The sequence below is a fragment of the Streptomyces sp. NPDC043685 genome (genome assembly GCF_056436585.1).
In genome coordinates this window covers 225461-283131 of the sequence record NZ_JBWKCH010000002.1, presented here as the reverse complement: position 1 = coordinate 283131, position 57671 = coordinate 225461, and the positions used below count along the sequence as shown (strand labels likewise).

Genomic DNA, 57671 nt, shown 5'->3' with positions numbered 1-57671 from the left:
GACCCGCTGGGCCCGCTGGCGGCGCAGGCGGTCCGGGTCCTGGACACCGGCGACGTGCAGGGCTTCCGCGCCCTGCTGGACCCCACCGTCGGGCTGTCGCGCCACCTGTTCCAGACGCCGACCCGCTTCTACAAGACGGGCGTGGTCTTCCTGGCCTGGCTGGCGGGCCACCAGGCGCACTTCACGATGGTCGGCGGCCTGCAGTCGGCCCGCTCGCTGCCGCACTTCGCGACGGCGTACGAACTGGCCGACGGGCTGGGGCTGTTCCCGGACCCGAAGCTGGCCGAGGAACGGATGAAGACGCTGCTGAGCGTGTACGGGGTGAACCAGTGAGCGGCGCGCCGGAACGCTTCTCCATCAACCAGATGACGGTGAAGCAGCTGTCCCTGCCGGAACTGGTGGACGGCTGCGCCCGGTTGGGCATCCGAGGCGTCGGGCTCTGGCGCGAGCCGGTGCGGGCGCACGGCCTGGAGGCCACGGCCAAGCTGGTCCGGGAGGCGGGCCTCACGGTGACGACGCTGTGCCGGGGCGGCTTCTTCACCGCGATCGACCCGCGGGAGCGGGCGGAGGCCCTGGCCGACAACCGCCGCGCGATCGACGAGGCCGCGACCCTGGGCACGGACACCCTGGTCCTGGTCTCGGGCGGGCTCCCGGCCGGCTCCAAGGACCTGCACGGCGCCCGGGAACGCATCGCGGACGCCCTGTCGGAACTGGGCCCCTACGCGGAGCGGCACGGCGTGCGTCTGGCCATCGAGCCGCTGCACCCCATGTACGCCTCGGACCGCTGCGTGGTGTCGACCCTGGCCCAGGCCCTGGACCTCGCCGAGCGCTTCCCGGCGCACCAGGTCGGCGTCACGGTCGACACGTACCACATCTGGTGGGACGACACCGCCCCCGCGCAGATCACCCGGGCGGGCGCGGGCGGCCGCATCCACACCTTCCAGCTCGCCGACTGGACGACGCCCCTCCCCCAGGGCGTCCTCACCGGCCGCGGTCAGATCGGCGACGGGTCGATCGACATGCGGGAGTGGCAGGGGTACGTCGAGGCGGCCGGTTACACCGGCGCCATCGAGGTGGAGCTGTTCAACGACGGTCTGTGGGCCCGGGACGGCCTGGAGGTCCTGGCCGAGACGGCTGCGAGGTTCGCCGAACACACCCGCTGAGCCGTCCTCGCACCACGCACCGGGCCGCTGCCCCGCCCCGCCTGCCAGGTGGAGCGGGGCAGCGGCATGTTTCGGCCCGACAGCGATCCACGTCAGCCCGCCCGGGATGCCGGTCGAGGCGTCGCAGCAGTGGCCGTCGGACCGGTGGCCACCGGCGGGGCGGACGCCACCGTCGGAACGGCGGCCACCGGCGGGGCGGTGCGGCGCCGGGTCAGGGACGTCAGCGCCACCCCGCCCACCAGCAGCGCCGCCGCGCACCACCGCAGCGGGCTCACCGGTTCGTCCAGGAACAGGAACGCCGAGGAGATGCCGAAGACCGGGACGAGGAGCGAGAAGGGCGCCACCGTGGAGGCGGGGTGGTGACGCAGGAGGAAACCCCACGCGCCGAAGCCGAAGACCGTGGTGATCCAGGCGACGTAGACGACCGTGCCCGCGCCCTGCCAGTCCAGGGCGCGCAGGGCGGCCAGATCGCGTGCGGGGCCCTCGGTGAGGAGGGAGAGGGCCAGCAGCGGGAGCACCGGGACCGTGCTGACCCAGACCATGAAGTTCAGCGCGTCGGGCGGGGCCGCCTTGCGGGTGAGGACGTTCGACGCGCCCCAGCAGGCCGCCGCCCCGATCACCAGGGCGAACGCGCCGAGCGGGCCCGAGGCGCCCTCGTCCACGGCCGCCACGGTGATGCCGGACAGGGCGATCAGCATGCCCAGCAGACGGACGCGGGAGGGCCGTTCCCCCAGGGTCAGGGCGGCGATCGCCGCGGTGAACACCGCCTGGATCTGCAGCACCAGGGAGGACAGGCCCGCCGGCATGCCCGCGTCCATGCCGACGAAGAGCAGGCCGAACTTGGCCACGCCGAGGACCAGGCCGACCGCCACGACCCACTTCCACGCCACCTTCGGACGGCCCACGAGGAACACCGCCGGGAGCGCGGCCGCGAGGAAGCGCAGGGCGGAGAAGAGCAGGGGCGGGAAGTGGCCGAGGCCGATCTCGATGACCGTGAAGTTGACGCCCCAGACGGCGGCGACCAGGACGGCGAGAGCGAGGTGTGACGGGCGCATGCCGTGAGCATCGCGCCCCACGACCGTGAAGCACCAGCGATGATCGCTGCATGGTTGGATGAAGCATCGCTAAGCGAAAGCATCGCCGAGCACACCCCTGGGCGACCCGCTCGGCAGAAGGGAGCACCCCGTGCTCGACCTCCAGCGGCTCCGTGCCCTGCACGCCGTCTCCGTGCACGGCACCGTCGGCGCCGCGGCCCTCGCGCTCGGGTACACGCCCTCCGCGGTGTCCCAGCAGATCGCCAAGCTGGAGCGGGAGACCAGGACCGTGCTGCTGGAGCGGGAGGGGCGGGGCGTCCGGCTCACCGACGAGGCACTCCAACTGGTCGCTGCCGCACAGGAGTTGCTGGCCATCGTGGAGCGCGCGGAGACCGAGCTGGAGGAACGGCGGGGTCGGCCGGCCGGGCGGCTGACCATCGCCGCGTTCGCTTCGGCGGCGCGCGGGCTGATGCCGGGCGTGCTGGCCGAGCTGGGCCGCCGCCATCCCGCTCTGGACGCCCGGCTGCGCGAGGTCGACCCGCATCTGTCCGTCGACCTGGTGGCGAAGGGCGCCGTCGACCTCGCCGTCGCCCACGACTGGGACATCGCGCCGCTGCCCGCCCCGCCGGGTCTGGAGCAGGCGGTCATCGGCGACGACCTGTGCGACCTGCTCGTCCCCGACGGGCACCCCTTCGCCGGGCGGGCCGGCGTACGGCGGGAGGAGCTGGGCGGTGAACGGTGGATCTGCCAGCCCCCGGGGCGGGTCTGCCACGACTGGCTGCTGCGGACGCTGCGCGCGGCCGGGCACGAGCCGGACCTCGTCCACCAGGCCGACGAGAACCCCACCCTCGTCGCCCTGGTCGCGGCCGGGCTCGGCGTCGCGCTCATCCCGCGGCTGGGGCGCGGACCGCTGCCCGCCGGGGTGGTGGAGGTGCCGCTCGACCCGATGCCGGTGCGGCGGCTGTACGCGCTGTGGCGCACGGGGGCGGCCCGGCGTCCGGCCATCGCGGAGACCGTACGCGTGCTCGGTGAGCAGTGGCCCGGCGCGGCGGCTCATCCGCCCCGTTGAGCGTCCGGCGCACCACGCGCACCGAATTGCGGAAAACACGCGCCGAGCCGGGAACCCGAGGCGGACCGTCCCCGTCCAATCGCAGGCCGCCGGAGAGTCACCACGGTGCGGTGTCGGCCCTCGCCACTGGCTGCGATCGCTGACCACCCTCTCCGCCGTACCGCGGCCGGCGGCCCCGCCGCCATCGGCGCACCCCCCTCCTACGCGCCGATGGCGGCCCCCGGGCGGTCAGGGCCGCGCGCTCCCTTGACCGGCAGAAACTTCCCGGATATTGCTGACCTCCTGGAAGTTTCCTTCAGCGGATCCCAGCGGATCACCTCCGGAAGGAGCGCACGTGCACGACACCGGCACGGCAAGCACGGGAAACACCGCACAGCCCTCCAGACGCACCCTCCTCGCCGCCACCGCCGTCACCGCCGCTCTCGCGGCCGCCGGGCCCGCGCACGCCGCCCCGGACGACGGCCGGCTGCGGGCCCTCATCTCCCGCATGACGCTCGAGGAGAAGGTCGGCCAGCTCTTCGTGATGCGGGTCTACGGCCACTCCGCCACCGCCCCCGACCAGGCCGACATCGACGCCAACCTCAAGGAGATCGGGGTCCGCACGGCCGCCGAACTGCTGGCGAAGTACCGGGTCGGCGGCATCATCTACTTCGCCTGGGCCCACAACACCCGCGATCCGCACCAGATCGCCGAGCTGTCCGACGGCATCCAGAGGGCCTCCCTCGGGCTGCCGCGCGGACTGCCGGTGCTCATCTCCACCGACCAGGAGCACGGGATCGTCGCCCGGGTGGGCAGGCCGGCGACGCTGTTCCCGGGCGCCATGGCCGTCGGGGCGGGCGGGTCGCGGTCCGACGCCCGCACCCTCGGCCGGATCGCGGGCGCCGAGCTGCGGGCCATGGGGATCCGGCAGGACTACTCCCCCGTGGCCGACGTCAACGTCAACCCGGCCAACCCGGTCATCGGCGTACGGTCCTTCGGGGCCGACCCGCGGGCGGTGTCCGCGCTGGTGGCCGCCGAGGTGGCCGGGTACCAGGGGTCCGGGGTCGCCGCGACCGCCAAGCACTTCCCCGGGCACGGGGACACCAACGTCGACAGCCACACCGGCTTCCCCACCATCACGCACAGCCGGGAGCTGTGGGAGAGGCTGGACGCGCCGCCGTTCCGGGCCGCGATCGCCGCCGGCATCGACTCGATCATGACCGCGCACCTGATGGTCCCGGCCCTCGACGACTCCGGCGACCCGGCGACCCTCTCGCGCCCGATCCTCACCGGCATCCTGCGCGAACGCCTCGGCTACGACGGGGTCGTGGTCACCGACTCCCTCGGCATGGAGGGCGTGCGGACCAAGTACGGCGACGCCCGGGTGCCGGTGCTCGCGCTGAAGGCGGGCGTGGATCAGCTGCTCAACCCGCCCGACCTCGACCTGGCCTGGAACGCCGTACTGACCGCCGTGCGCGAGGGGGAGCTCACCGAGGCCCGGCTCGACGAATCGATCCTGCGGGTGCTGCGGCTGAAGTCCAGGCTGGGGCTGTTCCGTTCGCCGTACGTCGGGCAGGGCGGGGTCGACAGGACCGTGGGCACTCGGGCGCATCGGGCGGCGGCCGACCGGATCGCCGAGCGGACCACCACCCTGCTGGTCAACGAACGGCGCCTGCTGCCCCTGTCGCGGCGCCGGTACCCCAAGGTGCTGGTGGTCGGGGCGGATCCGGCCTCGCCGACCGGCACGACGGGCCCGCCCACGGGCGTGCTCGCCGGCGCGCTGACCGGCCTCGGCTTCACCGCCACCGCCCTGTCCACCGGCACCGCCCCCTCCGCGGCGACCATCGCCAAGGTCGTCGCGGCGGCGCGGGACGCGGACGCGGTGGTGGCCGCCACCTACAACGTCACGGCGAGCAGCAGCCAGAAGGCGCTGGTGGAACAGCTCGTGGCCACGGGGAGGCCGGTCGTGGCGGTGGCGATCCGCAACCCGTACGACGTGGCCCACCTGCCGTCCGTACCGGCCTGTCTGGCCGCCTACTCCTGGACCGACGTCGAACTGCGGGCCGCCGCACGGGTGATCGCCGGACGGGTGAAGCCACGCGGGAGGCTGCCGGTCGCGGTACAGCGGGCGGATGATCCGGAGCAGGTGCTGTACCCCATCGGCTACGGACTGTCGTACTAGACGTACGCCACGGACCGGGCGCACCACCCCCAAGGTGCGCAAACCCTCCCATGTGCCTGGCGTGCGCCCGCTACGGCGGGTCACGCTGGGCGGGCACACTCGGGGGGACGGCGATGCGTGAGAGAAGTGGTGCGGGGGTGGCCGGGGCGCTGTCGGTGCTGCTCTGCGCACTGCTGGCGGGATGCCAGAGCCCGTCGGGAGGCGTGGCCGAGGCCGGGACCGCCAGGACCGCCACGGTGTCGCCGGCACCGGCCCACCCGTCCGGGTACGGGGCGGTGTTCCTCGCGGTCGGCGAGTGCAGTTCCTTCGGGACGACGAGCTTCACCGAGGTGCCGTGCGCCGGTGAACGGGCGGCGGCCCGGGTCGTGGCACGGCACGACGGCACGGTGCGGGACGGGCCGCGCTGCCCGGCGACCACCGACTTCGTGCTCCACATCAGCGAGCAGCGGCCCGGCGCCGACGAGGACGGCGACGGGGCGGTGCCGCAGGGCTACGCGTGCATGCGCAACCTCCAGCCGCCGCACCCCGGCGACCCGGGCGGCGGGGGCGGCCCCCGCACGATCGTCGGCGACTGCGTCTACGGCTCCGGCGACGGGCAGGTCCGCGAGACCGCCTGCGACGGCGAGGGCGAGCACCGGCCCCAGTACAAGGTGACCCGGGCGGTCTCCCGCCGGTCCGACTGCCCGGCCCCGACGGCCCTGTACGTCCGGCTGGGCGGGGTTCGGCCCGTGGGGTGCGCCCGGCCGCTGTGAGACGGCCGGGCGCGACGGGCGACGTCCCTTACGGACGCAGCGTCATCTCGCGCTGGACGTCCCGCTTGTCGAGCTTCGCGTCGAACTTCGCCAGCGGCTTGGCCGCCTGCGGGTTCGCCTGCACCGAGCTGGTGGCGACACCGGCCCAGTCGAGGATGCGGGCGGTGGCCAGGGCCTTCTGCTCGGGCACGAGGCCCGCGACGTTGGCGCCGTGGTTCATGCCGGGGGCGGTCATGACGTAGGAGTCCTTCGCGCCCTTGCCGACGCGGAACGGCTCCGCGCCCCACGGGTCGTTCTGGCCGTAGACGAACAGCATGTGCCGGGCGTTGTGGCGGACCCAGGTGTCCACGTCCCGCATCGCCGACGGCTGGAACTTCATGGGGATGTCCCGGGGGACGAAGTTGCGCGGCGGCTGGTAGCCGTAGCGGATGTACTGCTTCTCGATGTGCGGGAAGCCGATGGTCGGCGCGCCGAGCTGGGTGCCGGCCTGGTAGTAGTACGGCGTGTAGGTGGACAGGCCCTGGTCGGCGTAGGCGGAGAAGCCGGAGATGGTGTCGACGGAGTCCCAGATCTCGTCGTCGGTGGCGTTCTTGGCGTCGGCCGGGATCTGGTCGCAGTCGGACAGCAGGCTGTACTGCCAGAAGCCCCACACGTAGTCGAGGACGGTCGCCTCGAAGGCCTTGTCCAGGCTGCCGATGGTCTCGAAGGTGAGGCCGTTGTCCTGCGCGTAGGCCGCGTACTTCTTCTCCAGCGGCTCGCGGCGCACCAGCGCCTCGCGCTGCACGCCGTTCAGCCGGGCGCGGCACTCCGGGGTGCCGACGCCCGCGAAGAAGCGGTCGTAGGCCGAGTCCTCCTTGTTCACCACGTCGTTGGGGGCGACGTAGGCGACGACACCGTCCATGTCACGCGGGTAGAAGCGCTCGTAGTAGGTGGCGGTCATGCCGCCCTTCGAACCGCCCGTGGAGAGCCACTTCTTGCCGTAGATGCCCTTCAGCGCCTTGAAGACGCGGTGCTGGTCGCTGGCGGCCTGCCAGATGTCCAGCTTGGACCAGTCGGCCGGGGCGGGCCGGGACGGGGTGAAGTAGCGGTACTCCAGGGAGACCTGGTTGCCGTCCACGATCTGGGTGGGCTCGCTGCGGCGGGGCGTCGTGGAGACGTTGTAGCCGCTGGTGAAAAACACCGTCGGGCGCGAGACGTCCTTGTGCAGCACGGTGATGCGCTGCTGGAACGTGCCCTTGGAGGGCTTGTGGTGGTCGATCGGCTGCGTGTAGTTCAGGACGAAGAAGCGGTAGCCGGTGTACGGCTTCTCCTCGACCAGGCTCATGCCCGGAATGGAGAGCAGCCTCTCCTTGATGTCGGTGGTGCCGGCGGCGTCGGCGGCGGTGGCCGCTCCCGCCGTGCCCAGTGTGCCTATGAGCACCGTGAGCGCCAGCAGCCATCTGAGCGCCTTGCGCATGCGCACTCCCCTGTGAGACAGATGTGCGCCGGAAGCTAGCCCACCAACTCCCCCGAGCACCAGGGGACATAGGGAAAACCCTGTGCGCGCGGGGCGCGTCGCCGGGTGCCGTGCGTCAGCACACGATCCAGCCCGATATGAGCTTCCCCCGGCCGACCTGCCCCTTGAGCCAGACGCAGCGGCGCCCGGCGTGCACGGTGACCGGGCCCGCGTGGCGGGCGTACTCGCCCGCGTCGACGACCGGCCGGTTGCCGCGCGCCTGCACGCTCACCGACATCGTGCGCTTGGCGCCGCGCCTCTTCGGGAGGGTCACGGCGCACACGTAGCCGCCGCGCTTGTAGACGAGCACCGTCCCGGTGGAGAAGGGCAGGGTGCGGACCTTGCGCCCCGGGCACAGCGCGGTGGTGGCGGCCTGCGCCTCACCCGGCACCGCGACGGCGAGCAGCCCGGAGGCGGTGAGCACGGTCAGCCCGAGCGCGAGCCGCCGGCGTATCGCTCCACTGTCCACTGGTCGTCCTCCCGTACCGCGTCGTCCGCGACCATCGTCGTACGCGAGTACGGACGCATGACGTATGTCGGACGGTTGCGCGGACGTCACGAAGACGCGGCACGGGGTGCGTCAGCGGGACGCGCCGACCGGCTCCTCCGGCTCGGCGGCGCCGACGAACGTCCGCCACAGCTCGGCGTACCGGCCGCCGCGGGCGAGCAGCTCCTCGTGCGTGCCGTCCTCGGCGACCCGGCCGTGGTCCATGACGACGACCCGGTCGGCGCGGGCGGCGGTGGTGAGGCGGTGGGCGACGACCAGGGTGGTGCGGCGGCCCGCGATGCGGTCGGTGGCCTGGTTGACCTGGGCCTCCGTGGCCAGGTCGAGGGCGGCCGTGGCCTCGTCGAGCAGCAGCACGTCCGGGTCGACCAGCTCGGCGCGGGCCAGCGCGATCAGCTGGCGCTGCCCGGCGGACAGGTTGCGGCCCCGCTCGGCGACCTCGTGGAGGTAGCCGCCCTCCAGGGTGGCGATCATGTCGTGGGCGCCGACCGCCCGGGCCGCCGCCTCGACCTCGGCGTCGGTGGCGTCGGGACGGCCGTAGGCGATGGCGTCACGGACCGTGCCCTGGAAGAGGTACGCCTCCTGCGGGACGACACCGAGACGGTGCCGGTACGAGGTGAGGTCCAGCTCCCGCAGGTCGGTCCCGTCGACGGTGACGCGACCCCCGGTCGGGTCGTAGAAGCGGGCGACGAGCTTGACGAGGGTGGACTTGCCGGCGCCGGTCTCGCCGACGAACGCGACGGTCTGCCCGGCGGGGATGCGCAGGTCGACCCCGCCCAAAGCTTCCTCGTCGTCGCCGTAGGCGAAGTGCACGTCCTCGAAGGCGATCTCACCGCGCAGGGACGTGACCTCGACCGGATCGGCGGCGGACTTGGTCGACGTCGGCTCCCGCAGCAGCTCCTGGATGCGGCCCAGCGAGACGGTCGCCTGCTGGTAGCCGTCGAAGACCTGGGAGAGCTGCTGCACGGGCGCGAAGAACAGGTCGATGTAGAGCAGGTAGGCCACCAGCGACCCGATCGCCAGCGTCCCGTCGTCGACCCGGGCCCCGCCCACGATCAGCACGGCCGCCGCGGCCACCGACGACAGGAACTGCACGAAGGGGAAGTACACGGAGATCAGCCACTGGCCCCGGATGCGCGCCTGGCGGTAGTCGGCACTGTGCTCGGCGAACCGCCGCCCGCCGTCCCGCTCGCGCCGGAAGGCCTGCACGATCCGCAGCCCGGACACCGACTCCTGGAGATCGGCGTTGACGACCGACACGCGCTCGCGGGCGAGCTCGTACGCCTTCACGCTCGCCCGGCGGAAGAAGTACGTGGCGATGATCAGCGGCGGCAGCGTCGCGAAGACGACCAGCGCCAGCTCCACGTCGATCACCAGCAGCGCGACCATGATGCCGAAGAAGGTGACGACCGAGACGAAGGCCGTGACCAGGCCCGTCTGGAGGAACGTAGACAGCGCGTCGACGTCGGTCGTCATCCGGGTCATGATCCGCCCGGTCAGCTCCCGCTCGTAGTAGTCGAGCCCGAGGCGCTGGAGCTGGGAGAAGATCTTGAGCCGGAGCGAGTACAGCACGCGCTCGCCGGTGCGGCCGGTCATCCGGGTCTCGCCGACCTGGGCCGCCCACTGCACCGCGACCGTCCCCAGCCCCAGCAGGGCCGCCGCCCACACCGCGCCGAGAGCGGCCTGGGTGACGCCGGAGTCGATGCCGTGCCGGATCAGCACGGGCAGCAACAGGCCCATGCCCGCGTCGGTGGCGACCAGGGCCAGGCTGACCAGCAGCGGGAGCCCGAAGCCGCCCAGCAGGCGGCGCAGACCGTAGGAGTCCTCCGGCCGGACCGCCCGCACCTCGTCGATGTCGGGGACGTCGGTGGCCGGGGGCAGCGCCTCGACCTGGGCGAGCAGCTCGGGGGAGGCGGGGCTCTCGGCGAGGGCGGTGTCCTTACGCTCGCGGTCACCGCTCCACAGCCGCGGGGTGACCCCGCGCTCGGCGTCGAACTCGGCGTCGAGCTCGTCGCGTACGGAGGTGTCCTCCTGGGGGGAAGCGGGCTGGACGTGCCCCGGGGAGACGGCGCCCAGCTCGTCCGGGTCGGTGAGCAGGCGCCGGTAGAGGGCCGAGCGCTGCTGGAGTTCCTCGTGGGTGCCGATGTCGGCGAGGCGGCCGCCGTCCAGGACGGCGATGCGGTCGGCGAGGTTCAGCGTGGAGCGGCGGTGGGCGATCAGCAGGGTCGTGCGGCCCCGCATGACGCCCTTCAGGGCCTCGTGGATCTCGTGCTCGACGCGGGCGTCCACGGCCGAGGTGGCGTCGTCCAGGACCAGCAGGCGCGGGTCGCTGAGGATGGCGCGGGCCAGGGCGACGCGCTGGCGCTGGCCGCCGGACAGAGTGAGGCCGTGCTCGCCGACGGTGGTGTCGTAGCCGTCGGGCAGGTCGGCGATGAACCGGTCCGCCTGGGCGGCCCGGGCCGCCTTCTCGATCTCCTCCTGCGTGGCGTCCGGGCGGCCGTACGCGATGTTGTCGCGGACGGTGTCGGAGAAGAGGAACGAGTCCTCCGGGACCAGGCCGATCGCCGCCCGCAGCGACCGCAGGCTCAGCTCGCGCACGTCGTGGCCGCCGACCAGCACGGCTCCGCGGGTGACGTCGTAGAAGCGCGGCAGCAGCAGGGACACCGTGGACTTGCCCGAGCCGGAGGAACCGACGACGGCGAGGGTCTCGCCGGGACGGATCTCGAAGGACAGTCCGTCGAGGACCGGGCGGTCGTCGTCGTAGCCGAAGGAGACGTCGTCGAACTCGACCGTCGCGGGGGCGTCGGCGGGCAGGTCCTTGCGGCCGTCCTCGATCGACGGCTCGGTGTCGATCAGCTCCAGCACGCGCTCGGTGCCGGCACGGGCCTGCTGGCCGACGGTGAGGACCACCGCGAGCATGCGGACCGGGCCGACCAGCTGGGCGAGGTAGGTGGAGAACGCGACGAACGTGCCGAGCGTGATGTGCCCGCGCACCGCCAGCCAGCCGCCGAGGGCCAGCATCGCGACCTGGCCGAGGGCGGGGACGGCCTGGAGGGCCGGGGTGTAGACCGAGTTCAGACGGATGGTGCGCAGCCGGCCCGCGAAAAGCCTGCGGCCGACCTCCCGGAGCTTGCCGGTCTCCTGCTCCTCCTGCCCGAAGCCCTTCACCACGCGTACGCCGCTGACGGCACCGTCGACCACGCCCGCCACGGCGGCGGCCTGGGCCTGGGCGTACCAGGTGGAGGGGTGCAGACGGGTGCGGCTGCGCTTGGCGATCCACCAGATGGCGGGCGCCACGGCCAGGGCGACCAGGGTCAGCGGCACGGACAGCCACGCCATGACGACCAGGGAGATCAGGAACAGCGCGAAGTTCCCGATGGTCATCGGGAGCATGAAGAGCAGGCCCTGGATCAGCTGGAGGTCGCTGGTGGCACGGCCGACGACCTGGCCGGTGGACAGCTCGTCCTGCCGCCGGCCGTCCAGCCGGGTGATCGTGTCGTACATCTCCGTCCGCAGGTCGTGCTGGACGTCGAGGGCGAGACGGCCGCCGTAGTAGCGGCGGACGTAGGTCAGCACGTAGACGATCAGCGCGGCGGCGATGAGCAGCCCGGCCCAGGTGGTCATGTCCCTGGTGTGTCCGCCGATGACGTCGTCGATGATCACCTTGGTGATCAGCGGGACCAGGGCCATCACGGCCATGCCGGCCAGCGACGAGCCGAGGGCCAGTACGACGTCCTTCGGGTGGCGCCACGCATAGGCCCACAGCCGCCGTGCCCATCCCCGTTGCGGTGTCACACCGGTGCCTTCCATCCGTCCTGAGCTGCCGGAAGGCACCAACGCGATAGGGGGCGGATTTCATCCCGCCGTAACAGTTGCCGCTGGTTTCACGGGTGGGACCGGGCGCTGACGGTGCGGAGGCCGGGCCTCGGGGCAGCCGGACGTGCGCTGGGCTGACCCGTCGACCACTCACCTCAGCTGCCCCCTGGAGAAGAAGTCGGTCCGGGGAGCCACTCGTGTGCAAGAGCGACCAGAGCGGCAACGTCGATCTTCGGCAGGGCGACCAGCGCCGTTGTCCAATGTGACGTCGCCAGGATCGGCGTGATCAGACTTCTCGCGGTGTCGGTGTCCGTCTCGGACGCGACGGTTGCCAGCCCGATCGCCTGCTGTAGCGGGTCGGATATTCCCTGCGCGATGGACACTGCCTCATCGAGCTTCCCCGCGCTTGCCGCTCCGCACGCCACCTGGATCATGGCCTGCCGGTGGAGCGCCGGGTGCGCAATCGTGTCGACGATCTTCAGGGCACGGCTTGTCCGTCCTGCCCTGGCCGCGGCTCGGGCGACCCATACCAACGCCTGCCACCGTTGTTTGAGGTTGGTGATGAGCCCGGCCACGGTCTCGGCACGATCGATGTCTCCGGTGGCGGAGGCAGCGCGTGCCGCTGCGATCAGCGCCGGGCTGCGACGGGCTCTGTCGTGGGTCGCACAGGCCAGATCGTCCAGTGTCGCGCTCAGAGAGCGAGCGTGGGCAAGGTCCACAGGGGCCAGTTCCTCCACCAGGACGGCCATCGCCTCGGCCTTGAGATCGGTGAAAGGCAGTTGATCGACCAGCCGCTGTGCCCGGGACGGGTCGTGGGGTGTCATTTTCCGGATCACTTCGATCAGAGCTTCATACCGGCGCCATGGCTCGCCGAGGGAGCGCACCAGTTCCAGTGAGCGCTCGGGTTCCTTGGCGGCTGCGGCCGCAGCCGCCGCAATGTGCGCCTCGCCCCGGTGATCCGCGTATGCGATGGAGTCGACGAGGACCATGGCGCGGTCGATCTCTCCCGCCGCTGCCCGTGCAGCTGCTACGGCGATCAGGGCTTCGCCGCGTTCCCGGGGCAGACCCATGGTGTTCGCCAGAGCTTCCGCCAGATCCATGTCTCCGGCGGCGGCCACTGCCCTGGTCATGGCCAACAGCGCGTGCGCTTGGGGAGGAGTGACCGTGCGCACGAGAGCTTCAACGTTGCGAGCCAGTCTCTCGGCCGTCTCGGTGTCGCCGGTTGTGGTCATCGCCGATGCCACGCCGATCAGAGCCTGGGCCTTGGCCTCTGTGTCCTCTATCGCTTCCGCGAGGGCGGTGGCCCGCTCGGGATCGCTTGAGGCAGCCACGGCTCCGGCGACCTCGGCCAGTGTCCTGGCCTGGAGCTGGGGTTCGGTGATGGCACGGGCGAAGGTCTCCGCCTGGTCGGGGTCTACGGCGGCCGTTGCGCGGGCCACTTCGGCATAGGCACGCCACTTCTCCTCGCTCGTCCGGAAGGTGTCGATGATCTCCTGAGCGAGATCGGGGTTTCCTTTGGCCGCCACCGCGGAGGCGACCGCAGTGTGAATGGTGCCCGCGAACGCAGACTTCGAGTTGGCTCTGGCGAAGCGCCGGGCTCGCTCCGGATCACCGGCTGCTGCCAGGGCTCCCGCCACCGCGCTGGCAGCGTGGCCGTAGGCCGTCTGGACCCGTGAGCGAACGACCGCATCGGTGATGCCGGCAATGTTCCTACGCGTTGCGTGGGCAAGCAGCTCGGCGTCCTGGACGTGTCCGGCAGCGGCCAGAGCCTGCACCACTTGACTGAAGGTTTGCAGCCGGAGGCCCTGGTCGAAGAGTTCTGCGGCCAAGCTTTCGGCTCGTTTGGGATCTGTGGCAGCCACTGCGCGCGCCAGTTCGGCCAGCGCTCTGTCACGGTAGTGCGGATGATCGATGGAGCGGGCCAGGTGCTCAGCACGGTCGAGATCACCGCCCCGCGCGACGGCGCGTGTCGTGGCCACTCCCGCCTCGCGTTCCAGTCGCGTACCGATCCTGCGCGCTATCTCCGCGGCGAGGGAGGGGTTGTGGGCGGCCACGGTGTGCACCACCGCGTTGAGGACGTTGCGACGCTGTACGGGGTCGTCGATGGAGGAGGCGAAGCTCTCCGCTTCACCCGGGTCTCCGACGGCGACCACCTGGGCGACGGCGACCAAGGCGTCTGTCTGCGCCCGAGGGTCGTTGATCGCGCGGGCGAGGGCCTCAGCGCGGGCGACGTACCCCAGCTTCGCCCACAGGGCGGGCAGATTCGTCGGAATGCGGTCGTTGCGGTGCTCCAGGCGGTCCAGACGGCCGGCGATCCGAGCCAGGGCCAAGACATGAGTGTCGGGACGCGAGCGGTCGAGGATCATGTCGCGGACGGTGGTGAGTTCGGCCAAGGCCGCCGCGTCGCTGCCGGTGAGGTCGAGCATGCGTTCGTGGCGTGCGGCGTCGCGCGTCAAGTCGATGAGCCGCTCCACGTCGTCGTGAGCGCGCAGCAGCCCGAAGTAGCCGCTGAAGAGGTATTCGGGTGTGTTTTGGGGCCACGAACGCAGACGGTAGCCGTCGGCCCAGGTGTGGAGCCGGTCGTGGTAGCGCCTCAGCGACGTGCCGAAGGCCTGCTCCGCAGTGACCTGGAGTTCTTCGTGGCCCAGGATGTAGACCTCGTGCCCATCATGCGGACGCCACCGGCTCTCGCGCGGCTCGAAGGTTCGTCCGGCCACCGTGTGCAGGTGGTTCCTCACCGTCCAGGCGCTCACGTCAACGAGTTCCGAGAGATCCGCTGCGCTCAGACCACCGCCCGCCGCCGTGATCAATCCCAGCAGATCCTGCTCCAACTGGCTGCCGTTCAGCAGGCGTTTCAGTTCCCGCTCGAGGTCGCCCTGGATGTCATGCGCGTGCCGTGAAGTGCCCAGGATGCGGATGATCGACGGGTCGTACAGCGGATGTCTTCTCGGCACATCGTCAGGGGGCGGGGGGTTGTTGCGGCTCGCGACCAGGATGCGGAGATTGGCCGGCACCGGGTCGGGCAGCAGGGCGGCGATGCTGTGCGCATCCGGCCTGCTGGTCACGCCTCGGTCCTCGTCGAGGCCGTCGACCAGCAGCACCAAGCGCGTTCCGGACTCACCGCACAGTGCGGCCGCACGGTCCAGCAGATCCAGGTAGTACGGCTCGCGGGCCGTGTCAGTCAGGTACTGGGAGACCAGGTCCTCCCCCAGCAAGCCAGCCAACTGGCCCATCACTATCTCGGTGAAGGCAGTGCGGTCGTTCTGGGCTGCATAACGTGCGGTCACGAAGAAGGGCACCACCTGGACATCAGGCGGCGGATGCAGCGCGAACCACGCCATCAACGCGGTCTTGCCGGACCACTTGGGCGCCCGCCACCAGCTGTAGGACGAAGAGTCCTCGGCAGTGCAGAAACGGGCTAGTTCGGCCAGCTCGTCTTCACGGTCCAGTAACTGCTTCGGGGCAATACGCCGAACCTGCCACCAATACATGGACTGCTCGGCCCGCACTTTCCAGGCCGGCCCGCCGGGGCGTTCACTCGCCTGTTCCCGCCGAGCCAGCTCCACCTGCCGGCGCCACCAACGCTCGTCCGGCGGCTCGCCCGCCCACCGCGACCACACGTGGATCAACGCGATGAGCGCGTCGTCGCTGTCGGACCCGGGCACCTTGAACCGTTCGACCTCTTCGGGCGCCCAGTCACTGGTCCGCTTCCCGTTGAAGTCTTGCGCTCCCGGCAGGCCGCTCGAACGCACCGTGCGCTGCAGAACTGCCTGACTGGCGGACTTGGCCGCGGCCTTGCGGGCAGTTTCGGCTCTCTCGCGCAGCCCGCGCAGCCGCGCGTGTAACTCCCGCTTCTGGGCTCCCACCCGGGCCGCCCCTTCCCTCGCCGCTCCAGCCCGCTCGTGCCCGCGGCGGGCGCGGCGTCCATCGGCCGGAGATGGGTCTGACCGGCAGCGTAGCCCGCGCTCCGCCCGCCGCACCCGCGATCGAGGACACCGTCCGCCGGCGGAGGCGAGAGTCGCAGCAACGCCGGGCCCGGCGGTCCGATCCGACTCCCACGGTGATCAGGAGACTGCTCCATGACCGACCACACCAACCGTGACACCGATGCCCCACGTGCCCGCCGGGTTCCACGAAGTCTGCTGTACCGGGCGGCGCTTCGCGTCGCCCTCAGTCTGGCCGGCTCGTCCGGTCCGATTGCGTACGCCCTGGTGCAGTGGTGGATCCGCACCCACTGAACGTCACCTCTGGGTGAAGCAGGCGTGGTACGTCCGCGCCCGGGCGGGTCCGACAGCGGTCAGGCACGTGACCGCCGCCGACCCGCCCTACGGAAGGCGGAGTGAGTAATCGCCGGTCCGGTGGGACCGGGCCGGCGGTCCCGCCCGTCAGCTGGCCGCCAGGTCCTTGTGGATGACCTTGGCCACGGCCTGGATGGTGGCGATGCCGTAGTTCATCGTGCTGTTGCCGTGGGTGAGCACCGTCATCACGTAGTCGTGGCCGCCGCCCTTGAACGCGCCGACGCTGTGCACCCGCCAGCCGTTGCTGGAACGTTGCAGCCAGCCGTTCTTGACGGCCACGGTGACGCCCGAGGGCACTCCGTACGGCGTGCCCCAGCGCTGGGAGGAGACGACCTGGCCCATCAGCTTGAGGATGTAGGTCCGGGAGTTGTCGCTCAGGACCGCGTTCTTGGCGGTGAGGAGCTTGAGCAGCTTCTGCTCGTCGTTGACGGTGATCTGGGTCAGGCCCCAGTAGCCGTTCGCTCCGGGCTTGGTCTGCGTCATGCCGGCGGCCGCGAGGAAGTTCTTGATCTTCGTCATGCCGAGCTGCTTCCACAGGGTGGAGGTCGCCGCGTTGTCCGACTTGGTGATCATCGCCTTGGCGAGGGTGTGCTCGCGGTCGGTGAGGTACCGGTTCGATTTCTTCGCGTCCCACAGCAGCGCGGCGAGGACGGTGACCTTGACGACGCTGGCCGAGTCGTAGGCGGAGCTCGCGCGCAGGGTGCAGGTGGTGTTGGTGCTGCGGTCGTGGAGGCCGACGGCGACCGTGCCCTTGCGGGTGGCGAGCGCGGCGGTGATGTCCTTCTTCAGCTTGGTGGCGAGCCCGGCGTCGGAGGACGTGCAGGTCACGGCCGGAGGGGCGGCGGCGGCAGGCGTGGCGGCAGCGACGAGCGGCACGAGGACGCCCGTACCCACGGCCACGGCGAGCACTCTCGCGCGGCGGGATATCCCAGAAGTCATGCATCACATGACTCCCGGGCACGGGCGAATGGTTGTAGGACAGGGGAAGGCTTGTACGAGTCGTTATCGGAGGCCGGCCGGCTTTCACAGGCGGCGGCAAGCTCCGGCACAGCGACCTCCCATCGAGGCTGCCCACCCTGCTCGCCTTCCGCTCCGGCGGCTCGACACGGCGGCTGCGGCTGCTGGCGGTGTCGGTGGCGGCCGCCGTGGTCGCGGCGGTGGCTGGTCCGGCCGCGTACGCCTGGTCGGTTCCGTCGTCCGGCGCGGGCGGCGGCATGGGCGGTACGAACCCGACATGTGGGGCTGGTCCGGCAGCGACAAGGCGATGACGTTCGCCAGGCTCAAGGAGCTGGTGAGGAAGGGCGAACTGCGAACTGCACTACATCCAGGTCGGCGGCGGCCCGGGCGGCGGCTCCGGCGTCAGTTCCGAGGTCACGGTGTGGGTACGCCAGCACGGCACGGTGGTGAAGGAGAGCGCCTAAGGCGGGACTTCCGGCTCGGGATCCTCGACGCGGTCGAGCCAATCAAGCCCGTCGAGCCAGTCCGGTCTGTCCGGTCAATCGGCGGTCTACCGTCTCGACCCGTCCGATGTCAGCTGATCCCCATAACCCCGCACGATCGAACGGCCCCCGACTTCCAGGTCCGGGGCCGTTCCCGCGTCCCGGATCATGTACACCGGTGTCGGGCGAACTGGTGAAGGGAAGCGGAACGGTGGGCTATTGCCTGGAGATGAGCACCGGCGACATGAGAAAGGTGGTGCGGCTGCTCACGGCGGTGGAGCGGACCGAACAGCAGGAGCGCACGCTGGCCCGGGTGCGCAGGGAGTGCGAGCGGACCGACGCCCGCTTCCGGGAACAGGGCATCGACCTCGACGTCTCCATCAGCCGAGCCCTGGACGAACTCATCGAGGGCACCCCGAGCGCCGACCGGTGCCCCGCCTACAGCTACGCCTTCTACCAGGCCGTCGCGGCGCACTTCTCCGACCCCACCGACCTCGGCGCCTGGCGCCGCCCGTCCTGGTTCCACGCCATGGACGACGAACTGGCCCGGTACGGTGTGCCGTCCGACCTGCTCCCCGGCACGTTCCTGTTCGGCGGCCCGCCGCTGCGACTGCCCCACCCCGGCGACGCGGTGCCCGCGATCGGCACGCTGCCGGCCCAGCGGGCCGCCGCCCTCGCCGACGCCTACACGCGCGTGCTCGACCGTCTCGACCCCGAATTCCGTGGCCCGGCACGCCGGTTCGCCGACGCCCTGCGGGTCGAGGCGGAGGAGTGGGAGAGCGCGCGGGCGCGGGGGACGAATCCTGACACGCTGCTCTTCTGGTTCCACTGACCTCGCGGGCTGACCTCGCGGGCTGACCTCGCAGACCCCTGCCGGACCTCTTGACGCCGACTTTCCCACCGGGATACTTGCGGTCGACAGCGCGCCAACTGCCGCGTCAGACAAGGACTTTGTGCGAACGGCAGGGCCGCATGTCCGAGATCCCGAACGCCGTGCGAAGTTTCGCAAGTTTCGTGACGGCCACCCCCCACAGGAGGATCCGCACATGAGTCCACGCAAGGCACTCGTAGCCGCCCTGACCGCCGCCCTGCTGGCCGGGCCCGGCATCGCGCAAGCCGCCGTCGCACAGGCCCCGCCCGCCCCGGCCCGGGAGCGCGCCGCGGCGGCCACCATCACCTGGTCCCTCGTCCGGGCCGCCAACCCCACGGCGGATCAGAGGTCGGCCTACGACCTCATCACCAAGGCGATGAACGCGGCGGTGGCCCGCTACAACAACCTCAGCGACCTGGGCAAGACCCTCACCGTCCGCTACGAGCCGGGCGTCCCCACCGCCGACGGCAACATCAACGGCACCATCCGCTTCGGCAGCAACCGCAGCTACATGAACGAGCGGACGGCCCTGCACGAGATCGCCCACACCATCGGCGTGGGGACCAGCGCGGGCTGGTCCCGGCTCGGCGGGGGCGGCACCTGGACCGGCGGCCAGGCCACCGCGCTCGTCAGGCAGTACGACGGCTCCGGCGCCAAGATCTCCACCGGCGGCGGCCACTTCTGGCCCTACGGCCTGAACTACGACAACGAGTGGTCGGGTACGGCGGCCGACCGTCACGTCCACATCGTCGCCGCGATGGTCCGCGACGGCCTCTAGCCGGTCCGGCCGGCGCTCACCCCAGGTGCGTCGGCGCGAACATCCGCAGCACGGCCGGGAGCAGGACCACCGAAGGCCCGGGCGCCGCAAGCGCCTTGGCGAGGTCCTGCTCCAGGGTCTCCGGGGTCGTCCGCACCCCGGGGACACCGAAGGACTCGGCGAGGGCCACGAAGTCGGGCCGGGTCAGTTCCGTCGCGGTCGCCTCGCCGAACGCGTCGTTCATGTACTCGCGCAGGATGCCGTAACCGCCGTCGTCGACGATCAGCCAGGTGACGTTCAGGCCGTACTGGCGGGCCGTCGCCAGCTCGGCGACGGAGTACAGGGCCCCGCCGTCGCCGGAGACGGCGAGGACCGGCCGGGTCGGGTCGGCCGCCGCCGCGCCCAGGGCCGCCGGGAAGGCGTAGCCGAGGCCGCCCGCGCCCTGGGCGGAGTGCATGTGGTTGGGGCCCTTGGCGTCGAACGCCGACCAGGCCCAGTAGGCGAGGATCGTCATGTCCCAGAAGGACGGGGAGTCGGCCGGGAGCGCCCTGCGGACGGCGGCCAGCACGTCCTGTTCGAGGGTGAGTTCCTGGGACGCGATGCGGTCGGCGACCTTCGCGAGCAGCTCCCGGACCCGGTCCGCCGCCGTCGCGTCCTCCCGAACCGACACCGTCTCCAGCAGGGCCTGCAACGCCGGCCGGGCGTCCGCGTGGATGCCCAGCGCCGGGTGGTTGGACTCCAGCTTGCCTAGGTCGGCCTCGATCTGCACGATCCGGCCGCGCGGCTTGAACGTGTGGTAGTTCGAGGAGAGTTCGCCGAGGCCCGAGCCGACGACCAGGAGCACGTCGGCGTCCTCGAGGAAGTCGGTGGTGTGCCGGTCCTCGATCCAGGACTGCAGGGAGAGCGGGTGGTTCCAGGGGAACGCGCCCTTGCCGCCGGGGGTGGTGACGACGGGCGCCTGAAGCCGCTCCGCCAGTTGCCTCAGTTTGCCGGAGGCGTCCGCCCGGACCACTCCGCCGCCCGCGATGATCGCCGGACGGGCAGCCTTGGACAGCAGGTCGGCGGCGACGGCGGTCAGTTCGGGGCGCGGCACCAGTTCCTCGGGGAAGGCGTCGCCGCCGGTGACGACGGGGATCGCCGTCCCGGCGAGCAGCACGTCCTGCGGGATCTCCACCCACACCGGGCCGTGCGGGGCGCTCAGCGCCGACTTCCAGGCCGCCTCGATCGCGGAGGGGATCTGCGACTGGCTGCGCACGGTGTGGACGGACTTGACCACGCCCCGGAACGAGGCGGCCTGGTCCGGGAGTTCGTGAAGATAGCCGTGCCGGCCGCCGCCGAGGCCCGCCACCGGGATCTGGCTGCTGATCGCCAGTACGGGCGCGGAGGCGGCCGCCGCCTCCTGGAGCGCGGGCAGCGAGGTCAGGGCGCCCGGCCCGGTCGACAGCAGCAGCGGCGCGGCCTCTCCGGTGATCCGGCCGTAGGCGTCCGCCGCGAACCCGGCGTTGTTCTCCACCCGCAGGCCGATGTACCTCAGGTCCGAGCGGCGCAGCGCGTCGAACAGGCCGAGGGCGTGCTGGCCGGGCAGGCCGAAGACGGTCGTCGCGCCGAGACCGGCCAGCGTCTCCACGACCAGGTCTCCGCCGGTGCGGCCGGGAGGAGGGTTCAGAGCGGCCTCCGTCTGGGCGGGCGTGGGGCGGAGCACCAGGTCGTGGTCGTGGGTCACTTGGCTTCCGAGTCCTTCCGGGCCACGGCGATCTGGCGCGACATGATCGTGGTCAGTTCGTAGGCGGTGTGGGAGGCCGCCACCGACGTGATCTCCGCGTGGTCGTACGCGGGGGCCACCTCGACGACGTCGGCCGACACCAGGTTGCAGGATGCCAGGCCGCGAAGGATCTCCAGCAGTTCGCGGGAGGTCATGCCGCCGGCCTCGGGGGTGCCGGTGCCCGGGGCGTGGGCCGGGTCGAGGCAGTCGATGTCGATGGAGATGTACAGCGGCCGGTCGCCGATGCGCTGGCGGAGCTGGTCGGCGACCTCGTCGGCGCCGCGCCGGTAGACGTCCGCCGAGGTGACGATGCCGAAGCCCATCTTCTCGTCGTCGGTGAGGTCCTGCTTGCCGTACAGCGGGCCGCGGGTGCCGACGTGGGACAGGGCGGAGGTGTCGAGGATGCCTTCCTCGACCGCGCGGCGGAACGGGGTGCCGTGCGTGTACTCGGCGCCGAAGTAGGTGTCCCAGGTGTCGAGGTGGGCGTCGAAGTGCAGCAGGGCGACGGGGCCGTGCTTCTTCGCGACCGAGCGCAGCAGGGGCAGCGCGATGGTGTGGTCGCCGCCGAGGGTCATCAGCCGGGCGCCGGTGCCGAGCAGGTCGTCCGCGGCGGCCTCGACGGTCTCCACGGCCTCGTTGATGTTGAACGGGTTCACGGCGATGTCGCCGCCGTCCGCGACCTGGGCGAGGGCGAAGGGGGAGGCGTCCTGCGCCGGGTTGTACGGGCGCAGCAGCCGGGACGCCTCGCGGATCGCGTTGCCGCCGAAGCGGGCGCCCGGCCGGTACGAGACACCGGAGTCGAACGGCACGCCGACCACGGCCACATCGGCCCGGCCGACCTCGTCCAGCCGGGGCAGCCGGGCGAAGGTCGCGGGACCGGCGTACCGCGGGACGCGGGAGGAGTCGACGGGCCCGCGCGGGGTCTCGTTGCTGCTCATGAGGTAATGCCTTCTTTCTTACGCTTCATCGCGTATGTACTGCTTGCCGTACGACTTTACTGGGGCGCCGGAACCGCTTCGGACGCGAGTTCGGGTGATCGCCCCGCCGAGGCGCTCGCGCCCGACCCTAGGTGGCCGGAGAGCGGCTGCGAAGTGTACGTTTCATCCATTCGAGCCGGTCCGGATGGAGGGAACGCACACCATGTCGGACCCGGCGGTGCCACCCACTCCCCCCGTCCCGCTGACCGCGCTGCTGGACCGGGAGGACCTGGGCCTGCGGCAGCTCGCGGGGCCGCCCGCCGAGGGTGTCGTCGTCCACTGGGTGCACACCTCGGAGATGGCGGACCCGTATCCGTATCTGCTGGGCGGGGAGCTGCTGCTCAGCGCCGGCGTGCACATCCCCGGGGCGGGCCCGGGGACGGTGGCGGGCCCGGGGACGGCTGGCCCGGGGACGGCTGGCCCGGGGACGGCTGGCCCGGGGACGGCTGGCCCGGGGACGGCTGGCCCGGGGACGGCGGGCTCGGGAGTGGCGGGACCGTTTGCGGCAAGCCCCGGGACGGCGGGCTCGGAAACGGGCCCAGGGAGGGCGGGAGCGGGCACGGCCCCAGGGACGGCGGGAACGGGCACTGCAGGGCCGGGGACAGCGGCAGGCCCTGAGACAGCGGCGGGACCGGAGACGGCAGGTCCGGAGACGGCAGGTCCGGGGGCCTCCTACTTCGACGACTACGTCTCCCGGATCGTGGCGGCGGGTGGCGCCGCCCTCGGCTTCGGGGTGGCCCCGGTGCACGACACCGTCCCGGAGGCACTGGTCGCGGCCTGCGAGACCCACGGCCTGCCGCTGCTGGAGGTACCGCCCCGGACCACCTTCTCGGGCGTCGCCCGCGCGGTCTGGCAGCTGATGGCCAGTGCCCGCCTGGCCGAACTCCGCCACGTCACCGAGGCGCAGCAGAGCCTCGCCGCCGCCGCGTCCCGACCCGACCCGGTCCCGTCGGTGCTCCGGCAGCTCGCGCAACGGCTGGGCGGCTGGGCGGTGCTGTACGGCCCGGAGGGCACGGAGATCGCGACAGCGGGCCGGATGCCCGGGGACGACGCCCGGGCGGCACTGACCCGGCTGACGGAGGTCGTACGACCTGCCCCGTCGACGCCGGCGCCCGGGGCGGCACCGCAGCCCGGGTCCAGCTCACCCGCGAGCGTGCCACGGCCGCCCGAGCCCGGCACCCCGGCCCGGCCCGAGCGTCCCACGGCGGCGGCACCCGGCGCTCCCGCCCGCCCGGCCCCCTCCCCCACCACCACCGAATCCGGCCGCCCGGCCCCCTCCTCGGCCACCGACTCCGTCGCCGGGCTGCACCTCGCCGCGTACAGCCTGGGCGCCGGGCACGACTTCGTGCTCGGGGTCGCCATCGCCCGGCGCGCGCCCGGCGACCACACCGTCGCCTCCGTCGCCTCCGTACTGCTGTCGCTGCTCACCGGGGAGCAGCAGAGCGGCACCGGGGCCGCCCGGTCCTCCGCGCTGGTGCGGATGCTGCTGGGCATGCCGCCCGAGGAGGTCGCGCCGCTGCTCGGCGACGGGCCGTGGGTCGTCGTCGCGGCCCGGCCGGAAGGGGGCGGCAGCCCCGACCCCGTCGCGGCCTCCGCGCTGGGCGCCGTGCTGGGGTCCGCCCTGGTCGACCCGGCGGGCGACGTCGTACGGGCCCTGGTCCCGGCCGACCGGGCACCGGCCGCCCCCCTGCCCGGCTGGACCCTGGGCGTCAGCGCGGCGGTGGAACCGCGTGACTGGCCCGCCGCCGACACCCAGGCCGCCCGCGCCCTGGCCCGGGCCCGCGCGACCCGCGTCCCGCTGCTCCGGCACAGCGCACGCCCCGCTCTGGCCGACCTGGTGCCGCCCGGCGAGGCGGCGGCCCACGCCCGCGCGCTCCTCGCCCCCGTCCTGGCCCACCCCACGCTCACCGAGACGCTGCGCACCTGGCTCTCCCTGCACGGCAGCTGGGACCGCACCGCCGTCGCCCTGTCCGTGCACCGCAACACCGTCCGCCAGCGTGTCGCCCGCTGCGCGGCCCTGCTGGAGACGGACCTGGACGACCCGGACGCACGGATGGAACTCTGGTTCGCGCTGCGCCGGATCTGAGCACGCGGGCCGGGTTCCGCCATGGACGCGGGCCGGTTCCGCCGTGTACGCGGGCCGGTTCCGCCGTGTACGCGGGCCGGTTCCGCTGAGTACGTGAGCGGGGCCCCGCTGAGTACGTGACGCACATCCCAGCGTGCGATACGCCAGGGACGCCCCCCGGCGGCTGCCTCACAATGGATGCCATGCCGATATCCGGGACACCCAGCCGCGCCGAACTCGTCGAACACCTCGTCAGGACGCGCATCGCGGGCGACGTCGCCACCCCCCGCGAGAACAACCTCTCCCACTACCGCAAGCTGGCGAACAGCGACCGCCACTACTGGTTCGGGCTGGAACTCGGCGACCGCTGGAACGATGAGCAGGACGTCCTCGCGGTGATGGCGGAGCGGGTCGGTGTGAACGACGACCCCGAGTACCGGTACGGCCAGGACACCATCGACCCGGAGCTGACCGTCGACGGTCTGGAGCGGATGGCCGGGCGGCTGCGCAAGGCGGCGGACGGGCAGCAGCGCGTCCTCTTTGCCACCGGCCACCCCGGCGGCCTCCTCGACGTCCACCGCGCCACCGCGTCCGCGCTGCGCGCCGCCGGCTGCGAGATCGTCGTCATCCCGGACGGGCTGACGACCGAAGAGGGTTACGTCATGCAGTTCGCGGACGTGGCCGTCCTGGAGCACGGCGCGACCCTGTGGCACACCCACTCGGGCGAACCGATGAAGGCGATCCTGAAGGGCCTGGAGCGCGAGGGCCGCCCGCTGCCCGACCTGGTCGTCGCCGACCACGGCTGGGCGGGCTACGCCGGCCAGCACGGCGTGGACTCCGTCGGCTACGCCGACTGCAACGACCCGGCCCTCTTCATCGCCGAGGCCGAGGGCACCGTGCAGGTGACGGTGCCTCTCGACGACCACGTGATCAGCCCCCGCCACTACGACCCGATGACGGCGTACCTGCTGGCGCAGGCGGGCCTCAGTTAGAACCCGGCTCGCGCGGGACGCGGACCACGCCCTCCTGGATCACGGTGATGGCCAGCCGCCCGTCCTGCGTGTAGATCCGCGCCTGCCCCAGTCCCCGGCCGCCGTACGCGGACGGGGACTCCTGGTCGTACAGCAGCCACTCGTCGGCGCGGAACGGCCGGTGGAACCACATCGCGTGGTCGAGCGAGGCCCCCACGACGTCCCCGACGGCCCAGCCGCCGCGCCCGTGCGCGAGCAGCACGGAGTCGAGCAGGGTCATGTCGGAGACGTAGGTGGCGAGGACGACGTGCAGCAGCGGGTCGTCCGCCAGTTTGCCGTTGGTGCGGAACCACACCTGGGAGTGCGGCTCGCGCGGCTCCCCGAAGCGGCCGAACGGCGGCTCGTCGACGTACCGCAGATCGACGGAGGCGCGGGCCTCGAGGAACTTCTCCACCACGACGGGGTCGAGGTGCCCGTACGCGCGCAGCCGCTCCTCGCCGGTCGGGAGGGTCTCGGGGTCGGGCGAGGCGGGCATCGGCTCCTGGTGGTCCAGCCCGTCCTCGTACGTCTGGAAGGACGCCGAGAGGTGGAAGATCGGCTTGCCGTGCTGGACGGCGACGACCCTGCGGGTGGTGAAGGAGCGGCCGTCGCGGATCCGGTCGACGGTGTAGACGATGGGCGCGCCGGGGTCTCCGGGACGCAGGAAGTACGCGTGCAGTGAGTGCGCGGGCCGGTCGGCGGGGACCGTCCGCCCGGCGGCGACGAGTGCCTGGGCCGCGACCTGTCCGCCGAAGACGCGGGGGACGACGGCGGACCGGGACCGGCCGCGGAAGATGTCCTCCTCGATCTGCTCCAGGTCGAGCAGATCGAGGAGGTCCTGAAGTGCCTGGCTCATGAGGTAGTTGTACCGGCCAGTGATCGCGTGCCGGTGTCGGGGGCCTTACAGGCCCATGTCCTTGGCGATGATCGACTTCATGATCTCGCTGGTGCCGCCGTAGATGCGGTTGACGCGGTTGTCCGCGTACAGGCGGGCGATCGGGTACTCGTTCATGTAGCCGTAGCCGCCGTGCAGCTGGAGGCAGCGGTCGATCACGCGGTGGGCGACCTCGGTGCAGAACAGCTTCGCGGAGGCAGCCTCGGCGGGGGTGAGCTCACCGGCGTCCAGGGCCTCGGTCGCGCGGTCGGCGACGGCCTCGGCGGCGTCCACCTCGGCCTGGCAGGCGGCCAGCTCGAACTTGGTGTTCTGGAAGTGCGCGACCGGCTTGCCGAAGACGGTGCGCTCCTGCACGTACTGCTTGGCGAACCGGACGGCGGCCTTGGCCTGGGCGTAGGCGCCGAAGGCGATGCCCCAGCGCTCGGAGGCCAGGTTGTGGCCGAGGTAGTAGAAGCCCTTGTTCTCCTCGCCGAGGAGGTCCTCGACGGGCACCTTGACGTCGACGAACGCCAGCTCGGCGGTGTCGGAGGTCTTCAGGCCGAGCTTGTCGAGCTTGCGGCCGACGGAGTAGCCCTCGGACTTGGTGTCCACGGCGAACAGGGAGATGCCGTGACGGCGGTCCTCGGCGGTCGGGGCCGAGGTGCGGGCGCAGACGATCACACGGTCGGCGTGCACGCCGCCGGTGATGAAGGTCTTGGCGCCGTTGAGGACGTAGTGCGTGCCGTCCTCGCTGAGCTTGGCGGTGGACTTCATGCCCGCGAGGTCGGAACCGGTGCCCGGCTCCGTCATCGCGATGGCCCACATCTCCTCGCCGGTGACGAACTTCGGCAGGTAGCGCTTCTTCTGCTCGTCCGTCGCCAGCATCTTGATGTAGGGCAGCGCGAGCAGCACGTGCACACCGGAGCCGCCGAACTGGACACCGGCGCGAGCGGTCTCCTCGTACAGCACGGCCTCGAACTTGTGGCTCTCCAGGCCCGCGCCGCCGAACTCCTCGGGCACGTTGATGCCGAAGATGCCCAGCTCACCGAGCTTGTAGTAGAAGTCGCGGGGCGCCTGGCCCGCCGCGAACCACTCGTCGTACACCGGTACGACTTCGGCCTCGATGAAGGCGCGAAGGGTCTCCCGGAACGCCTCGTGATCCTCGTTGAAAACCGTACGGCGCACGCCGCCACCTCCACGACCTCATGTCTAAGCGCTTGCTCAGCCAAAGATACCGGCGAGTATCGGGGCGGTCCAGGGTGGGGGTGGGGTAACGCTCGTCACGCTGGGGGTGGACCCCCTTGGATCCCCACCTCGCGCGCCCCGGTGCCACACGCCCCTCTGGTGCGGAGGGGGCGAAGCCACCACGGGGGCGCAGGGGGCGAAGCCACCACGGGGGTGCAGGGGGCGAAGCCCCCGCCGGGGCCCGGGGCGGAGCCCCGAAACGAGCCCGGCCCCCTGGCCAACAGATACGGGCGGGTGGGCGGGCAAACTCCGGGGGCGCAGGGGGCGAAGCCCCCGCCGGGGCCCGGGGCGGAGCCCCGAAACGAGCCCGGCCTCCTGGCCGACAGATACGGGCGGGTGGGTGGGCGAAACCCCTAATCCCCCGCCGCCGCAAACGCCCCCCGGGCCATCCGATGCAGCAACTCCGCCGTCGCCCCCCGCCCGGGCAACACCCCACCCCTCCCCAGATGCGGCGTCGAGTTCAGCAACCCGAACACCGAGTGCACGGCCGACCGAGCCGCAGGCTCACCCAGCCCCGGGTAGACCTCCCGTACGACCCCCACCCACAGCTCCACGTACTGCCGCTGCAACTGCCGCACCATCTTCCGGTCGCTGTCCCGGAGGCGATCCAGCTCCCGGTCGTGCAGGGTGATCAGAGGCCGGTCATCGAGCGCGAAGTCGATATGCCCCTCGATCAGCGAGTCGAGCACCTGCTCCGCCCCACCCCCGTCCGCCTCCGCCAGCCTCCGCTTCGCCCCGGTCAGCAACTGCCCGCTGATCCCCACCAGCAGCTCCGCGAGCATCGCGTCCTTGCCCGCGAAGTGCCGGTACAACCCGGGCCCGCTGATCCCGACCGCGGCACCTATCTCGTCGACTCCGACCCCGTGGAAGCCCCGCTCGGCGAACAGCCGCGCGGCCTCCTTGAGGATCTGCTCGCGGCGGGTGGGGGCGTCGGTTCTGGTGGCCATGGAATCAATTCTAGACAGCGAGGTTAGCGCTCGTTAACCTGAAGGAAATGCGTTAACGCTCATTAACAAGGTGAGGGGACCCGCAGGATGCACGAGGCACCGGAGCTCACGAGCGCGGCAGACCCCGCGTCGGAGGCCTTTCGGGCCAACGAGGAGGCGCACCGCACCCTCGTGGAGGAGCTGCGCACCAAGCTGGCCGCAGCCGCCCGGGGCGGCGGCGAGAAGGCCCGCGCCCGCCACACCGCACGCGGCAAGCTGCTCCCCCGCGACCGCGTCGACACCCTCCTCGACCCCGGCTCACCCTTCCTGGAGCTCGCCCCGCTCGCGGCCGACGGGCTGTACGAGGACCAGGCCCCGGCCGCCGGCGTCATCGCCGGCATCGGCCGGGTCAGCGGCCGCGAGACCGTGATCGTCGCCAACGACGCCACGGTCAAGGGCGGCACCTACTACCCGCTGACGGTCAAGAAGCACCTCCGCGCCCAGGAGGTCGCCCTCGACAACCGCCTGCCCTGTGTCTACCTGGTGGACTCCGGCGGCGCGTTCCTGCCCATGCAGGACGAGGTCTTCCCGGACCGCGACCACTTCGGCCGGATCTTCTACAACCAGGCCCGCCTGTCCGGCGCCGGCATCCCCCAGATCGCCGCCGTCCTCGGCTCGTGCACAGCCGGCGGGGCGTACGTCCCGGCGATGAGCGACGAGGCCGTGATCGTCCGCAACCAGGGCACGATCTTCCTGGGCGGCCCGCCCCTGGTGAAGGCGGCCACGGGCGAGGTCGTCACGGCGGAGGAGCTCGGCGGCGGCGAGGTCCACTCCCGCGTCTCGGGCGTCACCGACCACCTCGCGGAGAACGACGCGCACGCCCTGCGCATCGTCCGCACGATCGTCTCCACCCTCCCGGCCCGGGGCCCCCTCCCCTGGGAGGTCACCGACCCCGTCGAGCCCAAGGTTGACCCGCACGGCCTGTACGGCGCGGTCCCGGTCGACTCCCGCACCCCCTACGACGTGCGCGAGATCATCGCCCGGGTCGTCGACGGCTCCCGCTTCGCGGAGTTCAAGTCCGAGTTCGGCCAGACCCTGGTCACCGGCTTCGCCCGGATCCACGGCCACCCGGTGGGCATCGTCGCCAACAACGGCATCCTGTTCGCCGAGTCCGCCCAGAAGGGCGCCCACTTCATCGAGCTGTGCGACCAGCGCGGCATCCCGCTGGTGTTCCTTCAGAACATCTCGGGCTTCATGGTCGGCAAGGACTACGAGGCGGGCGGCATCGCCAAGCACGGCGCCAAGATGGTCACGGCCGTGGCCTGCACCCGCGTACCGAAGCTCACGGTCGTGGTCGGCGGCTCGTACGGCGCGGGCAACTACTCGATGTGCGGCCGGGCGTACTCGCCCCGCTTCCTGTGGATGTGGCCGAACGCCAAGATCTCGGTCATGGGCGGCGAGCAGGCCGCCTCGGTCCTCGCGACCGTCAAGCGGGACCAGCTGGAGGCCCGCGGCGAGTCCTGGCCGGCGGAGGACGAGGACGCCTTCAAGGCCCCGATCCGCGCCCAGTACGAGCGCCAGGGCAACGCCTACTACGCGACGGCCCGCCTCTGGGACGACGGTGTCATCGACCCGATGGACACCCGTCAGGTCCTGGGCCTGGCCCTGACCGCCTGCGCCAACGCGCCCCTGGGTGACCCCCAGTTCGGCGTCTTCCGGATGTGAGGGGACGGACGACGATGTTCGAGACAGTGCTGGTGGCCAACCGTGGCGAGATCGCCGTACGCGTCATCCGAACGCTGCGGTCGATGGGCGTGCGCTCGGTGGCCGTCTTCTCCGACGCGGACGCCGACGCCCGGCACGTCCGCGAGGCGGACACGGCGGTGCGGATCGGCCCGGCCCCCGCCTCCGAGAGCTACCTCTCGGTGGAGCGTCTGCTGGAGGCCGCGGCCCGCACGGGCGCCCAGGCCGTCCACCCCGGCTACGGCTTCCTCGCCGAGAACGCGGCCTTCGCGCGCGCCTGCGCCGACGCGGGCCTGGTCTTCATCGGGCCCCCGGCGGACGCGATCGCGCTGATGGGCGACAAGATCCGCGCCAAGGAGACGGTCCAGGAGGCCGGGGTGCCGGTGGTGCCCGGCGGCCGTGACCCGGAGCTGGCGGAGGCGGCCCGCACGCTGGGCGCGCCGGTGCTGCTGAAGCCCAGCGCGGGCGGCGGCGGCAAGGGCATGCGCCTGGTGCGGGACCTGACCCGCCTGGAGGACGAGATCGCCTCGGCCCGCCGCGAGGCCCGCGCCTCCTTCGGCGACGACACCCTCCTGGTGGAGCGCTGGATCGACCGCCCCCGCCACATCGAGATCCAGGTCCTCGCGGACGGCCACGGCCATGTGGTCCACCTGGGCGAACGCGAGTGCTCCCTCCAGCGCCGCCACCAGAAGGTCATCGAGGAGGCGCCGAGCGTCCTGCTCGACGAGGAGACGCGAGCCGCGATGGGCGAGGCGGCGGTCCAGGCGGCCCGCTCCTGCGGTTACCGGGGGGCGGGCACGGTGGAGTTCATCGTCCCCGGCACCGACCCGTCGTCGTACTACTTCATGGAGATGAACACCCGCCTCCAGGTGGAGCACCCGGTCACCGAGCTGATCACGGGCCTGGACCTGGTCGAGTGGCAGCTGCGGGTCGCGGCCGGGGAGCCCCTGGCCTTCACCCAGGAGGACGTACGCCTGACCGGGCACGCGGTGGAGGCCCGCATCTGCGCCGAGGACCCGGCCCGCGGCTTCCTGCCCTCGGGCGGCACGGTCCTCAGGCTCCGCGAACCGCAGGGCGACGGCGTGCGCACCGACTCGGGGCTCACCGAGGGCACGGAGGTCGGCAGCCTCTACGATCCGATGCTCTCCAAGGTCATCGCGTACGGCCCCGACCGGGCGACGGCCCTGCGCAAGCTGCGCGCGGCCCTGGCGGAGACGGTCACGCTCGGCGTGCAGACCAACGCCGGTTTCCTGCGCCGCCTGCTCGCCCACCCGGCGGTGGTCTCCGGCGACATGGACACCGGCCTGGTCGAGCGCGAGGTGGAGACCCTGGTCCCCACGGACGTGCCCGAGGAGGTCTACGAGGCGGCGGCGGCCGTCCGCCTGGAGGCCCTGAAGCCCGAACCGGGCGGCTGGACGGACCCCTTCTCGGTCCCGAGCGGCTGGCGGCTGGGCGGCGCGCGCAAGCCACCCGCCTTCCACCTGAAGGTGCAGGACCCGCTGGAGTACACCCCGCGCGGCACGGCGACGGTCACCGACGACCGGGTCGCGGTGACCCTGGACGGCGTCCGGCACACCTTCCACCGCGCCGCCGACTGGCTCGGCCGCGACGGCGACGCCTGGCATGTGCGCGACCACGACCCGGTCGCCGCGTCCCTGACCCGGTCGGCGCACGCGGGAGCCGACTCCCTCACCGCCCCCATGCCCGGCACGGTGACCGTCGTCAAGGTCGCCGTGGGCGACGAGGTGAGCGCCGGCCAGAGCCTGCTGGTGGTGGAGGCGATGAAGATGGAGCACGTCATCTCCGCCCCGCACGCCGGCACCGTCGCCGAACTGGACGTCTCGCCGGGCACCACGGTCGCCATGGACCAGGTCCTGGCGGTCATCGCACCGCACGAGGAGGCGGCGGAATGACAGCACCGGGACTCCCGATGACCGTCCCGAGCGGGGACCTGCCCACCCGGGTCCGTATCCACGAGGTCGGCGCACGCGACGGCCTGCAGAACGAGAAGGCCACGGTTCCCACGGAGGTCAAGGCGCAGTTCATCCGCCGCCTGGCCGGCGCGGGCCTGACCACGATCGAGGCGACGAGCTTCGTCCACCCCAAGTGGGTCCCCCAACTGGCGGACGCCGAGGCGCTGTTCCCGATGATCGACGATCTGCCGGTGGCGCTCCCGGTCCTGGTGCCGAACGAGCGCGGCCTGGACCGCGCCCTGGCACTGGGCGCCCGGCGGGTGGCGGTCTTCGCCAGCGCCACGGAGTCGTTCGCCAAGGCCAACCTCAACCGCACGGTGGACGAGGCCCTGGCGATGTTCGAGCCGGTGGTGGCCCGGGCGAAGGCCGATACGGTTCACGTCCGCGGCTACCTCTCCATGTGCTTCGGCGACCCGTGGGAGGGCGCGGTCCCGATTCCGCGGGTGGTGAAGGTCTGCCGCGCCCTGCTGGACATGGGCTGCGACGAACTGAGCCTGGGCGACACGATCGGAGTGGCGACCCCGGGCCACGTGGTCGCGCTCCTCGCGGCCCTGGACGAGGCGGGCGTCCCGCCCGCCGCCCTCGGCGTCCACTTCCACGACACCTACGGCCAGGCCCTGGCCAACACCCTCGCGGCGCTCCAGCAGGGCGTCACGACGATCGACGCCTCGGCGGGCGGTCTGGGCGGCTGCCCGTACGCGAAGTCGGCGACGGGCAACCTCGCCACCGAAGACCTCGTGTGGATGCTGCGGGGCCTCGGCATCGACACCGGAATCGACCTCGGCCGCCTCGTCGCCACGAGCACGTGGATGGCCGCCCATCTGGGCCGACCCAGCCCGTCCCGCACCGTCCGAGCCCTGTCCCACGAGGACACCGAGGAGCACTGATCACCATGGACTACCGTCTCTCCCCCGAGCTGGAGGAACTCCGGCGCACGGTCGAGGAGTTCGCCCACGAGGTGGTGGCGCCGAAGATCGGCGACTTCTACGAGCGGCACGAGTTCCCGTACGAGATCGTCCGGGAGATGGGCCGCATGGGCCTGTTCGGCCTGCCGTTCCCGGAGGAGTACGGCGGCATGGGCGGCGACTACCTGGCCCTCGGCGTGGCCCTGGAGGAGCTGGCCCGGGTCGACTCCTCGATCGCCATCACCCTGGAGGCCGGTGTCTCGCTCGGCGCGATGCCGATCCACCTGTACGGCACCGAGGCGCAGAAGCAGGAGTGGCTGCCCCGCCTGTGCTCGGGCGAGGTCCTGGGCGCGTTCGGCCTGACGGAGCCGGACGGCGGCAGCGACGCGGGCGCGACCCGCACGACGGCCCGCCTGGACGAGTCGACGAACGAATGGGTCATCAACGGCACCAAGTGCTTCATCACCAACTCGGGCACGGACATCACGGGCCTGGTGACGGTCACGGCGGTCACGGGCCGCAAGCCCGACGGCCGGCCGCGGATCTCCTCGATCATCGTCCCGTCGGGCACCCCCGGCTTCACGGTCGCGGCCCCGTACTCCAAGGTCGGCTGGAACGCCTCGGACACCCGCGAGCTGTCCTTCACGGACGTCCGCGTCCCGGCGGCGAACCTGCTGGGCGAGGAGGGCCGCGGCTACGCCCAGTTCCTGCGCATCCTCGACGAGGGCCGCATCGCCATCGCGGCCCTGGCGACGGGCCTGGCACAGGGCTGCGTGGACGAATCGGTGAAGTACGCCAAGGAACGCCACGCGTTCGGCAGGCCGATCGCGTCGAACCAGGCCATCCAGTTCAAGATCGCGGACATGGAGATGAAGGCCCACACGGCCCGCCTGGCCTGGCGCGACGCGGCGGCCCGCCTGGTCTCGGGCGCCCCCTTCAAAAAGGAAGCGGCCCTGGCCAAACTCCACTCCTCCACGGTCGCGGTGGACAACGCCCGAGAGGCCACCCAGATCCACGGCGGCTACGGCTTCATGAACGAGTACCCGGTGGCCCGCATGTGGCGAGACTCCAAAATCCTGGAAATCGGCGAGGGCACGAGCGAGGTCCAGCGCATGCTGATCGCGCGGGAGTTGGGGTTGGTGGGCTGAGGGACGCTGAAGTGCCTGCGTCGGTATGGCGCAGACCAACGCCCGTCGTGCACGGCCAAGCATAGAGGGCCTTCCCGCACTTGGTGCGGGAAGGCCCCTGCTCTTTTCACTTCACTTGTCCGACTCTTCCGCCTCACCGATAACGGCGCCCTCGGCCATCTCTTCAAAAAGAGCATCCACGTCACCGAGTGACATGGGACCACAAGCCGCCTGGAAGACCTTTCCGTCACTCCAGGCGATCATCCATCCTCCGTTGGAGAGATCACGCCTTTCGCGCGGCACGAGGACACCTTCCAAGTCCGTTTCGCTCACATCGATCCGAATGTGCCACCCAGGATTATCCGTCGTGGCCATTTTGATGCCGAACTCGTGCTCCCATTCGCCGTCACAGTTGGATGCGTACCACGACTGGATATAACTGATACCCCGGCCCCCATCATGAGCAACCGAGGGACTTCTCCCAGTCTTGCGGCGCACGCGCGTCACCCCGGTTCGGAAGATTGATGTGAGACCTTTCCACTACCGTACGCCTGCTGCTTGGCCGCGTCCGGCCGCGCCTTCTGCTGGCACGCCCGGTGCTGCGCCGGCGACTTGGTTGGCTTCTTGACGCCGTAGTACGTGTAGTAGGTGTCGGTCGCCTTGACACCGGCCAGGAGACCAGATGTACAACTCCAACGTATTCCTGGCGGGACGCCGGGCGAGGCCGAGCTGGAATTCGCCGGCCGCTGCGCCCTGGCCGGGTTCCCCGACGGCGCTCTCGCCGTCCGCCTCGAAGACGGCGCGGGCGGCGCCGCCGTCTTTCCGGCACAGGCCTCCCCGTCCGACGGCACGTTCGTCGTGCGGGTGCCGGTCGCCGAACTGCCGGCCGGCCTGTGGAGCGGGCAGCTGCGGCTCGGCGACTGGGCGTGGGACCTGCCGTCGGCCCCCGAGGACCTCGCGTCCGCCAAGTGGCGTCGTCACGGCCTGCCTTGGTATGCGAAACCCGTGACGGACCAGGACGAGCGTTTCGCCCTGCGCGTCGCCCGCACCGACCTCCTCCGGGCCGTGACCCGGCGCCTCAAGCCGTAGGAGCGGGCACGCCGAGGGCTGTCCGCCCGCACCCCGTGAGGGGTCTCACCACACAGCCGGGCATTCCCACTCCCACCCCGGGCACACACCCCAGCCCCCCTCTGGACAGGAACCGAGGTTAGGCTAACCTAAGCCTCGTTCCAGCCAAGCGGCTTTCAGCCGTGCCCGCAGTGGCTCCGTACGCACGAAAGCAGACCCAGTCATGTCGAACGCCAGAACCGCCCGCCTCTCCCGTCGCGGCCTGCTCGCCGCCGGTGGTGCTCTCGGGCTCGGCGCCCTCGTGACCGCGTGTGGCAGTGAGGACTCCAAGGACAACGGCTCGGACGCCAAGGGCGCCGCCGCGTCCGGACCCTGGTCGTTCAAGGACGACCGCGGCAAGACCGTGAAGCTCGACAAGGTCCCCGCCAACATCGCCGCCTTCACCGGTGTCGCCGCCGCCCTGTTCGACTACGGCATCGAGGTCAAGGGCGTCTTCGGCCCGACCAAGACCAAGGACGGCAAGGCCGATGTCCAGGCCGGCGACATGGACGTCAGCAAGCTGACCGTCTTCGGCAACCAATTCGACCAGTTCAACGTCGAGCGGTACGCGGCCTTCCAGCCCGACGTGCTCATCACCACGACCTTCGACGCCGCCGGCAGCCTCTGGTACGTCCCGGAGGCCTCCAAGGACAAGATCGCCAAGCTCGCCCCGAGCGTCGCGATCTCCGTCTTCGACCGCCAGATGCCCAAGCCCCTTCAGCGCATGGCCGACCTCGCCGAGTCGCTGGGCGCCGACCTGAAGGCCGCGAAGGTCGTCGAGGCGAAGAAGCGCTTCGAGGCCGCCTCCGAGCGACTGCGCAAGGCCGCCAAGTCCCGCCCCGAGATCAAGGTGCTGGCCGGTTCCGCCTCGGACGCCATCTTCTACGTCTCCGGCTCCAACTTCTCCATCGACCTTGAGTACTTCAAGGCCCTCGGCGTGAACCTCGTCGAGCCCCCGGAGAAGGCCAAGGCGGCCAACGGCGGCTGGTTCGAGAACCTCAGCTGGGAGAACGTCGACAAGTACCCGGCGGACATCATCATGATGGACGACCGCGCCTCGACCATCCAGCCGGCCGACATCACCAAGGCGACCTGGAAGAAGCTGCCCGCGGTCAAGGCCGGTCAGGTCATCTCACGTTCGCCCGAGCCGATCCTGTCCTACGACAAGTGCACGCCGCTGGTGGAGAACCTCGCGAAGGCCATCGAGTCGGCCAAGAAGGTCGCCTGACCTCTGCCGAGAGGGTCGCCTGACCTCCGCCGAGAAGGCCACGCGGCCCCCTGCCGAGCAGATCGCCCGACCTCCCGTCCAGAAGGTCACCCGCCCCCCTGCCGAGCAAGTCACCCCATCTCCCACCGAGATGGTCGGCCGGCCCCGCCCGGCAGGTCGTCCGACCCCCGCCCCTTCCTGACGTTCAGGAGCCGCACGTGACCACCGCCGTAGCCGCCCCGTTCCGTTTCTTCTCCCTCCAAGTCGTACGGACGAGGCGGCTCGGGCCGTCCCTGGTGCGGGTCACCTTCGCAGGGCCCGATCTGCACGCCTTCCATTCCGCCGGGCAGGACCAGTCGCTGTCGCTGTTCCTGCCGCACCCGGGGCAGAGCGAGCCGGTCGTGCCGCTCGAACTGGGGGACGGCTGGTGGCAGGGCTGGCGTGAACTCCCGGACGACGTACGGGCCGTGATGCGCTCGTACACCCTGCGCGGCCTGCGCCGGGACCCGGACGAGATCGACATCGATTTCGCCTTGCACGGCATCGGGCCGGGCGCGTCCGTGCAGGCCGGCCCGGCCTCCCGCTGGGCCGCCCGGGCCGGCGCCGGAGACCGGGTCCTGCTGCTCGGCCCGGCCGTCGCCGACAACCGGGCTATCCGCTTCCGGCCGCCCGAGGACACCGACCTCGTGGTCGTCTGGGGCGACGAGACCGCCGTACCGGCCGCCTGCGCCATCGTCGAGGCACTGCCGGCCGGCACCCGCGCCCGGGTCTGGCTGGAGGTCCCCCACGCCGGCGACATCCAGGACCTGGTGACCGAGGCCGACGCCGAGGTCACCTGGCTCGTGCGGGACGAGCGGAGTGCCGAGGGGTCTCCCCTGGCCCTCGACGTCCTCCGGGACGCCCCGTTGCCGCCCGCCGAGCGGCCGTACGTCTGGATCGCCGGTGAGTCCGGGTGCGTCAAGGAGCTGCGCCGGCACTTCGTGCGGGAGCGCGGCATCGACCGCCGCCGGGTCACGTTCGTCGGCTACTGGCGGCGCGGCGTGAGCGAGGAGCAGCTGCGGGCCGAGGCATAGCCGCTCGCCAGGGCCGGGGTGACACGAGTGACCATGGTCACGGCAGCCCCTGCTCACACCTCGATCAACTTAGGTTAGGCTTACCTAAGTTTTGGACGCCGGAGATCAACCCGTCCCGTCCCACACCGGATCGTCCCCACCGGAGGACCCCCACATGCGCTCGCACCTGCTCAACGACACCACCGCGGAGCACTACCGCCGCTCCGTGACCGAAGGAGTCGAGCGGGTGGCCGCCAAACTCGCCGCCACCGACCGGCCGTTCACCGGCATCACCGTCGACGCCCTCTCCCCCCGCATCGACGCGATCGACCTCGACCGGCCGCTGCACGACACCGCCGCGGTGCTCGACGAACTGGAGGAGGTCTACCTCCGGGACGCGATCTACTTCCACCACCCCCGCTACCTGGCGCACCTCAACTGCCCGGTCGTCATCCCCGCGGTGCTCGGCGAGGCCGTCCTGTCCGCCGTGAACTCCTCGCTCGACACCTGGGACCAGTCGGCCGGCGGCACGCTCATCGAGCGGAAGCTGATCGACTGGACGACCGGCCGCATCGGTTTCGGCCCCGCCGCCGACGGCGTGTTCACCTCCGGCGGCACCCAGTCCAACCTCCAGGCGCTGCTGCTCGCCCGCGAGGAGGCCAAGACCGAGGATCTGGCCACGCTGCGCGTCTTCGCCTCCGAGGTCAGCCACTTCAGCGTGAAGAAGTCCGCGAAACTGCTCGGCCTCGGTCCGGACGCGGTGGTCTCCATACCCGTCGACCAGGACAAGCGCATGCGGACCGTCGCGCTCGCCCGTGAGCTGGAGCGCTGCGCCGAGGACGGCCTCGTCCCCATGGCCGTCGTCGCCACCGCCGGCACCACCGACTTCGGCTCCATCGACCCGCTGCCCGAGATCGCCGAACTGTGCGAGCAGTTCGGCACCTGGATGCACGTCGACGCCGCCTACGGCTGCGGCCTGCTGGCCTCCCTGAAGCACCGGGACCGCATCAACGGCATCGAGCGCGCCGACTCGGTCACCGTCGACTACCACAAGTCCTTCTTCCAGCCGGTGAGTTCCTCGGCCGTGCTGGTGCGGGACGCGGCCACGCTGCGCCACGCCACGTACCACGCCGAGTACCTCAACCCGCGGCGCATGGTGGAGGAGCGCATCCCCAACCAGGTGGACAAGTCGCTGCAGACCACCCGCCGCTTCGACGCCCTCAAGCTGTGGATGACGCTGCGCACCATGGGCGCCGACGGCATCGGGCAGCTCTTCGACGAGGTGTGCGAGCTGGCCCGGGAAGGCTGGCGGCTGCTCGCGGCCGACCCGCGCTTCGATGTCGTCGTGGAGCCGAGCCTGTCCACCCTCGTCTTCCGCTACATCCCGGCGGCCGTCACCGACCCCGCCGAGATCGACCGCGCCAACCTCTACGCCCGCAAGGCCCTGTTCGCCTCCGGTGACGCCGTCGTCGCGGGCACCAAGGTCGGCGGCCGTCACTTCCTGAAGTTCACCCTGCTCAACCCCGAGACGCAGGCGTCCGACATCGCCGCCGTCCTCGATCTGATCGCCGGCCACGCCGAGCAGTACCTGGGAGAGTCCCTTGACCGCGCGTCCTGACAACCGAAGCAGTACCCACGACTTCGTGGGGATCGGGCTCGGCCCCTTCAACCTCGGCCTGGCCTGCCTGACCGAGCCGATCGACGAACTCGACGGCGTCTTCCTGGAGTCGAAGCCCGACTTCGAGTGGCACGCGGGCATGTTCCTGGACGGCGCCCACCTCCAGACCCCGTTCATGTCGGACCTGGTCACCCTCGCCGACCCGACGTCCCCGTACTCCTTCCTGAACTACCTGAAGGAGAAGGGCCGACTGTACTCGTTCTACATCCGCGAGAACTTCTACCCGCTGCGCGTCGAGTACGACGACTACTGCCGCTGGGCCGCGGGCAAACTGAGCAGCATCCGCTTCGGCACCACGGTCGCGCAGGTGACGTACGAGGACGAGCTCTACGTCGTGAGGACGACCGCCGGAGACACCTACCGGGCCCGTCACCTGGTCCTCGGCACCGGCACCCCGCCCCACATACCCGAGGCCTGCCAGGGCCTGGACGGCGACTTCGTCCACAACTCCCGCTACCTGAGCCACAAGGCGGAGCTGCAGAAGAAGGACTCCATCACCCTGGTCGGCTCGGGCCAGTCCGCCGCCGAGATCTACCAGGACCTGCTCAGCGAGATCGACGTCCACGGCTACCGGCTGAACTGGGTCACCCGCTCCCCGCGCTTCTTCCCGCTGGAGTACACCAAGCTCACGCTGGAGATGACGTCCCCGGAGTACGTCGACTACTTCCGCGAGCTGCCCGAGGCGACCCGCTACCGCCTCACGGCCGAGCAGAAGGGCCTGTTCAAGGGCATCGACGGCGACCTGATCAACGAGATCTTCGACCTGCTCTACCAGAAGAACCTGACCGGCCCCGTCCCCACCCGCCTGCTCACCAACTCCTCGCTGAACAGCGCCCGGTACGAGAACGGCACGTACACCCTCGGCTTCCGCCAGGAGGAGCAGGGCAAGGACTTCGAGCTGGAGTCGCAGGGCCTGGTCCTGGCGACCGGCTACAAGTACGCCGAGCCGGAGTTCCTGGCCCCCGTCAAGGACCGGCTGGTCTACGACTCCCGGGGCAACTTCGACGTCGCCCGCAACTACGCCATCGACGTCACCGGCCGGGGGATCTTCCTGCAGAACGCGGGCGTCCACACGCACAGCATCACCAGCCCCGACCTGGGCATGGGCCCGTACCGCAACGCGTACATCATCCGCGAGCTGCTCGGCAGCGAGTACTACCCGGTGGAGAAGACGATCGCGTTCCAGGAGTTCGCCGTATGAGCACCACGGGCATCGGAACGCTCGCCGTCCGCCCGCTCGACCCGCTGAAGGACGCCGAGCTGCTGCACTCCTGGGTCACCCACCCCAAGGCGGCCTACTGGATGATGCAGGACGCCGCGCTCCAGGACGTCGAGCGCGAGTACATGCGGATCGCGGCCCACGAGCACCACCACGCGTACATCGGCCTCCACGACGGCGTGCCCGCCTTCCTCATGGAGACGTACGACCCCCGGTACGTGGAGCTGGTCGGGCTGTACGACCCGGAGCCCGGCGACGTCGGCATGCACTTCCTGGTCGCGCCGACCGACCGGCCGATCCACGGCTTCACCAGGGCCGTCATCACCGCCGTGATGGACGAGCTGTTCGCCGACCCGCGCACCCGGCGGGTCGTGGTGGAGCCCGACGTGAGCAACAAGGCAGTCCACGCGCTGAACGAGGCCGTCGGCTTCGTGGCCGAGCGCGAGATCGACAAGCCGGAGAAGCGCGCGCTGCTGAGCTTCTGCACGCGCGAGCAGTTCCTGGCCGCCCGAGGAGTAGCCGTATGACCCTGTCCGACGCCGTAGCGCATCTGTCCCCCCACCGCTGGGCGCGGGCCAACCGCCTCCTGATCCGCAAGGCGCTCGCCGAGTTCGCGCACGAGCGGCTGATCACCCCCGAGCGGGACGGTGAGCGATACGTCGTGCGCAGCGACGACGGCCTGACGGTCTACCGCTTCTCGGCCGCCCGCCGGGCCCTGGACCACTGGCAGGTCGACGCCGATTCGATCACCCGGCACCGGGACGGCGCCGAACTCGAGCTGGCCGCACTGGACTTCTTCATCGAACTCCAGAAGTCCCTGGGCCTGAGCGAGGACATCCTGCCGGTCTACCTGGAGGAGATCTCCTCCACCCTCTCCGGCACCTGCTACAAGCTCACCAAGCCGAAAGCGACGGCGGCCGAACTGGCCCGGGGCGACTTCCAGACCATCGAGACCTCGATGACCGAGGGCCACCCCTGCTTCGTCGCCAACAACGGGCGGCTCGGCTTCGGTGTCCACGAGTACCTGTCGTACGCGCCGGAGACGGCGAGCCCGGTCCGCCTGGTGTGGCTGGCCGCGCACCGGTCACGGGCGGCGTTCACGGCCGGCGTCGGCATCGAGTACGAGTCGTTCCTGCGCGAGGAGCTGGGCGGCGAGACCGTCGAGCGCTTCCGGGCCGTCCTTCGCGAGCAGGACCTCGACCCGGCCGACTACCTGTTCATCCCGGTGCACCCCTGGCAGTGGTGGAACAAGCTCTCCGTCACCTTCGCCGCCGAGGTCGCGCGCCGGCACCTGGTGTGCCTGGGCGAGGGCGACGACGAGTACCTGGCCCAGCAGTCCATCCGGACCTTCTTCAACCGGACCAGCCCCGGGAAGCACTACGTCAAGACCGCCCTGTCGGTCATCAACATGGGCTTCATGCGCGGTCTGTCGGCGGCGTACATGGAGGCCACGCCCGCGATCAACGACTGGCTCGCCCAGCTCATCGAGGGCGACCCGGTGCTGAAGGCCACGGGCCTGTCGATCATCCGGGAGCGCGCGGCGGTCGGCTACCGGCACCTGGAGTACGAGCAGGCGACGGACCGCTACTCGCCCTACCGCAAGATGCTCGCCGCGCTGTGGCGGGAGAGCCCGGTGCCGTCGCTCGGGCAGGGCGAGTCCCTGGCAACGATGGCGTCCCTGGTCCACGTCGACGACCAGGGCGCGTCGATCGCCGGCGCGCTGATCGAGCAGTCGGGCCTCGCCCCGACGGAGTGGCTGCGCCGCTACCTCGAGGCCTACTTCACGCCTCTCCTGCACAGCTTCTACGCCTACGACCTGGTGTTCATGCCGCACGGCGAGAACGTCATCCTGGTGCTGAAGGACGGGGTGGTGCAGCGGGCGATCTACAAGGACATCGCCGAGGAGATCGCGGTCATGGACCCGGACGCGGTGCTGCCGCCGACGGTGGAGCGGCTGCGGGTGGAGGTCCCGGAGGACAAGAAGCTCCTGTCGATCTTCACGGACGTCTTCGACTGCTTCTTCCGCTTCCTCGCGGCGAACCTCGCCACGGAGGGCGTCCTGGAGGAGGACGACTTCTGGCGCACGGTCGCGGAGGTCACCCGCGCCTACCAGGAGTCCAAGCCCGAACTCGCCGACCGGTTCGCGCAGTACGACATGTTCGCCCCGGAGTTCGCCCTCTCCTGCCTCAACCGCCTCCAGCTCCGCAACAACGAGCAGATGGTGGACCTGTCGGACCCGTCCGGCGCCCTCCAGCTGGTCGGCACCCTGAAGAACCCGATCGCGGGCTTCTGACCCCGAAGACGGACGGGCACCCCGGAGTACGGTCCTCCGGGGTGCCCGTCCCTTCGGGGGCGCAGGGCAACCGCTCCGCCGGTCACTCTGAAGGGTGCTGCTGATCGACGTCATGCGCGAAAGCGCCCGTGAACCTCGACCCGCATAGGGTTGGAATCTCACTCATTCAGAGGGGGAGGATGTCGACCCATGGCGGAAATCATCCAGAGGGACGGCACATGGGCCTTCGACGGCGACGCGCTGCGGCTGACTCCGGGACGGGACAAGAACGTCAGCCTGCTGCGCAAGGAACTGGGTGAAGTGGTCGTGCCGTTGGGGGCGTTGGCCGGTGTCTCCTTCGAGCAGGGCAAGAAGGCCGGGCGGCTCAGGCTGCGGCTGCGCGACGGCGCCGATCCGCTGCTGCAGGCCACGGGCGGCCGGCTCACCGAACCCCACGACCCGTACCAGCTGATGGTGGAGACCGACCGCTACGGCGTCGCCGAGTACGTCGTGGACGAGGTCCGCAGTGCCCTGCTCCTCGACCAGGTCCCCGCCGGGCCGGTCGACACGTATCTGCTTCCCGGCCCCTCCGTCCCCCTGTCGGTCTCCGCAGGGGACGGCACCGCCCGTTTCGACGGCGAGCGCATACACCTGGAGTGGAACTGGAAGACCGAGGACGCCAAGGCCGCCGCCGGCGCCCGCACACTCGCGCTCGGCGACATCACGGGCGTGGAGTGGCACCCGGCGGCCGGTCTGGAGAACGGCCACCTCCGCTTCATCGTGCGGAACGCCCCGGCCAAGACCCCGGCCAAGTACGACCCCAACGCCGTGGAGCTGTGGGGCTTCAAGAAGGACCCGCTGATGGCACTGGTCGCGGCGGCGGTCCAGGCGAGGCTTCCGCACCCGGCCCGGGCCGCCGCCACCCATCCGGTGGACTCGCGACCGGAACTGCCCTCTCCTCCGGTCGCGTCCGCCGAGGACGACCACGACGCCCTGCTGCGCCGCCTGCGCGAGCTCGGTGAACTGCATCGCACCGGCGTACTGACGGACGAGGAGTTCGCCCTCGCCAAGCAGGCGGTCCTCAAGCGCATGTGACACCCGGGGGCGCTACTTCGCCCGGCGCGCCACCGTGAAGTGGTCGACCTGGTCCCCGTTCTCGGCGATGCCCCGCACCTTCAGCGTGGTCAGACGGCCCTTCGGCGCGGGGGTGACGTCCACGCGCAGGAAGGAGTAGTCGAGGTAGCGCACCCGGGACCAGGTGACGGTCTCGTTCTGCTTGCCGCCCTTGAGGTTGACGAACGAGGCCACGGAGTCCACCTCGTGCTCGTTGCCCTCGTAGGACAGGGGAGCGCTGAACGCGTACAGGCTGCGGCCCGCCGCACCGGCCGTCACATAGACCACGCCGTCGGTCTCGGGGTAGGCCGTGCCGCCGATGGGGAGCTTCTTGGTGACCTTGTTCCCCTTGATCACGTCGGTGCGCTCGTACTGGTGGTTGTGGCCGTTGATGACCAGGTCCACGGTGTACTTCTCGAACAGCGGCACCCACTCCTGGCGGACCCCGCCCTCGGAGGCGTGGGAGGTGGAGGTGCAGTAGGCGCAGTGGTGGAAGAACACGACGATGAAGTCGATGTCGTGCGCGGCCCGGTACTTCTTGAGCTGGGCCTCCAGCCACTTCGTCTGGGTGCCGCCGGAGATGCCGAGGTTGGCCGGGATCTCGAAGGAGATGTCGTTGGCGTCGAGCGAGATGACGGCCGTGTTGCCGTAGACGAAGGAGTAGACGCCCGGCAGGTTCTTCTTGTCGGGGCCGTTGTCCGGGAGGGTCCAGCGGGCCTCCTCGCCGCCGTAGCCGTTGGGCGAGTACCAGGCCTCCATGTCGTGGTTGCCGTAGGCGGGCATCCACGGCACGGACTTGGCGACGGACTCGGTCTGGGCGAGGAACTGGTCCCACACGCGCGAGTCGAAGCCGGTGTCGTCGGTCCTGCCCTGGCCGGCCGGGTCGCCGTAGGCGATGTCACCGGCGTGCAGGTGGAAGGCCGGGTTCTGGCCGAGGAGCAGGCTGTTGTTGGCCAGCGCGTGGTAGCTGACGCCCTCGTCGCCGAAGGCGGTGAAGGTGAACGGCTTCTTGTGCGCGGGGGCGGTGGTGAAGGTGCCGAGGGTGCCCAGCAGGTGCGGTGCGGCCGGGTCGAAGCCCTGGTGGCCGACGCCGTAGTAGTAGGTCCGGCCCGGGCGCAGGTGGGTCAGCCTGGCGTGGACGTAGTACTGGGTGTGGTTGCCGCTCGCTCCGACACCGGCGGGTGTGAAGAGGGTGCGGACCTCGGCGTCGATCTTGTGGGAGAGGTCCCAGGGGTGGGCGCCGATCCGGATGAACGGCTTCTTGACGGCGACCGGGACCTGCCAGGAGACCGTCATCTCCGTGCGCGGGTCGGCGCCGTAGGCGAGGTGGCGGCCAAAGGGGGCGACGTGAGCCCCGTCGACGGTCTCGCCGCCGGGGCGGCCGCTCGGAACGGCGGCCTGGGCGGTGGCGCCCGGCACGAACGCGCCACCCGTGACGGCGCCGAGCGTGACGGCGCCGCCTCTGATCATCGTGCGCCGGGAGAACCGGGCGCGCAGGTACTCGTGCTGCTCGGCCATGCTCATGCGCTCGGCGAGCCGCTCGGGTACGCCCATACGAGGAGTGTCCATGGCGTCCAAAAATCGACGCCCCGGGCAACGGGACGCCGGACGTCCGGTGGACGCCGCACGAACAAGCCCTCATGACGGGTTCAATGTTCTCCCAAAGACTCGCCACAGGCGTCTGCCCGAAACCGGGCAGATTTCTTGCGAAAGCGCCGCCGGTAGCCCAGGATCTAGCGAGTGCACGACGAACTCGTTGATCATCTGACGCGGTCCACCGCCCTCAGCCGGGGCGAGGCGCTGCGCGTGATCCAGGACGTGCTCGCCTACTTCGACGAGACGACCGAGGAGTACGTCCGTCGCCGCCACCGCGAGCTCCAGGCCCAGGGCCTGGTGAACGCGGCGATCTTCGAGCGGATCGAGGCGGATCTCAAATACCGCGCGGTGGCCCCGCCTGAGCTCTCGCTCCGGCAGCTGCGGCGCATCGTCTACGGCTAGGAATACGTATACATGTGCGGAATCGTCGGTTACATCGGGAAGCGTGACGTCGCGCCCCTGCTCCTGGAGGGCCTCCAGCGCCTGGAGTACCGCGGCTACGACTCCGCGGGCATCGTCGTCACGTCCCCGAAGACGTCCGGCCTGAAGATGGTCAAGGCCAAGGGCCGCGTGCGCGACCTGGAGGCCAAGGTCCCGGCCCGCTTCAAGGGCACGACCGGCATCGCCCACACCCGCTGGGCCACCCACGGCGCCCCGTCCGACGTGAACGCCCACCCGCACCTGGACGCCGAGGGCAGGGTCGCCGTCGTCCACAACGGCATCATCGACAACGCCTCCGACCTGCGCCGCAAGCTGGAGGCGGACGGCGTCGAGTTCCTCTCCGAGACCGACACCGAGGTCCTGGTCCACCTGATCGCCCGCTCGCAGGCGCCCAAGCTGGAGGACAAGGTCCGCGAGACCCTCCGGCTGATCGAGGGCACCTACGGCATCGCCGTGATGCACGCCGACTTCCCCGACCGCATCGTCGTCGCCCGCAACGGCTCGCCGGTCGTCCTGGGCATCGGCGAGAAGGAGATGTTCGTCGCCTCCGACATCGCCGCCCTGGTCGCCCACACGCGCCAGATCGTCACCCTCGACGACGGCGAGATGGCCACCCTCAAGGCCGACGACTTCCGTACCTACACCACCGAGGGCACCCGCACCACCGCCGAGCCCACCACCGTGGAGTGGGAGGCCGCCTCCTACGACATGGGCGGCCACGACACCTACATGCACAAGGAGATCCACGAGCAGGCCGACGCCGTGGACCGCGTGCTGCGCGGCCGCATCGACGACCGCTTCTCCACCGTGCACCTGGGCGGCCTCAACCTGGACGCCCGCGAGGCCCGGCGCATCCGCCGCGTGAAGATCCTCGGCTGCGGCACCTCGTACCACGCGGGCATGATCGGCGCCCAGATGATCGAGGAGCTGGCCCGCATCCCCGCCGACGCCGAGCCGGCCTCGGAGTTCCGCTACCGCAACGCGGTCGTCGATCCCGACACCCTCTACGTCGCGGTCTCCCAGTCGGGTGAGACCTACGACGTGCTGGCCGCCGTGCAGGAGCTCAAGCGCAAGGGCGCCCGCGTCCTGGGCGTGGTGAACGTGGTCGGCTCGGCGATCGCCCGCGAGGCGGACGGCGGCATCTACGTGCACGCCGGGCCCGAGGTCTGCGTGGTCTCCACCAAGTGCTTCACCAACACCACGGTCGCCTTCGCCCTGCTCGCCCTGCACCTCGGCCGCACCCGTGACCTCTCGGTCCGGGACGGCAAGCGGATCATCGAGGGCCTGCGCAAGCTGCCCGCGCAGATCGCCGAGATCATGGAGCAGGAGGAGGACGTCAAGAAGCTGGCCCAGCAGTTCGCCGACGCCCGCTCGATGCTCTTCATCGGCCGCGTCCGGGGCTACCCGGTGGCCCGCGAGGCGTCCCTGAAGCTCAAGGAGGTCTCGTACATCCACGCCGAGGCCTACCCCGCATCCGAGCTCAAGCACGGCCCCCTGGCCCTGATCGAGCCGGCCCTCCCGACGGTCGCCATCGTCCCCGACGACGACCTGCTGGAGAAGAACCGCGCCGCCATGGAGGAGATCAAGGCCCGCAGCGGCAAGATCCTCGCGGTGGCCCACCAGCACCAGGAGAAGGCCGACGAGACGATCGTCGTCCCGAAGAACGAGGACGAGCTGGACCCGATCCTGATGGGCATCCCGCTCCAGCTCCTCGCCTACCACACGGCGCTGGCCCTCGGCCGCGACATCGACAAGCCGAGGAACCTGGCGAAGTCGGTGACGGTTGAGTAGGTGACCCTCTTCTAGGGGCGCGGGGAACTGCGCGACAGGCCCCCACGCACCCGCACAGGCCATCACATGAGGACGGACCCCCACGTGCTGCCACCACGCACGGGGGGTCCGTTTCATCGCCGGGAAGCCGCCCAACTCCCCGGCCTGCGCAGCTAACCGGTGGCCGTCACGCCCCGGCCGGCAGCGCGTCGTGGAAGTGCCGTGGGCCAGTGCGCCAACGCGGCGGTCGCCGCGTACCAGGCCACCGCGCCCGCGGCGACGGCGAACCAGCCCCCGACCTTCGCCAGCCCGCCGTTGCCCGCGAACGCGGCGATCGCGAGCAGGATCAGCGACACGAAGAACAGCCCGTACACGCCCTGTCCGAGCTGGTCCCCGCCCGCGACGGTGAGGGACAGCGCCACCAGGGCGAACAACAGCAGGAACAACCCCGCCTCGTTACCGGAGGCGACCTCGGTCACGGCCCAGGTGAACCACAGGGCCCCGAGCACCGTGAACGCCGTCCCACCGGCGGCGTCCCCCTCGCGCAGGGCCACAAGGCCGGCGGCGAAGAGGGCGACTCCGCCCACATACTGGGCGATTGACGCGGCGTCAGAGGCTGACACACCGTCGATCAGGGCGGTGTGCCCCAGCCCGAAGGCCAACAGGGTGATGGCGAGGGCGAGTCGACCGGCCACGGTCGTGATTCCGCTTCCCGCGGAGACGTCTTTGTCCACGGCGGGCTCCCTTCGTGCATGTGCAGTTGTGCGGTGTTCCGTATATGCCCTTCACAAGGGCACAAACACCTCTACGCGGTAGTAGATTCGCGTGGCGCACAAGGGAGTTGCCGCTGCGTGACGGTCAGGGGATGACGATGACGGGCCGCTGCGCCCGCTTGGCGAGCCGCCCGGCGACCGAGCCGAAGATGCGGCCCACGATGCCGTGGGTGGACCCGACGACGATGGCGTCGGCCTCGTACTCCCGGCCGACCTCTTCGAGTTCGTGGCAGATGTCGCCGCCCCGCTCGACCAGGATCCAGGGCACTTCGGCGAGGTAGTCCGCGCAGGCCAGCTCCAGACCGAGCACCTCGGTGCGGTGGTCGGGCACGTCCACGAAGACGGGCGGCTCGCAGCCCGCCCACACCGTGGTCGGCAGCCGGTTGGCGACGTGGACGATGATCAGGCCCGACCGGGAGCGATGGGCCATGCCGATCGCGTATGCCAGGGCACGCTCACTGGACGTGGAGCCGTCGAAGCCGACGACGACCCCGTGCTTGAAGGCGGGATCGCAGGAATGGCGTGGCTCTTCCGCCGCGAGGGGCTCGGCCGCCGTGGGATCGGCGACGGGCCGCTTGCGGTCCGCGGGTTCGAAGAATTCGTGACCGGCCATGGCTGTCTCGGCGTTGTGATCCTTATACGGGAGGGACAACAGTGTGCGGCGGAGCTGTGTCCGGGAATGGTCTTCCCAACCCCATACCCCCAAGGGTACGGCGGCACGCCTCCTTAGCCCAGATCCCGCTCACGGTGCGTGCGGGTTCCAGGGAGCATGCACGAGGCACCGCCCGTAACGCAATGGTTGCTGCGCTGTACAGGCGGTTTGCACGGGATTCACTTACCCGCGAGGGTGACCGGAACAGCCAGTGACCGACGCCCCCGCCGCGCGTTGAACCCCGTGAGTCACGCCACAGGGAGTCAGCATGTCCGCACCACGCACCGCCGCCGAGGCGGACCGCGCGACCCCGCCGCCGCGGGACACCGCGACGGACGTGGTGCGCTGGGCCGCCTTCAGCTGCCTGGTCGTCCCGGTGGTGCTCCTCGGCTACGGCACCTCTCTGGCCGGTGCCGCCGGCACGGCCCTCGGGCTCGCGGCCGTCACGGGCGCCTGCCGGGTCCTGCTGCGTCAGTCCGAGCGTGGCGCGGCCCGGCTCGCGGCCGAGGACCGGGCGCCCCACCGGGGCAGGCGCCACCGCACCGGAACGGGGTCGCACCGGGGTGGACGGCACACCGGAGGGGATACACCGGTCGGCTGACCGGTTTCCGCGCACGCGCACGCTGCTTTTCAGCCAACTTCCGGACTCTGCGCATCCCCCGGTCCCCACACCCCCCAACCCCCGTTTGACCTGCATGGAAAGGGCCTCCGGGGGTCCGCGCACCCTACGTGGATTGGCCACCGCGACAAGGCGCACTTCCCTGCACGCCCCACGAGTGCAACGCTTCGTGATCGAATGCTTCACGCCAAGTTGCCAAGTCGACAATGTGCCGAGTGCCGAACCGGCCACTTCGGCGCGACCGGACACAGTAGATTCGATCTTGACTGTCTACGGCGGGGGACTCGTGCAGGACCAAGGGGAAACGTGCAGGAGCGACACAACCGAGGAGCCGCGACCACCGAGGGGGGCTTAGCAGTTATGAGCCACGACTCCACTGCCGCGCCGGAAGCCGCGGCCCGGAAGCTTTCCGGGCGACGCCGCAAGGAGATCGTCGCGGTGCTGCTGTTCAGCGGCGGCCCCATCTTCGAGAGTTCCATACCACTGTCGGTGTTCGGGGTTGACCGCCAGGACGCCGGCGTACCGCGCTACCGCCTATTGGTGTGCGGGGGCGAGGACGGTCCGCTGAGGACCACGGGCGGACTCGAACTCACCGCACCACATGGCCTGGAAGCGATCTCACGCGCGGGCACGGTCGTCGTACCGGCCTGGCGTTCGATCACTTCCCCACCACCGGAAGAGGCGCTCGACGCGCTGCGCCGCGCCCACGAGGAGGGCGCCCGCATCGTCGGGCTGTGCACCGGCGCCTTCGTCCTCGCGGCGGCGGGCCTGCTGGACGGCCGCCCGGCGACGACACACTGGATGTACGCACCGACGCTGGCCAAGCGCTATCCGTCGGTGCACGTGGACCCGCGTGAGCTGTTCGTCGACGACGGCGACGTGCTGACCTCGGCGGGGACCGCAGCGGGCATCGACCTGTGCCTGCACATCGTGCGCACGGACCACGGCAACGAGGCGGCCGGGGCCCTGGCCAGGCGGCTCGTCGTGCCGCCGCGCCGCAGCGGCGGGCAGGAGCGCTACCTCGACAGGTCTTTACCCGAGGAGATCGGCGCCGACCCGCTCGCCGAGGTCGTCGCCTGGGCGCTGGAGCACCTCCACGAACAGTTCGACGTGGAGACGCTGGCGGCCCGCGCGTACATGAGCCGGCGTACGTTCGACCGCCGGTTCCGGTCGCTGACCGGGAGCGCTCCGCTGCAGTGGCTGATCACCCAGCGGGTCCTCCAGGCGCAGCGGCTGCTGGAGACGTCGGACTACTCGGTGGACGAGGTGGCGGGGCGCTGCGGCTTCCGGTCGCCGGTGGCCCTGCGCGGGCACTTCCGCCGTCAGCTGGGCTCGTCCCCGGCCGCGTACCGGGCGGCGTACCGTGCCCGGCGCCCGCAGGGCGAGCGGCCCCAGGACACCGAGAGCGCACCGGGCGCTCCCGGGTCCGGCACGCCGGGGCACGCGGGCCACGCGGGGCATCACCCGGGCCCGCCCGGCCAGGCGCCGGCCCCGCTGCACCCGGAGCACCCGGTCCCGCTGCAGTCCCGCCGTACGGCGGCGGCGAGCGCGGTCGGCCAGTCGCCGGCCCTGTCGGGGAGCCTGCCCGGGCAGCGCAGCGCGCCCTGATCCGGTGGCACCGGGCCCGTGAGGAGCACGTCTCCTCGCGGGCCCTCCGGCTTTCCCGGTACGGACGGCCCGGCCGATGGCGGCGGGCCGTAAGGTTAGACACATGAACGATCGCATGGTGTGGATCGACTGCGAGATGACCGGCCTCTCGCTGTCGGACGACGCGCTCATCGAAGTGGCCGCCCTCGTGACCGACTCCGAGCTGAACGTGCTCGGCGAGGGCGTGGACATCGTCATCCGGCCGCCGGACCAGGCGCTGGAGACGATGCCGGACGTGGTGCGTCAGATGCACACCGCCTCCGGGCTGCTCACCGAGCTGGCCGGGGGCACGACGCTGAAGGACGCCGAGGAGCAGGTCCTGACGTACGTGCGGGAGTTCGTCAAGGAGCCGGGCAAGGCTCCGCTGTGCGGGAACTCCGTCGGCACGGACCGCGGCTTCCTGCTGCGGGACATGCCGACGCTGGAGAACTACCTCCACTACCGGATCGTCGACGTGTCGTCGATCAAGGAGCTGGCGCGCCGCTGGTACCCGCGGGCGTACTTCAACAGCCCGCAGAAGAACGGCAACCACCGCGCGCTCGCCGACATCCGCGAGTCCATCGCGGAGCTGCGGTACTACCGCGAGGCCGTGTTCGTCCCGCAGCCCGGGCCCGACTCGGACACCGCGAGGACGATCGCCGCCAAGCACGTCCTGCCTGCTCAGTAGGCCGGCGAGGGGCCCGTCGGGGGGCGCCGCGAAAGCCTGGCGCGAGCACCCCTTCGGACCCTGTACACTTTTTCTCGGCCGGTCGGGGACATCACTGATCTCCACGCCGGTCATGGTGGGTGTAGCTCAGCTGGTAGAGCACCTGGTTGTGGTCCAGGATGCCGCGGGTTCGAGTCCCGTCACTCACCCTGAGTCTTCAGCCGGTGGCTTCGAAAGAGGCCACCGGCTGAAGCGTTTTCCAGCGTGCCGATCGAGGTGACGCCCCAGGGGCGCGGCTACGGTCGGCGGCATGGACGGACGCCAAGGATGGCGCGCGTGTGTGCTCAGCGGGGCGGTCTTCGCCGTCTGCATGGCCGGCACCACGCTGCCGACTCCGCTCTATCCCCTCTACCAGGACGAGTTCGGCTTCTCCGAGCTGACGGTCACCGTGGTGTACGCGCTGTACGCCTTCGCCGTGATCGGTGTGCTGCTCCTGGTCGGTGACGCCTCGGACGCCGTGGGCAGACGCCCGGTCCTGCTGTGCGGGCTGGGCTTCGCCGCGGTGAGCGCCGTCTGCTTCCTGTGTGCCACGGGGCTCGGCTGGCTCTACGCGGGGCGGCTGCTGTCGGGACTGTCCGCCGGGCTGTTCACCGGGGCCGCCACGGCGTACGTGATGGAGCTGGCGCCGGAGGGCGGCGCCTCGCGGGCCACGTTCGTGGCGACGGCCGCCAACATGGGCGGGCTCGGCTGCGGTCCCCTGCTCTCCGGGGTCCTCGCGGAGTACGCCCCCTGGCCGCTGTATCTGCCCTTCGTCACCCATCTCGCCCTGGTGGCCGCCTCGGCCGCCGTCCTGCTGCGGCTCGCGGAGACCGTACGGCAGCGGCAGCCGCTGCGCGCCGTACGTCCGCAGCGGCCCGCGCTGCCGCCGCAGGTGCGGGCGGTGTTCGGGCCCGCCGCCACCGCCGCCTTCGTCGGGTTCGCCCTGTTCGGGGTGTTCACCTCGGTCAGCCCGGCGTTCCTCGCTCAGTCCCTGGACGTGGACGACCACGCCGTGAGCGGGCTGATCGTCGCGCTGGCCTTCTTCTCGTCGACGGCCGGACAGCTCGCGGTCGGCCGGGTCGGTGTGCGGCGCTCCCTCCCGCTGGGCTGCGCCGGGCTGCTCGCCGGTCTCGCGCTGCTCGCGGGAGCACTGCGCTGGGACCTGATGCCGCTGCTGATCGCCAGCGCGCTCGTCGGCGGCATCGGCCAGGGTCTGGCGTTCCGCGGCGCCCTGTCCGAGGTGGCCGGGGCCTCCCCCGGGCACCGGCGGGCGGCGGTGATCTCGACCCTGTTCGTGGTGGCCTACGCGGGCATCTCCCTGCCGGTGATCGGCGTCGGCCTGCTGACCGGGCCGATCGGCCTGGAGGGGGCGGGGCTGGTGTTCATCGCGTGCATGGCCGTCCTGGTCGTGACGGCGGCGGTGTACCTGCTGCGACGACGGACACCGGCCCGGGTGTGAGGACGTGCGACCGTGAGTCCCATGGGCGAGCGGGTGGAACGGGTCGACGAGCAGGACCGTTCTGCTGCCGCGGGGCGATCAGCCCTACTGGCTCGGTGTGCACGAGGCCGTCGTGGCGGAGCCCCTCACACCCGACCCGTCCGAGATCGCCTGGCACGGCCGGCTGAGGGAGGCGGAGTTGCACGCGGCGCTCGGGACGTTGCTCTTCGTGCCCGACGGGGTGGATGCCCTGCGGCGCCATCCCGGCCTCGGCTCACCGGCCGTCACGCCCTGGCCGGCTCCGTGAACCGTTCACCCGGTCCGGTCCGGGCGGTGGCCCGTTCTCACGACGACGCCCGGGACACCAACTCCGTGGCCAGGACCATCTGTCGGCGCTCCAGGCCCCGGGACGCCAGGGGGCGGCGGTCGGCGACCTCCGAAAGCAGCAGGTCGATCATCCGGCGCCCCATTTCCTCTATGGGCTGGCGGACGCTGGTGAGGGGCGGCTCCATGTGACGGGCGATGGCGGAGTCGTCGTAGCCGACGAGCGCCACGTCCTCCGGGATGCGGCGGCCCGCCTCGCGCAGCGCCCGGCGGGCGCCCGAGGCGGTGACGTCGGAGGCGGCGAACACGGCGTCGATGTCGGGGTGCCGCTCCAGCAGGGCGGTCATGGCCCGGTGTCCGCCCTCCTCGGTGAAGTCCCCCGCCTCGATCATCCCCTCGTCCACCCAGCGGCCGGCGTCGCTCAATGCCTCGCGGAAGCCGTCGACACGGCGCTGGGCACCGTAGACGTCGAGGCGGCCGGTGATGTGCGCTATGCGGCTCCGGCCCCGGGAGAGCAGGTGCTCGACGGCCTGGCGGGCGCCGCCGTAGTTGTCCGAGTCGACCGAGGGCAGGGTCTCGGCGGACGAGCGCGGGCCGCTGATCACCGCCGGGATCTCCAGCTGCGCCAGCAGGTCGGGCAGCGGGTCGTCCGCGTGCACCGAGACCAGCAGGACGCCGTCCACGCGGTGGGCCGCCAGGTACTGGGCCAGGCGGGCGCGCTCGCGGTCGCTGCCCGCGAAGATCAGCAGCAGTTGCATCTCCGTGTCGGACAGCGCCGCCCCGACGCCCTTGAGCATGTCGGAGAAGTACGGCTCCGCGAAGAACCTGGTCTCCGGCTCGGGCACGACCAGCGCGATCGCGTCCGTACGGTTGGCGGCCAGGGCCCGGGCCGCGGTGTTGGGGACGTAACCGAGCTCCGCGACCGCCGCCTCGACGGCCGCGCGGGTCGCGTCGCTGACCCGGGGCGAGCCGTTGATCACCCGCGAGACGGTGCCGCGCCCGACACCTGCGCGCGCCGCCACCTCTTCGAGGGTGGGCCGGCCACCGCTTCGGCCCCGCGCTCCGTGGGTTGCCATGGGCTCCGCCTTCCCGTCCACGCCCGCACTCTGCGACTGGCCTGGAATTTAACAGGCCCGTCGGCCCTGTGACCGCCGCCGTCGGCTCGCCGCCCCCGGCCTTCCGCTTCGGCCTCGCGAGCCGGCGCGACCGGCATCCGGGGCGGCTTGATGTCACCGGTGCGGGCACCAACCGGTCCCGGCCGGTGTCCAGTTAACAGCCCGATAACTGAACGAGTCTGTCGTTGTCCGGTCCCTTGACACCCCCGCCGGGACCGGGGACTCTTCAACACATCACTGGTGGGAGCGCTCCCACAGTACCTGACACATACACAACCCGCACGTTCCCCGCCCGAGCCTTAAACGCGTAAAACGGTCCGACACATGCAGTTGGCCGGGGGGTCGGCACGTCAGGGCAACAGGAGGACGACATGCGAGCACGCATCCGAACCGCCCGCAAGGCGATGGTCGTGGCGGCCGTCGCGTCGCTGGGCGCCGGGCTGCTGGCCGGCTGTGCCGACGACGGCAAAGACGACGGCTCCTCGTCGGGTGGCAGCGGCGGCGGCGGTGGCAAGACGAAGATCACCCTGGGGCTCTTCGGCACCTTCGGGTTCGAGGAGGCCGGCCTCTACAAGGAGTACGAGAAGCTCCACCCGGACATCGACATCCAGCAGACGGTCGTCGAGCGGAACGAGAACTACTACCCGACGCTGGTCAACCACCTGACCACCAACAGCGGTCTCCAGGACATCCAGGGCGTCGAGGTCGGCAACATCGCCGAGATCGTCAAGACGCAGTCCGCGAAGCTGCTGGACCTCTCCAAGTACGGCAAGAAGAGCGACTACCTGGAGTGGAAGTGGCAGCAGGGCACCACCGAGGACGGCCAGACCGTCGGCCTGGGCACGGACGTCGGCCCGATGGCCATCTGCTACCGCAAGGACCTCTTCGAGAAGGCCGGTCTGCCCACCGACCGCGAGGAGGTCGCCAAGCTGTGGGCCGGTGACTGGAAGAAGCTGGTCGAGGTCGGCGAGGACTACAAGAAGAAGGCGCCGAAGGGCACCACCTTCCTGGACTCCCCCGGCGGTCTGCTCCAGGCGATCCTCAGCAGCGAGAAGGACCGCTTCTACGACTCCTCCGGCAAGGTCATCTACAAGTCGAACCCGGCCGTGAAGGCCGCCTTCGACCTCACCGCCAAGGCGGCCGAGGACGGACTGATCGGAAACCAGACACAGTTCCAGCCCGCCTGGGACACCACGATCGCCAACAGCAAGTTCGCCGCGATGTCCTGCCCGCCGTGGATGCTCGGCTACATCAAGGGCAAGTCGAAGCCGGAGGCCAAGGGCAAGTGGGACGTGGCCGCGTCGCCGAAGTCCGGCAACTGGGGCGGTTCCTTCCTGGCGGTTCCCAAGTCGGGCAAGAACGCCGAGGAGGCCGCGAAGCTCGCCGCCTGGCTGACCGCGCCCGAGCAGCAGGCCAAGCTGTTCGCCGTGCAGGGCAGCTTCCCGAGCACCCCGGCCGCCTACGAGTCGGAAGCCGTGAAGAGCGCCAAGAACGAGATGACCGGTGACGCGCCGATCGGCACCATCTTCGCCGCGGCGGCCAAGAGCAGCCCGGTGCAGACCATCGGCCCGAAGGACCAGATCATCCAGCAGGGCCTGACGGACAACGGCGTCATCCTCGTCACCCAGGGCAAGTCGCCCAAGGAGGCGTGGGACACGGCCGTCAAGACCATCGACAACAACCTGGACCAGTGACCGGAATGGCGACGAGGCACGACACCGCCGCGCCCCCCGTGAAGGAGGGGGGCGCGGCCCCGGGCCGCCCGCCGGCCGATGTCGAGGCGGCGAACAAGAGGCGCGCCCGGCTCTCCCGCCGCTGGCAGCGCGACATGCGGTGGAGCCCGTACGCGTTCGTCTCGCCGTTCTTCCTGCTCTTCCTCGCGTTCGGCCTGTTCCCGCTGCTGTACACCGGCTGGGCCTCGCTGCACCAGGTGGAGCTGACGGCCCCCACGGACATGTCCTGGGTGGGCCTGCGCAACTACACCCGCATCTTCGACGACGACTTCTTCTGGAACGCGGCGAAGAACACCCTGACCATCGGCATCATCTCCACGGTCCCGCAGCTGCTGATGGCCATGGGCCTGGCGCACATCCTCAACTACAAGCTGCGCGGCTCCACTTTCTACCGCGTGGTGATGCTGGCGCCCTACGCCACGTCGATCGCCGCCGCCTCGCTGGTCTTCGTGCTGCTCTTCGGCCGCGACTACGGCATGATCAACTGGGTGCTGAACGCCGTGGGCTTCGACCACGTCGACTGGCAGAACGACAAGTGGCCGTCCCAGATCGCGGTGTCCAGCATCATCGTCTGGCGCTGGACGGGCTACAACGCGCTGATCTACCTGGCCGCGATGCAGGCGATCCCGCAGGACCTGTACGAGTCGGCGGCCCTGGACGGAGCAAGCCGCTGGCGGCAGTTCCTCCACGTCACGCTGCCCTCGCTGCGTCCGACGATCCTGTTCACGGTCGTGGTGTCGACCATCGGCGCCTCGCAGGTGTTCGGTGAGCCGCTGCTGTTCGACGCGAACAAGGGCGCCTCCGGCGGATCCCAGCACCAGTTCCAGACGCTCGGCCTGTACCTGTACGAGCAGGGCTGGGTCAACCAGCACCTGGGCCGCGCCTCCGCCATCGCCTGGACGATGTTCCTGATCCTCATCGTGATCGGGGTCGTCAACTACGTCATCTCGCGCCGGCTGCGCGCCAGTAGCTAAGGAGAACCGGCCGTGACGACGACCCTGATGAAACCCCCGGCCGACGCGGTCCCCGAGCCGCCGAAGCGCTCACGTGGCATGAAGGCGGCACGCGCGGGCGGGCAGTTGCACGCCGGCCCGGTGGCCTACGTCATCCTCGCCCTGTTCACCGTGATCTCGCTGTTCCCGCTGGTGTGGACGGCGATCGCCGCCTCGCGCGACAACCAGCGGCTGGCGCAGACCCCGCCGCCGTTCTGGTTCGGCTCCGGTCTCTTCGACAAACTCGAAGTGGCCTGGACGGACGCCAATC

Annotated in this window: 48 protein-coding genes and 1 tRNA gene (2 of these 49 running past the window's edge); 33 read left to right on the top strand and 16 right to left on the bottom strand. The window is 71.1% G+C overall.

What is annotated here, in order from left to right:
* Together AC0665_RS06010 and AC0665_RS06005 are read left to right on the top strand one after the other, a co-directional pair.
* Positions 1 to 333, top strand: the 3' portion of a protein-coding gene (locus AC0665_RS06010) for a dihydrodipicolinate synthase family protein (protein WP_478704503.1). It extends 819 nt beyond the left edge of the window; the window shows 333 of its 1152 coding nt (coding positions 820-1152); the start codon falls outside the window, past its left edge; it ends in the stop codon at positions 331 to 333.
* Positions 334 to 365: 32 nt separating this feature from the next.
* Positions 366 to 1163, top strand: a complete 798-nt coding sequence (locus AC0665_RS06005; protein WP_478704710.1) for a sugar phosphate isomerase/epimerase family protein — start codon at positions 366 to 368, stop codon at positions 1161 to 1163.
* Positions 1164 to 1255: 92 nt separating this feature from the next.
* Here the strand turns inward: AC0665_RS06005 and AC0665_RS06000 are convergent, their stop codons facing one another.
* The gene (locus tag AC0665_RS06000) at positions 1256 to 2218 is read right to left on the bottom strand and encodes an EamA family transporter (RefSeq protein WP_478704502.1); all 963 of its coding nucleotides are present in this window, start codon (positions 2216 to 2218) and stop codon (positions 1256 to 1258) included.
* A gap of 130 nt (positions 2219 to 2348) precedes the next feature.
* Here AC0665_RS06000 and AC0665_RS05995 point away from each other — a divergent pair, with 130 nt between their 5' ends.
* From AC0665_RS05995 to AC0665_RS05985, 3 genes are all read left to right on the top strand, one after another.
* On the top strand, positions 2349 to 3266 hold the full coding sequence (locus AC0665_RS05995; protein WP_478602089.1) for a LysR family transcriptional regulator: 918 nt from the start codon (positions 2349 to 2351) through the stop codon (positions 3264 to 3266).
* Positions 3267 to 3600: 334 nt separating this feature from the next.
* Entirely contained in the window at positions 3601 to 5427 is a 1827-nt protein-coding gene (locus AC0665_RS05990; RefSeq protein WP_478704501.1) for a glycoside hydrolase family 3 protein, read from the top strand.
* A 113-nt stretch (positions 5428 to 5540) separates the two neighbouring features.
* Positions 5541 to 6179, top strand: a complete 639-nt coding sequence (locus AC0665_RS05985) for a hypothetical protein (protein ID WP_478704500.1) — start codon at positions 5541 to 5543, stop codon at positions 6177 to 6179.
* A 28-nt stretch (positions 6180 to 6207) separates the two neighbouring features.
* On the opposite strand, the gene AC0665_RS05980 is transcribed toward AC0665_RS05985, so the two are convergent.
* The 4 genes from AC0665_RS05980 to AC0665_RS05965 form a co-directional block, all read right to left on the bottom strand.
* On the bottom strand, positions 6208 to 7635 hold the full coding sequence (locus AC0665_RS05980; RefSeq protein WP_478704499.1) for a S28 family serine protease: 1428 nt from the start codon (positions 7633 to 7635) through the stop codon (positions 6208 to 6210).
* A 115-nt stretch (positions 7636 to 7750) separates the two neighbouring features.
* Positions 7751 to 8143, bottom strand: coding sequence for a hypothetical protein (locus tag AC0665_RS05975; RefSeq protein ID WP_478602083.1), 393 nt, complete (start codon positions 8141 to 8143; stop codon positions 7751 to 7753).
* 111 nt (positions 8144 to 8254) lie between these two features.
* Positions 8255 to 11974 carry an ABC transporter ATP-binding protein gene (locus AC0665_RS05970; RefSeq protein WP_478704498.1) on the bottom strand — a complete coding sequence of 1240 codons (3720 nt, stop codon included), beginning with the start codon at positions 11972 to 11974 and terminating at the stop codon, positions 8255 to 8257.
* 176 nt (positions 11975 to 12150) lie between these two features.
* The gene (locus AC0665_RS05965; protein WP_478704497.1) at positions 12151 to 15861 is read right to left on the bottom strand and encodes a hypothetical protein; all 3711 of its coding nucleotides are present in this window, start codon (positions 15859 to 15861) and stop codon (positions 12151 to 12153) included.
* Between the two features lie 213 nt (positions 15862 to 16074).
* Here AC0665_RS05965 and AC0665_RS05960 point away from each other — a divergent pair, with 213 nt between their 5' ends.
* Positions 16075 to 16233, top strand: a complete 159-nt coding sequence (locus tag AC0665_RS05960) for a hypothetical protein (RefSeq protein WP_468633472.1) — start codon at positions 16075 to 16077, stop codon at positions 16231 to 16233.
* A 147-nt stretch (positions 16234 to 16380) separates the two neighbouring features.
* On the opposite strand, the gene AC0665_RS05955 is transcribed toward AC0665_RS05960, so the two are convergent.
* Positions 16381 to 17232 (bottom strand): serine hydrolase, encoded by an 852-nt coding sequence (locus AC0665_RS05955; RefSeq protein ID WP_478602077.1) that lies wholly within the window; start codon positions 17230 to 17232, stop codon positions 16381 to 16383.
* A 678-nt stretch (positions 17233 to 17910) separates the two neighbouring features.
* Between AC0665_RS05955 and AC0665_RS05950 the strand changes: the two genes are divergently transcribed.
* Positions 17911 to 18564 (top strand): DUF7691 family protein, encoded by a 654-nt coding sequence (locus tag AC0665_RS05950; RefSeq protein WP_478602075.1) that lies wholly within the window; start codon positions 17911 to 17913, stop codon positions 18562 to 18564.
* A gap of 214 nt (positions 18565 to 18778) precedes the next feature.
* Positions 18779 to 19381 (top strand): hypothetical protein, encoded by a 603-nt coding sequence (locus AC0665_RS05945; RefSeq protein ID WP_478704496.1) that lies wholly within the window; start codon positions 18779 to 18781, stop codon positions 19379 to 19381.
* Positions 19382 to 19397: 16 nt separating this feature from the next.
* Here the strand turns inward: AC0665_RS05945 and AC0665_RS05940 are convergent, their stop codons facing one another.
* A complete protein-coding gene (locus AC0665_RS05940) occupies positions 19398 to 21083 on the bottom strand; it encodes a thiamine pyrophosphate-binding protein (protein WP_478602071.1) in 1686 nt (561 codons plus the stop codon).
* A complete protein-coding gene (speB, locus tag AC0665_RS05935; RefSeq protein WP_478704495.1) occupies positions 21080 to 22060 on the bottom strand; it encodes an agmatinase in 981 nt (326 codons plus the stop codon). The genes AC0665_RS05940 and speB overlap by 4 nt, the downstream gene beginning before the upstream one ends.
* Before the next feature lie 202 nt (positions 22061 to 22262).
* On the opposite strand from speB, the gene AC0665_RS05930 reads away from it, so the two are divergent.
* Both AC0665_RS05930 and AC0665_RS05925 read left to right on the top strand, forming a co-directional pair.
* Entirely contained in the window at positions 22263 to 24185 is a 1923-nt protein-coding gene (locus tag AC0665_RS05930; RefSeq protein ID WP_478704494.1) for a helix-turn-helix domain-containing protein, read from the top strand.
* Between the two features lie 182 nt (positions 24186 to 24367).
* On the top strand, positions 24368 to 25156 hold the full coding sequence (locus AC0665_RS05925) for a phosphatase (RefSeq protein ID WP_468409411.1): 789 nt from the start codon (positions 24368 to 24370) through the stop codon (positions 25154 to 25156).
* Here the strand turns inward: AC0665_RS05925 and AC0665_RS05920 are convergent.
* The 3 genes from AC0665_RS05920 to AC0665_RS05910 form a co-directional block, all read right to left on the bottom strand.
* Complete coding sequence (locus tag AC0665_RS05920) at positions 25149 to 26030, bottom strand: acyl-CoA thioesterase (RefSeq protein WP_468409413.1); 882 nt, start codon at positions 26028 to 26030, stop codon at positions 25149 to 25151. The two genes, AC0665_RS05925 and AC0665_RS05920, sit on opposite strands and share 8 nt — an antisense overlap.
* 45 nt (positions 26031 to 26075) lie before the next feature.
* Entirely contained in the window at positions 26076 to 27233 is a 1158-nt protein-coding gene (locus AC0665_RS05915) for an acyl-CoA dehydrogenase family protein (RefSeq protein WP_030241240.1), read from the bottom strand.
* Between the two features lie 413 nt (positions 27234 to 27646).
* Positions 27647 to 28240 (bottom strand): SACE_7040 family transcriptional regulator, encoded by a 594-nt coding sequence (locus tag AC0665_RS05910; RefSeq protein WP_363121811.1) that lies wholly within the window; start codon positions 28238 to 28240, stop codon positions 27647 to 27649.
* An 87-nt stretch (positions 28241 to 28327) separates the two neighbouring features.
* Between AC0665_RS05910 and AC0665_RS05905 the strand changes: the two genes are divergently transcribed.
* The 4 genes from AC0665_RS05905 to AC0665_RS05890 are packed head-to-tail and all read left to right on the top strand — an operon-like array spanning position 28328 to position 33988.
* A complete protein-coding gene (locus AC0665_RS05905; RefSeq protein WP_478704493.1) occupies positions 28328 to 29944 on the top strand; it encodes a carboxyl transferase domain-containing protein in 1617 nt (538 codons plus the stop codon).
* A 14-nt stretch (positions 29945 to 29958) separates the two neighbouring features.
* Positions 29959 to 31875 (top strand): acetyl/propionyl/methylcrotonyl-CoA carboxylase subunit alpha, encoded by a 1917-nt coding sequence (locus AC0665_RS05900; protein WP_478602064.1) that lies wholly within the window; start codon positions 29959 to 29961, stop codon positions 31873 to 31875.
* Positions 31872 to 32822, top strand: a complete 951-nt coding sequence (locus tag AC0665_RS05895) for a hydroxymethylglutaryl-CoA lyase (RefSeq protein WP_478602062.1) — start codon at positions 31872 to 31874, stop codon at positions 32820 to 32822. Before AC0665_RS05900 ends, AC0665_RS05895 begins: the two co-directional genes overlap by 4 nt.
* Before the next feature lie 5 nt (positions 32823 to 32827).
* Positions 32828 to 33988 carry an acyl-CoA dehydrogenase family protein gene (locus tag AC0665_RS05890; protein ID WP_468409422.1) on the top strand — a complete coding sequence of 387 codons (1161 nt, stop codon included), beginning with the start codon at positions 32828 to 32830 and terminating at the stop codon, positions 33986 to 33988.
* A gap of 111 nt (positions 33989 to 34099) precedes the next feature.
* Here the strand turns inward: AC0665_RS05890 and AC0665_RS05885 are convergent, their stop codons facing one another.
* Positions 34100 to 34465, bottom strand: coding sequence for an immunity 53 family protein (locus AC0665_RS05885; RefSeq protein ID WP_478704492.1), 366 nt, complete (start codon positions 34463 to 34465; stop codon positions 34100 to 34102).
* A gap of 162 nt (positions 34466 to 34627) precedes the next feature.
* Between AC0665_RS05885 and AC0665_RS05880 the strand changes: the two genes are divergently transcribed.
* The 8 genes from AC0665_RS05880 (at position 34628) to AC0665_RS05845 (ending at position 43597) form a co-directional block, all read left to right on the top strand.
* A complete protein-coding gene (locus tag AC0665_RS05880) occupies positions 34628 to 35056 on the top strand; it encodes a hypothetical protein (RefSeq protein ID WP_478704491.1) in 429 nt (142 codons plus the stop codon).
* 202 nt (positions 35057 to 35258) lie between these two features.
* A complete protein-coding gene (locus AC0665_RS05875) occupies positions 35259 to 36302 on the top strand; it encodes an ABC transporter substrate-binding protein (protein ID WP_468409426.1) in 1044 nt (347 codons plus the stop codon).
* 197 nt (positions 36303 to 36499) lie between these two features.
* Positions 36500 to 37354 (top strand): siderophore-interacting protein, encoded by an 855-nt coding sequence (locus tag AC0665_RS05870; RefSeq protein ID WP_478602058.1) that lies wholly within the window; start codon positions 36500 to 36502, stop codon positions 37352 to 37354.
* A gap of 154 nt (positions 37355 to 37508) precedes the next feature.
* Positions 37509 to 38951 carry a lysine decarboxylase DesA gene (gene desA, locus AC0665_RS05865; RefSeq protein WP_468409430.1) on the top strand — a complete coding sequence of 481 codons (1443 nt, stop codon included), beginning with the start codon at positions 37509 to 37511 and terminating at the stop codon, positions 38949 to 38951.
* Positions 38935 to 40212 carry a lysine N(6)-hydroxylase/L-ornithine N(5)-oxygenase family protein gene (locus AC0665_RS05860; protein ID WP_468409432.1) on the top strand — a complete coding sequence of 426 codons (1278 nt, stop codon included), beginning with the start codon at positions 38935 to 38937 and terminating at the stop codon, positions 40210 to 40212. The genes desA and AC0665_RS05860 overlap by 17 nt, the downstream gene beginning before the upstream one ends.
* The gene (locus tag AC0665_RS05855) at positions 40209 to 40757 is read left to right on the top strand and encodes a GNAT family N-acetyltransferase (protein WP_478602055.1); all 549 of its coding nucleotides are present in this window, start codon (positions 40209 to 40211) and stop codon (positions 40755 to 40757) included. The genes AC0665_RS05860 and AC0665_RS05855 overlap by 4 nt, the downstream gene beginning before the upstream one ends.
* Positions 40754 to 42523 carry an IucA/IucC family protein gene (locus AC0665_RS05850; protein ID WP_478602053.1) on the top strand — a complete coding sequence of 590 codons (1770 nt, stop codon included), beginning with the start codon at positions 40754 to 40756 and terminating at the stop codon, positions 42521 to 42523. The genes AC0665_RS05855 and AC0665_RS05850 overlap by 4 nt, the downstream gene beginning before the upstream one ends.
* A gap of 189 nt (positions 42524 to 42712) precedes the next feature.
* The gene (locus AC0665_RS05845; RefSeq protein WP_366052046.1) at positions 42713 to 43597 is read left to right on the top strand and encodes a DUF4429 domain-containing protein; all 885 of its coding nucleotides are present in this window, start codon (positions 42713 to 42715) and stop codon (positions 43595 to 43597) included.
* A gap of 12 nt (positions 43598 to 43609) precedes the next feature.
* On the opposite strand, the gene AC0665_RS05840 is transcribed toward AC0665_RS05845, so the two are convergent.
* The gene (locus AC0665_RS05840) at positions 43610 to 45169 is read right to left on the bottom strand and encodes a purple acid phosphatase family protein (protein ID WP_478602050.1); all 1560 of its coding nucleotides are present in this window, start codon (positions 45167 to 45169) and stop codon (positions 43610 to 43612) included.
* Positions 45170 to 45355: 186 nt separating this feature from the next.
* On the opposite strand from AC0665_RS05840, the gene AC0665_RS05835 reads away from it, so the two are divergent.
* On the top strand, positions 45356 to 45613 hold the full coding sequence (locus tag AC0665_RS05835; RefSeq protein ID WP_031130491.1) for a hypothetical protein: 258 nt from the start codon (positions 45356 to 45358) through the stop codon (positions 45611 to 45613).
* Positions 45614 to 45625: 12 nt separating this feature from the next.
* Positions 45626 to 47443, top strand: a complete 1818-nt coding sequence (glmS, locus tag AC0665_RS05830) for a glutamine--fructose-6-phosphate transaminase (isomerizing) (RefSeq protein ID WP_468409444.1) — start codon at positions 45626 to 45628, stop codon at positions 47441 to 47443.
* A gap of 152 nt (positions 47444 to 47595) precedes the next feature.
* Here the strand turns inward: glmS and AC0665_RS05825 are convergent, their stop codons facing one another.
* Both AC0665_RS05825 and AC0665_RS05820 read right to left on the bottom strand, forming a co-directional pair.
* Entirely contained in the window at positions 47596 to 48156 is a 561-nt protein-coding gene (locus tag AC0665_RS05825; protein WP_468409446.1) for a GPR1/FUN34/YaaH family transporter, read from the bottom strand.
* A gap of 124 nt (positions 48157 to 48280) precedes the next feature.
* Positions 48281 to 48808 carry a universal stress protein gene (locus AC0665_RS05820; RefSeq protein ID WP_363121794.1) on the bottom strand — a complete coding sequence of 176 codons (528 nt, stop codon included), beginning with the start codon at positions 48806 to 48808 and terminating at the stop codon, positions 48281 to 48283.
* Between the two features lie 307 nt (positions 48809 to 49115).
* Here AC0665_RS05820 and AC0665_RS05815 point away from each other — a divergent pair, with 307 nt between their 5' ends.
* The 6 genes from AC0665_RS05815 to AC0665_RS05790 all read left to right on the top strand — a co-directional run bounded on the left by AC0665_RS05815 (position 49116) and on the right by AC0665_RS05790 (position 53543).
* Positions 49116 to 49448: a hypothetical protein gene (locus AC0665_RS05815; RefSeq protein ID WP_468409448.1), complete on the top strand. Its 333-nt coding sequence runs from the start codon at positions 49116 to 49118 to the stop codon at positions 49446 to 49448.
* Positions 49449 to 49826: 378 nt separating this feature from the next.
* The gene (locus AC0665_RS05810) at positions 49827 to 51074 is read left to right on the top strand and encodes a helix-turn-helix domain-containing protein (RefSeq protein WP_478508026.1); all 1248 of its coding nucleotides are present in this window, start codon (positions 49827 to 49829) and stop codon (positions 51072 to 51074) included.
* 103 nt (positions 51075 to 51177) lie between these two features.
* Entirely contained in the window at positions 51178 to 51780 is a 603-nt protein-coding gene (gene orn, locus AC0665_RS05805; protein ID WP_363121791.1) for an oligoribonuclease, read from the top strand.
* 115 nt (positions 51781 to 51895) lie between these two features.
* Positions 51896 to 51968, top strand: a tRNA-His gene (locus AC0665_RS05800).
* A 101-nt stretch (positions 51969 to 52069) separates the two neighbouring features.
* Positions 52070 to 53257 (top strand): MFS transporter, encoded by a 1188-nt coding sequence (locus tag AC0665_RS05795; RefSeq protein WP_478704490.1) that lies wholly within the window; start codon positions 52070 to 52072, stop codon positions 53255 to 53257.
* A gap of 112 nt (positions 53258 to 53369) precedes the next feature.
* Positions 53370 to 53543, top strand: coding sequence for a hypothetical protein (locus tag AC0665_RS05790; RefSeq protein WP_478704489.1), 174 nt, complete (start codon positions 53370 to 53372; stop codon positions 53541 to 53543).
* A 37-nt stretch (positions 53544 to 53580) separates the two neighbouring features.
* Here the strand turns inward: AC0665_RS05790 and AC0665_RS05785 are convergent, their stop codons facing one another.
* Positions 53581 to 54636, bottom strand: coding sequence for a LacI family DNA-binding transcriptional regulator (locus tag AC0665_RS05785; RefSeq protein ID WP_363121788.1), 1056 nt, complete (start codon positions 54634 to 54636; stop codon positions 53581 to 53583).
* A 410-nt stretch (positions 54637 to 55046) separates the two neighbouring features.
* Between AC0665_RS05785 and AC0665_RS05780 the strand changes: the two genes are divergently transcribed.
* The 3 genes in view from AC0665_RS05780 to AC0665_RS05770 are tightly spaced (at most 12 nt apart) and all read left to right on the top strand, a layout consistent with a single transcriptional unit that may run on beyond the window.
* Complete coding sequence (locus AC0665_RS05780) at positions 55047 to 56369, top strand: ABC transporter substrate-binding protein (RefSeq protein ID WP_468409456.1); 1323 nt, start codon at positions 55047 to 55049, stop codon at positions 56367 to 56369.
* A gap of 5 nt (positions 56370 to 56374) precedes the next feature.
* Positions 56375 to 57382: a carbohydrate ABC transporter permease gene (locus AC0665_RS05775; protein ID WP_468409790.1), complete on the top strand. Its 1008-nt coding sequence runs from the start codon at positions 56375 to 56377 to the stop codon at positions 57380 to 57382.
* A 12-nt stretch (positions 57383 to 57394) separates the two neighbouring features.
* Positions 57395 to 57671, top strand: partial view of a carbohydrate ABC transporter permease gene (locus tag AC0665_RS05770; RefSeq protein WP_478704488.1) — the start only. The gene runs 632 nt beyond the window's last position; only the first 277 of its 909 coding nucleotides appear in the window; its start codon is at positions 57395 to 57397; its stop codon lies beyond the right edge, outside the window.

Coding starts and splice junctions, on each gene's coding strand:
- AC0665_RS05960 (WP_468633472.1), top strand. CDS start 16,075: ATGACCGACCACACCAACCGTGACACCGATGCCCCACGTGCCCGCCGG.
- AC0665_RS05840 (WP_478602050.1), bottom strand. CDS start 45,169: ATGGGCGTACCCGAGCGGCTCGCCGAGCGCATGAGCATGGCCGAGCAG.
- AC0665_RS05820 (WP_363121794.1), bottom strand. CDS start 48,808: ATGGCCGGTCACGAATTCTTCGAACCCGCGGACCGCAAGCGGCCCGTC.
- speB (WP_478704495.1), bottom strand. CDS start 22,060: ATGAGCAGCAACGAGACCCCGCGCGGGCCCGTCGACTCCTCCCGCGTC.
- AC0665_RS05810 (WP_478508026.1), top strand. CDS start 49,827: ATGAGCCACGACTCCACTGCCGCGCCGGAAGCCGCGGCCCGGAAGCTT.
- AC0665_RS05900 (WP_478602064.1), top strand. CDS start 29,959: ATGTTCGAGACAGTGCTGGTGGCCAACCGTGGCGAGATCGCCGTACGC.
- AC0665_RS05945 (WP_478704496.1), top strand. CDS start 18,779: ATGAGTCCACGCAAGGCACTCGTAGCCGCCCTGACCGCCGCCCTGCTG.
- AC0665_RS05925 (WP_468409411.1), top strand. CDS start 24,368: ATGCCGATATCCGGGACACCCAGCCGCGCCGAACTCGTCGAACACCTC.
- AC0665_RS05875 (WP_468409426.1), top strand. CDS start 35,259: ATGTCGAACGCCAGAACCGCCCGCCTCTCCCGTCGCGGCCTGCTCGCC.
- AC0665_RS05890 (WP_468409422.1), top strand. CDS start 32,828: ATGGACTACCGTCTCTCCCCCGAGCTGGAGGAACTCCGGCGCACGGTC.
- AC0665_RS05795 (WP_478704490.1), top strand. CDS start 52,070: ATGGACGGACGCCAAGGATGGCGCGCGTGTGTGCTCAGCGGGGCGGTC.
- AC0665_RS05985 (WP_478704500.1), top strand. CDS start 5,541: ATGCGTGAGAGAAGTGGTGCGGGGGTGGCCGGGGCGCTGTCGGTGCTG.
- AC0665_RS05920 (WP_468409413.1), bottom strand. CDS start 26,030: ATGAGCCAGGCACTTCAGGACCTCCTCGATCTGCTCGACCTGGAGCAG.
- AC0665_RS05845 (WP_366052046.1), top strand. CDS start 42,713: ATGGCGGAAATCATCCAGAGGGACGGCACATGGGCCTTCGACGGCGAC.
- AC0665_RS05955 (WP_478602077.1), bottom strand. CDS start 17,232: ATGACTTCTGGGATATCCCGCCGCGCGAGAGTGCTCGCCGTGGCCGTG.
- AC0665_RS05780 (WP_468409456.1), top strand. CDS start 55,047: ATGCGAGCACGCATCCGAACCGCCCGCAAGGCGATGGTCGTGGCGGCC.
- AC0665_RS05930 (WP_478704494.1), top strand. CDS start 22,263: ATGTCGGACCCGGCGGTGCCACCCACTCCCCCCGTCCCGCTGACCGCG.
- AC0665_RS05855 (WP_478602055.1), top strand. CDS start 40,209: ATGAGCACCACGGGCATCGGAACGCTCGCCGTCCGCCCGCTCGACCCG.
- AC0665_RS05785 (WP_363121788.1), bottom strand. CDS start 54,636: ATGGCAACCCACGGAGCGCGGGGCCGAAGCGGTGGCCGGCCCACCCTC.
- AC0665_RS05895 (WP_478602062.1), top strand. CDS start 31,872: ATGACAGCACCGGGACTCCCGATGACCGTCCCGAGCGGGGACCTGCCC.
- desA (WP_468409430.1), top strand. CDS start 37,509: ATGCGCTCGCACCTGCTCAACGACACCACCGCGGAGCACTACCGCCGC.
- AC0665_RS05980 (WP_478704499.1), bottom strand. CDS start 7,635: ATGCGCAAGGCGCTCAGATGGCTGCTGGCGCTCACGGTGCTCATAGGC.
- AC0665_RS05815 (WP_468409448.1), top strand. CDS start 49,116: ATGTCCGCACCACGCACCGCCGCCGAGGCGGACCGCGCGACCCCGCCG.
- AC0665_RS06000 (WP_478704502.1), bottom strand. CDS start 2,218: ATGCGCCCGTCACACCTCGCTCTCGCCGTCCTGGTCGCCGCCGTCTGG.
- AC0665_RS05850 (WP_478602053.1), top strand. CDS start 40,754: ATGACCCTGTCCGACGCCGTAGCGCATCTGTCCCCCCACCGCTGGGCG.
- AC0665_RS06005 (WP_478704710.1), top strand. CDS start 366: ATGACGGTGAAGCAGCTGTCCCTGCCGGAACTGGTGGACGGCTGCGCC.
- AC0665_RS05905 (WP_478704493.1), top strand. CDS start 28,328: ATGCACGAGGCACCGGAGCTCACGAGCGCGGCAGACCCCGCGTCGGAG.
- AC0665_RS05910 (WP_363121811.1), bottom strand. CDS start 28,240: ATGGCCACCAGAACCGACGCCCCCACCCGCCGCGAGCAGATCCTCAAG.
- orn (WP_363121791.1), top strand. CDS start 51,178: ATGAACGATCGCATGGTGTGGATCGACTGCGAGATGACCGGCCTCTCG.
- glmS (WP_468409444.1), top strand. CDS start 45,626: ATGTGCGGAATCGTCGGTTACATCGGGAAGCGTGACGTCGCGCCCCTG.
- AC0665_RS05775 (WP_468409790.1), top strand. CDS start 56,375: ATGGCGACGAGGCACGACACCGCCGCGCCCCCCGTGAAGGAGGGGGGC.